Genomic DNA, 54,956 nt, shown 5'->3' with positions numbered 1-54,956 from the left:
CGGCCTCAGCACCGTGAGCGTCGACAACGACGCCCCCGCTCCCCTGGACCGGCCCCGCATCGACGAGCCTCTCGGCCTGGGCGTGCGGGCGCTGGACGCGCTCGTCCCCTGCGGCCGCGGCCAGCGGATCGGCATCATGGCCGGCTCCGGTGTGGGCAAGTCCTCGCTGCTGTCGATGATCGCCCGCGGCACCGACGCGCAGGTCAACGTGATCGCCCTGGTCGGCGAGCGCGGGCGTGAGGTCCGCGAGTTCATCGAGGGCGACCTCGGTCCGGCCGGGATGGCGCGGTCCGTGGTCGTCGTGGCGACCTCGGACGCACCCGCGGTCGAGCGGATGCGCGCCGGCTTCACCGCCACCCGGATCGCGGAGTGGTTCCGCGACACCGGCCGCGACGTCGTGCTGATGCTCGACTCGCTCACCCGCATCTCCATGGCCCAGCGCGAGATCGGCCTGTCCGCCGGCGAGCCGCCCGCGACCCGCGGCTACCCGCCGAGCGTGTTCGGGCTGATGCCGCGGCTGCTCGAGCGCGCCGGCACCTCGGCCGCCGGCTCGATCACCGGCCTCTACACCGTCCTGGTCGAGGGCGATGACCTGCAGGACCCGATCGGCGACACCGCCCGCTCCATCCTGGACGGCCACGTCGTGCTGTCCCGCGAGCTCGCGACGTCGGGCCACTTCCCGGCCATCGACGTGCTCGAGTCGATCTCGCGCGTCACCAACGCCGTCACCACGCCCGAGCAGCAGCACGACGCGCGCCTGCTGCGCCGGATGCTCGCCGCGCACCGCTCGGTCAAGGAGCTCCTCGACATCGGTGCGTACGTCGCCGGCGCGGACCCGTACGCCGACGCCGCCATCGCGCGGCTGCCGCGGATCGAGGACTTCCTCTGCCAGTCGATGGACGACGCCACCCCGACCGCCGACACCTGGCGGCTGCTGCACGAGCTGGTGGCCCCGTGAGCGCGCGCGAGGACCGCGGCCTCAAGGCGGTCGAGCTGGTCCGCGGCGTCCGCGAGCAGGACAGCCGGATCGGCCTGCAGCACGCCCTCGCCGAGGAGCGCGCCATCACCGGCCGGCTCTCCGGCTACCGGTCCCGGCTGGCCACCGCCGAGGTGCCCGCCACCGCCACGCCCGGCCAGCTGATCAGCCTGCGAGCCGCGCTCGGCATGCTCGGCGACCTGATCGCCACCACCGCCGTCGACGCCTCGACGGCCACCACCCTGAGCGCCGACGCGCGCAGCCGGTGGACCACCGACAAGGCCCGCCTGGCCGCGGTCGAGCACCTGCTGGAGCAGCGCGCGCAGCGCCGCCGGGCAGCCGCGGACCGGCGTACCGCCGCGGAGCTGGACGACATCGCCGCCCAGCGCTGGCTTCGACTGCAGGAGAGCCGATGAGCATCGACCAGGTCACCTCCCGGATCGCCCAGATCCAGAGCCAGCTGAGCCAGCTGTACCCGACCGCGACGTCCACCGACTTCGCGACGACCCTCGCCGCGACCGGGACGCCCGACACCGGCGTGGCCGGCGCGGCGCGCGTCGCCCCCGGCAGCACGGTGGCCGGCACGGACGTCGTCGCCGACGCCAAGAAGTACCTCGGCGTGCCCTACGTGTGGGGCGGCACCGACCCGCTCAAGGGCATGGACTGCTCGGCCTTCGTCCAGCGCGTGTACGGCGACCTCGGCTACTCGCTCCCCCGCGTCTCCTCCGAGCAGGCGACCCAGGGCACGGCGGTGGGGAGCCTCGCCGAGGCGCAGCCCGGCGACATCCTGGCCTTCGGCTCGCCCGTGCACCACGTGGCCATCTACCTGGGCGGCGGGAAGATGATCGAGGAGCCGCACACCGGCTCGGAGTGCCGGATCAGCGACGTCTACGAGACCCCCACCCACATCCGCCGGATCCTCGGGTCGGTGGCGCCGGACGCCGCGGCGGCCTCGGCGGGCACGACGTCGACGCCGGGCATCGCGGCCCGGGTGTCCACCGCGATCCCGTACGCCGACCTGATGAACGCCGCCTCGGCCCGGACCGGTGTCCCGGCCGAGCTGATCGCGGCGGTCGCCAAGCAGGAGTCCGGCTTCAACGCGCGGGCCGTCAGCCCGGTCGGGGCCCAGGGCCTGATGCAGCTGATGCCCGGGACCGCACGCGGCCTCGGCGTCACGAACTCCTTCGACCCGGCCCAGGCCATCGACGGCGGCGCGCGACTGCTCAAGTCGCTGCTGACCAAGTTCGACGGCCGGGTCGACCTGGCGTTGGCGGGCTACAACGCCGGTGCCGGTGCGGTGCAGCGGTACGACGGCGTCCCGCCGTACCGGGAGACCCAGAACTACGTGAAGGACATCATGGCGATGCTGCAGAACGGGGTGGCCGCATGAACATCACCTCCAGCACTCCGAGCACCCCCTCCGCCCTGCCCGCCGCGGGCGCGGCAGGTGGTGCGGGTGGCCCCGGTGGCGCGGGCCAGCTCGACCTGGCGTCCCTGCTGGGCCTGGGCGGGCCGGCCGGGAACGGTACGGCGACCGGGCAGCAGCCCGGCACCGACACCACCGACCCCGGCGCGCCGCAGGGCTTCGCCGCCGCGCTCGCCGCACTGCTCGGCGGGGTAGCGGCGGGGGTGGCTCCGGTGACGCCCCTCGCGTCCCCGGCCGCGTCGGCGACGCCGACCGCCACCACCCTCACCACCGTCCCGTCACCGGCGCACGGCGTGGGGTCGCCCGGGTCGGTCGCGCCTGCGGGGTCGGCCACGACCTGGTCCGCCGCCGCTTGCTTGCCGGCAGGTAAGTACTTGCCTGCCGGCAAGCAAGAGAGCGCGACCGACTCCGCTGCGACCGGATCCGACGCGATCGCCGGGCCCGCCGCGGCGGCCGCGACCGCGCCCGTGGCCGGACCTGCGACGCAGACCGTCGCACAGCCGCTCGCGCAGCCCCTCGCACAGCCCCTCGCACAGCCCGGGGAGCAGAACCTGCCGGGAACCGCGGGTCCGAAGCCCTCCACCCCCGCCGCGAATCGCGCGTCGCGGTCCACCGGAAGTGGCGTCTCGGCGGACCACAACGACGGACTCGCGGTCGCGGCGGCCCCCGCAGCCACCGCCCCGGCGTCCGGCACCGACCCCGTCGCACCCGTGCTCGCGGCCACCAGCGCCCTCACCGCGAGCAGCACCGTCACCACGACCTCGGGCGACAGCACCACCACGGTGGTGACCCGCCAGGTGTTCCCCGAGGTGACCAAGCTGGCCACCGCGCCGGGCAGCCACCGGATCACCATCGTGCTCAACCCGGCCCACCTCGGTGAGGTGCGGGTGAGCATGGTGGTCCGCGACGGCTCGGTCCGGGTCACCCTGGACGCCGGCGACCAGCGGGTGCAGCAGTCCCTGTCCAGCAGCACCCCGGAGCTGCAGCGGCTGCTGGAGCGCACCGGCGCCACCGACACCCGGATCTCGGTCCAGGGCCAGGCACCCAGCCAGTCCGCAGGCCAGTCCGCGGGCCAGTCCCCCGGCCAGTCGCTCGGCCAGTCCTCGGGCTTCGCGGGCCAGGCAGGCCAGTCCAGCCAGTCCAGCCAGTCGGGCCAGTCCGGGCAGCCGGGCCACGAGCAGCGCCACCTCCCCGAGGCCCCGCCGGAGACCGACGACCGGGCGTCGCCGGCCGGCGCCCCCCGGCGTACCGCCGCCGGCCGCCTCGACCAGACCCTCTAGACCCAGCCAGAAGCAAGGGAGCACCCCATGACCGTCTCCGCCACCGAGGGCGTGACCGGACCGTTCTCGACCCCGATCAGCGCCGCGGCCACCAGCAACACCAGCAGCCTCGGGGACCAGAACACCTTCCTGCAACTGATGGTCGCGCAGATGAAGTACCAGGATCCGATGAACCCCACGGACTCCAGCCAGTTCCTCTCCCAGACCGCGCAGTTCACGGCGCTGGAGAAGATGACGAGCGTCGCCGACCAGATGTCGGCGCTCGTCCAGTCGCAGATGGCGTTCGGGGCCGGAGCGATGATCGGCCAGACCGTGCACTGGACCGACGACAACGGCGCGACGCAGACGGGCACCGTCAGCGGCGCCTCGTTCCTGTCCACCGGACCGACCCTCACCATCGACGGCGCCTCGGTGCCCCTCACCTCGGTGACGTCCGTGGGCGCCACCCCTTCCAGCTCGACGGCCGTCTGACCGCCGGACCACCACCCAAGGAGAAACACCATGCTGCGTTCACTCTTCGCCGGCATCAGCGGCCTGCGCACCAACCAGACCATGCTCGACGTCACGGGCAACAACATCGCCAACGCCAACACGGTCGGCTACAAGTCGAGCGGGACGGTCTTCTCCGACACGCTCTCGCAGATGCTCACCGCGGCCTCCGGCGGCAGCCCGACCCTGGGCGGCACCAACCCGATCCAGATCGGGCTCGGCGTCCAGCTCGCCGCGACCAACCTCAACTTCAACCAGGGCTCGGCCGAGACCACTGGCCGCTCGACCGACCTGATGCTGCAGGGCGACGGGTTCTTCGTGCTGCGCGACGGCCAGGAGGACGTGTACAGCCGGGCCGGGGCGTTCAGCTTCGACCAGAGCGGCAACCTCGTCGCGCCCGACGGCAAGACCGTCCAGGGCTACGCCCTGGACGCGACCGGCACCGCCACCGGCGGTCCGGTCGACATCAACCTGAACATGATCAACGGCAGCCTGCCCGCCGGCGTCCAGCTCAAGGCCTACAGCATCGCCTCGGACGGCAAGATCCGCGGCGTCTTCTCCGACGGCGTGCAGCGCGACATCGGCCAGATCGCGGTCGCCAACTTCACCAACCCGATGGGCCTGCAGAAGATCGGCGACACCGAGTTCCGCGAGTCCGCCAACTCCGGTGCCGTGCAGCTCGGCGTGGCCAACCAGGGCACGAACGGCTCGATCGTGGCCGGCGCGCTGGAGATGTCGAACGTCGACCTGTCCCAGGAGTTCACCAACCTGATCCTCGCCCAGCGCGGGTTCCAGGCGAGCGCCCGCGTGATCACCACGTCGGACTCGGTGCTCGAGGAGCTCGTCAACATCAAGCGCTGACCCGTGTGAGGCTCAGAACGCCCTCCCCGTTGCCGATGGGGAGGGCGTTCCGGCCAAGGACGGCCACCACGAACGACAACGCACACGGAGGTGCGCCGATGATCACGCTCACCCGGCTCTCGGGCACGGCGTTCCTCTTGAACGCCGACCTGATCGAGCGCGTCGACGCCACACCGGACACGGTGATCACGCTGGTCGACGGCACCAAGTACGTCGTCGGCGAGCCGCTCGAGGTGGTGCTCGCCGAGGTGCTGGACTACCGCGCCCGGATCGTGGCGCGCGCCGCCTTCTTCGAGAGCGCGTCGGTGCCGCCGAGCATCCCGCCGGCGGGTTCGACGATGGGCGCGGGTCGCCTGTCCGCCGTACCGACCCATCCCGACCGCCGCCACAACCGGGGGGAGGACCGATGAAGGACCCGGCAGCGATGATCGGGGTCGGCGTCGGCTTCGCCGTCATCCTCGTCGCGAACGTCCTCGAGGGCGGCAACCCGATGAGCCTGGTCGAGGTCGCGCCGATCCTGCTGGTGCTCGGCACCACCACCATGGTGACGGTGGCCGGCGGCTCGATGGCCGACGCGAAGGCCGCGGTGAAGAACCTCAAGCGCGCCTTCACCGCCGGGGTCGCCCCCGCGAACGACCTGGTCCCCCAGGTGGTCCAGCTCGCCGAGCGCGCTCGCCGCGAGGGCCTGCTGGCGCTGGAGGACGCGGTCAAGGACATCCCCGACCCGTTCCTGGTCAAGGGCGTCACGATGGCCATCGACGGCACCGACCCCGAGGAGCTGCGCGACATCCTCGAGGCCGAGCTGCGCGCCAAGCGCCGCGACGACAAGCAGGCCGCCAAGTTCTTCTCCGACGCCGGCGGCTATGCGCCCACCATCGGCATCATCGGCACGGTCATGGGCCTGGTGCACGTCCTGGAGAACCTCTCCACGCCGGAGACCCTGGGCCCGCTCATCGCGGGTGCGTTCGTGGCGACGCTGTGGGGCGTCATGAGCGCCAACGTGATCTGGCTGCCCATCGGCAACCGGTTGGTCCGCATCGGCGAGCTGGAGCGGGCCCGGATGGAGGTCGCGGTCGAGGGCGTCGCCGCGATCCAGGCCGGCGCCAACCCGCGCCTGGTCGCCGAGAAGCTGCGCTCGCTGCTGCCGGCCGACGCGTCCGAGCCCGACTCGAAGGCCGCGTGATGTCCACCAAGACGCCGGTACGGCGACGTGCCCACCACGACGAGGAGCACGAGGAGCACGCCGGCGGGCACGAGCGCTGGCTGGTGACCTACGCCGACATGGTGACCCTGCTGATGGTGCTCTTCATCGTGATGTTCGCGATGTCGACCGTGGACGCGACCAAGTTCAAGGCGCTCAAGGACGGCCTGGCGAAGGGCTTCGGCCACTCGGTCTCGATCCTCAGCGGGTCCAGCCCGCTGCTCGATGACGAGGGCGCCACGACGCCGGGCACATCGCCCATCGACACGCTGATCAACAGCCTGCCCGCCTCGCAGCGCGCGGCCGCCAGCCAGGTCCTGCACAAGATCGACCAGGCGCGGGCAGAGACCCAGCAGCAGGCCGCCAAGGTCGAGGTGCGCCGGCTGGTCAAGGTCTGGCGCAAGATCGACGCCGCGCTCAAGCAGCAGGGCCTGCGCGGGGACGTGCAGGCGACGGTCGACGAGCGCGGTCTCGTGGTCAGCCTGGTCTCGCGGCACGTCGTGTTCCAGCCCGACGTCGCCACGCTCACCGCCCGCGGCCTGCGCGTGGTCGACACCATCGCGCCCGTGCTCGCCCAGCTGCCGGAGCCGATCGAGCTCGACGGGCACACCAACCAGGAGCACGTGCACCCGAAGTACTACCCGACCGACTGGGAGCTGTCCGCCGCGCGTGCGGTGAACGTGCTGCGCCGCCTGCAGGAGCACGACGGGATCCCGGCCCGCCGCCTGGAGGCCACCGGCTTCGGGCACACCAAGCCGCTGATGGACCCGTCGCTGAGCGGGTCGCAGGAGATCAACAAGCGCGTCGACGTGGTCGTGCTCTCGCAGGCCCCGCCGGAGACCCGCGCCCTGTTCAAGAAGGTGTACGACCAGATGCAGAACGAGATGGGGAGCAAGTCATGAGCACGGCCGTCATGCAGCCCGACGCGGGCACCGCGACCGACGACGCCAAGGGGTCGAAGAAGAAGCTGATCATCGGCGTCGTCGTCCTGCTCCTCGCCGTCGGCGGCGCCGGCTACTGGTTCTTCCTCAAGCCCAGCGGCTCCAGCGCCCCGAAGCCCGGCGCCGTCGCGCCCCTGGACTCGATCCAGATCAACCTCGCCGGTGGGCACTACCTGCGGCTCGGGATCGCGCTGCAGCTCACCACGAGCGCGGGCAAGGACCCGATCGACGGCAGCAAGGCCCTCGACGCCGCCATCGACGTCTTCTCCGGTCTCCCGGTCGCCGAGGTCAACAAGCGCTCCCAGCGCGAGAAGCTGCGCAACGAGCTCGACAAGGACCTGGAGAAGGCCTACGACGGCGACGTCATGGACGTCTACTTCACCGAGTTCGTCACGCAGTAGCCCTCGCACCGCGCGGTCGTCAGGTTGAGCGGGTCGTATTCCGGCCCGCTCAACCTGACGACCCGGGATGTTGTCCCGGAATCTACGGACCCTCGGCCAGTTCGTCCCAGGAGGGCTCAGCCGGCGACCCCCGGCACCGATGTGGCGCACGTGACCCCTGCCCCGACCGCCGGCACCGGCAGCCGGACGCGTCGCCGCCCGCGTGCGAGCGAGCCGACGCCGTACGACTTCCGGCGACCCATCCAGCTCTCCCGCGAGCACCAGCGGACCCTGCAGCTGGGGTTCGACGGCTTCGCGCGGCAGGCGACCACGGTTTTCACGAGCTCGCTGCGCACGGTGTGCTCGGTGACGCTGGTGGAGATCGCCCAGCGCACCTACGCGGAGTACGTCGACAGCCTCGGTGCCTCGACGTACATGACGCTGTTCTCGGCCGATCCGATCCCGGGCACCGGGGTGCTCGAGATCCCGCTGTTCGCCACCATGTCGTGCATCGACCACATGCTCGGCGGCCCCGGCTCCGACGAGCAGCCCGAGCGGCCGCTGACCGAGATCGAGGACGGCGTGATCCGCGGCCTCATCGAGCGGCTGCTCAGCGAGATGCGCTACTCCCTCGCCCCGATCGTGGCCCTGGAGCCGACCGTTTCGGGCGTCGAGTACAGCCCGCAGTTCGCCCAGGTCGCGGGGGCGGCCGACGTGATGGTCGTGGTCACCTTCGAGCTGCGCATCGGCGAGCAGCCGCACGGGCTCACCGTCTGCCTGCCGTTCTCGGGGCTGCTGCCGCACCTGGCCAACGCCAGCGGCAACGGCGCTGTCTCCGACCGCGAGAAGGCCCAGCGCGCGCACTCGGCCCGGCTGCTGCAGGAGCAGTTCTCGCAGGTGCCGGTCGAGGTCGCCGTACGGCTGCGGCCGATCGACCTGGCGCCCGCCGCCATCGCCGAGCTCAAGCCGGGCAGCGTGCTGCGGCTGACCCACCCGGCCGCGGCACCCCTCGAGGTCAGCTTCGCCGGCTCCACCTACGCCCACGCCACCCCGGGAGCCCGCGGCCAGCGGCTCGCGGCGCTCATCGTCACCACCCCTCCGGAGGACCAATGACCGACCAGAACCTCGCCGAGTCCGTCGCCGACGCGACCGCGGCCCTGCTGCCGGCGGTGACGGCGCTGACCGTGGCGCCCGCGCAGCCGGGCTCGCCGCACGTGCTCTCGGCGTTCGCCGGCGCGGTGCGCGCCGAGCTCGACGGCGTCCCCGGCTGCGTGGTGGTCTGCATCGGCCAGGAGCTGGTCGACGCGCTCGCCTCCTCGCCGATGGGGTCCCTCGACCTGGCCGCCGCCGTCCAGCCCGCGCTCGATGCCGCGGCCGCCCGGCTCGGCGCCCGCGCCCGCACGGCGCAGCGGCTGGACACCGACGCCGACACGTTCTCGATCACCGACGTGGTGGGCGCGGAGTTCACCACGATCCCGGTCATCGGCACCGGCATCGCGGCCGCCATCCTGCTCCCCCAGGCCACCCTGGACGGTGCCGGCGAGCCGCTCGCGCCCGCCGCTCCCCTGCCGGAGGTGCCGGACACCCCGGCCGCCCTGTCCGAGGAGCCCTTCGTCCCCGCCTTCGGTACGCCGGCCCCGGTCGTCCGCGGCCTGGAGATGCTGCAGGGCGTCGACATGGAGGTCACCGTCGAGCTCGGCCGCACACGGATGACGGTGCGCGACCTGCTCGCCCTGACCCCCGGTGCGGTGCTCGAGCTGGACCGGGCGGCCGGCAGCCCCGCCGACCTGCTCGTCAACGGCCGCCTCGTCGCGCGCGGCGAGGTCGTCGTGATCGACGAGGACTTCGGCCTGCGGGTCACCGAGATCGTCGACGCGGCAGCCACGGTCTGATGTCCGACACCAGCGTGGTCGGCCTCGGGGTCCGGCTCATCGGCTCGCTCGGGATCGTGGTCGGCCTACTGTTCCTGCTGGCCCGCTTCGCCAACAAGCGCTTCAAGTCCTCCACCGGCGCGACCGTGCAGGTCGTCGCACGCCAGTCCCTGACCCGCTCGTCCGGTGTCGCGGTCCTGGCGGTGGGATCCCGCGTCCTCCTCGTCGGTACGACGGACCAGCAGGTCAGCCTGCTCGCCGAGCTCGACCCCGACGACCTGCTGGCCGAGGAGCCTCTCGACGTACCCGTGCCGGCTCACAGCTCCGGATCGCCGCTCTCCGGCTCCCTCCTCTCACCCGCGACCTGGAAGCAGACCATGGCCGTCTTCACCGGCTCTCCCCCTCCACCCGAGGAACGCGAAGCGTCATGATCGGGACCCTGCGCAGACCCCTCCGACTTGTCTCCCTGAGCCTCGTCGGTGCGCTGGTCCTGATCCTCACCTCGACGGCCGGCGCCGCGTTCGCCGACCCCACCAAGCCGTCCGGGCCCAAGGGCCCGCACGGCCCCGGCAGCGGTCACGTCACCGTCGACCTCACCGGCCTGACCGACAAGCCCAGCAACAGCCTGGTCACCCTGATCGCGCTGACCCTGATCAGCCTGCTGCCGGCCATCCTGCTCACCTGCACCAGCTTCACCAAGGTGCTCGTGGTGCTCGGCCTGACCCGCAACGCGCTGGGCCTGCAGCAGACGCCGAACAACCAGGTGCTCGCCGGACTGGCGCTGTTCCTGAGCCTGTTCATCATGTCGCCGGTCATCTCGCAGGTGAACCACGACGGCGTCCAGCCCTACCTGCACGGCAAGCAGACGTCCGCCCAGGCCTTCCACAACGGGATGGAGCCGCTGCGCAGCTTCATGCTCGACAACACCGACGACCACGAGCTGGAGCTGCTCACGTCGGTGGCGCACCGCGACCTTCCGCAGAACCGCGACGACGTTCCGACCGCCACCCTGATCCCGGCGTTCATCCTGTCCGAGCTCAAGGACGCCTTCATCATCGGCTTCATCATCTTCATCCCGTTCCTGGTGATCGACATGGTCGTCAGCGGGGCGCTGATGAGTCTGGGCATGATGATGATGCCGCCGGTGATGGTGTCGCTGCCGTTCAAGCTGCTGCTGTTCGTGATGGTCGACGGCTGGGCCCTGGTCATCAAGTCCCTGGTCGCCTCGTACGCCGGCGGGGGCTGAGCCATGACCGACACCACGATCATCGAGATCGCCCTCAAGACCATGGTGGTCGCGCTGGAGCTGGCCGCGCCCATCCTCGCCACCGCGCTGGTGATCGGCTTCGCCGTGTCGCTGTTCCAGTCCATGACGCAGATCCAGGAGTTCACCCTCAGCTTCGTGCCGAAGGTGATCGGGATCGGCCTGGCGCTGCTGTTCAGCGGCAACTGGATGCTGCACACGCTGATGTCGTTCACCGACAACCTGTTCGCGATGGTCCCGCGGCTGCTCGCCTGATCGGCCACCGACCCATGACCCTCCGATGACCATCCCATGACCATCTCCGTCGACGGCGCCTCACTGATCGCCCTGCTGCTGGCCAGCGTCCGGGTGATCAGCTGGCTGTCCGTCGTACCTCCCTTCGCGACCGGGGGCATCCCGGTCACCGGCCGGGTCGTGCTCTCCCTGGGGCTGTCGCTCGACATGGCGCCCACGCTGGCGACCCGGCACCTGCCGAACACCACTCCCGAGCTGCTGATCGCCGTGCTGGCGCAGGTCGTCGTCGGGGTGGCGATGGGCTTCGTGACGATGCTGATCTTCTCGACCGTCGCGGCCGCCGGCTCACTGATCGACATCTTCGGCGGGTTCTCCGTGGCCGCGGCGTACGACCCGCTCGCGATGAACTCCAACGCCGTCTTCGGCCGCTTCCACCAGATGCTGACCGTGCTGCTGATGATGGTGTCCGGCGGCTACCTGCTGGTGATCGGCGGGCTGCTCACCAGCTTCAACTTCATCGGCCTGGACGGGATGCCGGACATCCACTCCTGGCCCGCGGTCGTGACCACGGCGTTCTCGATGTTCTTCACCACCGCGCTGCAGATCGCGCTGCCGCTGATCGCGGTGCTGTTCGTGTGCGACCTCGCGCTGGCCCTGATGACCAAGGTCGCGCCGCAGCTCAACGCGATGAACGTGATGTACCCCGCGAAGGTCGGCCTGTCGCTGATGCTCGTCGGGCTGTGCTTCCCGATGCTGCCCGGCGCGACGGACCGGCTCGTCGAGCTCACCAACCAGGCGCTGTCCACGATGAGCGGGGCGGGGTGAGCACGTGAGCGGGGGCGGCAGCGGGGAGAAGACCGAGAAGCCCACCGCGAAGCGCAAGAAGCAGGCCCGCAAGGACGGTCAGGTCCCCCGTACGCCGGAGCTCGGCGCCTGGCTCTCGATGCTGGTCGTGTCGATGGCGATCGGGCCGCTGTTCCGCCTCGAGGCCGGGCACGTGCGGACGATGCTGGTCACCCACCTCACCGCGGCGGCGCACCCGTCGACCTCGGTGGCCTTCACCCTGCTGCGCAGCGACTCGCTGCACCTGATCATGGTGCTGGCCGTCTTCGGCTCGCTGGTGCTGGCGGTGAGCCTGATCGCAGCCGTCGCGCAGGGCGGGTTCTACCTCTCCCCCAAGCTCGCCAAGCCGAGCGCGAAGAAGCTCAACCCGATCGCCGGCGCCAAGCGCATCCTCGGCCCGCACGCCTGGTGGGAGGGCGTGAAGATGCTGGCGAAGACCAGCGTCGTCGCCCTGATCGCCTACCAGACGGTGCGCGGGATGATGCCGCTGGTCGGCGGGCTGGTGCCCATCGAGTCGGTCATCTCGATCACCTCCTCGCGGATCACCCACCTGCTGGTGACCGTCACCATCGCCGGGCTGGTCATGGCGGCCGCCGACTACGCGATGCAGCGCCGCCGGATCGGCAAGCAGCTGAAGATGTCGCACCACGAGATCAAGCAGGAGCACCGGCAGTCCGAGGGCGACCCGCTGGTGAAGTCGGCGATCCGCTCGCGCCAGCTCGCGGCCGCGCGCAACCGGATGCTCGCCGACATCGCCGATGCCGACGTGCTGCTGGTCAACCCGACCCACTTCGCGGTCGCGCTGCGCTACCAGCCCGAGCGGGGCGCGCCGCGGGTCGTCGCGCGCGGCGCGGGCGCGATCGCCGTACGGATCCGTGAGCGGGCCCTGGAGGAGCGGGTGCCGATGGTGCGCGACGTACCGCTCACCCGGGCGCTGTACCGCTCCACCGAGGTCGGCATGGAGATCCCGCGCGAGCTCTGGGCGGCCGTCGCCCAGGTGCTCGCCTACGTGCTGTCGCGCCGCGCGGCGGGACAGTACGGCGGCGAGCACCGCACCCCGCGCCAGACCGACGAGCTGCCCGAGGTGCTCAGCGCGGCGCGGCGGAAGCGGCGACGGGCGACCTGACGCGTGGGGGTCAGCTCGTGACGCGGAAGGTCGTGGAGCAGAGCTTGGGCGTCGTCAGCGTCTCGATCGCCGTGTTCGACGTGACCGCTCCCGCGGTGCTGACCCGGAAGAACTTGCCCACGTAGGCGTGCAGGTCGTCGGTGATGATGTACGACGTCCCGCCCGACCCGATCTGGAAGGAATGGGTGGGGCCGGTGTTGTGCTGGGTACCCGTGCACGCCGCCGCATCCGCGGCCGCGAGCGTGTCGTACGGGCCCCAGATGGTCGCCGTCTCGTCGACCGACGTCGTGTAGTGGAACCCGGCGAAGCTCAACCGCAGCTGGACCGGGCCAGCCGACGCCGACCGGTTCAGGCTCGCGTCGCCCGAGGGGCTCGTCAGCGACCAGTTCACGGCCTCCAGGGAGTACATCGCCCCCGACCAGGCGCCGTCGCTCGACTGGGCGGCGTTCGAGACGACCACGGCCCACCGGTACACGCCCGAGGACGACAGCGTCCCCGTCGGCAGCGAGTACGTGCCGTTGCCCGACACCGGCACCTGGAACGACTGGGCCGAGTCGTAGCTGCAGGCGTCGCAGGGCGACGGGCCCCAGAGGACCACCGAGGCCGTCGCCGAGCCGCGCAGGTTGCTCACGGTGAACGACCCGCCCACCGCCGAGCCCTTCCACACCTGACCTGCGTTGGCCGCGACCGTCACCGTCGGCGCCGGGATCGTCGCGGCACACGAGGACGTGCCGCTGCTGTAGTGGGCCAGCACCATCCGCTGCGTCCGGGCGACGCTGCCGCTGCGGCTGAGCCAGCGGATCACGGTCAGGACGCGGTAGCGCCCCTCGGCCGGGTAGGGCACGGCCAGGGTGAGCTGGGGCATCGTGGTCGTGGTGGCGGCGAGGAGCGGGGTGCGCTTCTGGGTGGACCCGTCGACCGTCGTCCAGGAGGAGCCGACCAGACGCTGGAGGCCGGCCTGGTAGCGGGAGTGCTGGCGCACGTGGTGGGTGCGGAACCAGTCCTGCTCCCGCACGCGGGGGCCCTTGGCCACGATCGAGGTCAGCTGGTTGTCGCCGTAGCGGCACACCGATGCGGTGGCCGGCTGGGAGGCGAGCGAGGTGGTCGCCGCCTGCGAGGACGCGGTGAGGCCCGCCGTGAGGATGGCGGCGGACGCGAGGGCGGCCACGACCGCCCGAGAACGGATCGCCATGGCGGGACGATAACCCGGGAGCGGCCGGGTCAAACCATCGACGCGAGCGCCTCCGCGCGCGCCGCGACGTCGGCCGGCACCGGCCCCGTGGCCCGTGGGTCGGGGACGACCGGGTCCGCGGTCCGGCGTACCGGGATCACACCGGCCCAGATGCCCGCCGCGACGTCCTCCGGCTCGTCGTCCGGGTCGCCCTCGGAGACCTTGAGCGAGGCCTCGGCGAGCGGCAGCGCGAGCACCTGGGTGGCCGCCAGCTCCTTGCGGGTGGCGGGCCGCAGGGTCGCGGCACGGCCGGGGATCATGTGGTCGACGATGAGGTCCAGCGCGTGCCCGCGCTCCTCCTCGCCGGTCACCACGCGCGCCTCGCCGATGATCACGGCGGCGCGGTAGTTCATCGAGTGGTTGAAGCCGGAGCGGGCCGCGACCAGCCCGTCGATCTCGGTGACGGTCAGGGACACCGGTCGGCCGGCGGCGCCGGCCATCCAGCCCGCCGCGACCGAGGCGTGCAGGTAGATCGTGCCGCCCTCGTCGGGACCGTCCGGGTCGACGGCGTACGCGATCGGCATCGCCACCGGGAAGCCGCCGCGGTCGATCGCGAGGTGCCCGATCAGGGCCTCGTCGAGAAGCGCGTGCAGCCGGTCGCGGTCATCGACCTGGTGGTGCCTCTCACGGGTGAGCCGGGTCCGCGGCGTCGGGGAGAGCGGTGCGTCGGTACGGGGCATGTCGTCACGGTAGACGGCCGCGACCAAAGTCCCGGTCGGCCCACTCGATCGACCCTCAGATGACACCGTCGTACGCCGATCAGCCCCCTAGCGCCAGGACGGCGCGACCCATCGCAGTGCCACGGACGGCGCTCCGCCCGATCGCTCGACTGCAGAGGCCGCCCGTGTCCAAGAAGACGCTGCACCAGCTCGGTGTCCCGATGGGCATCGTGATGATCGTCGTGATGCTCGTCGTGCCGCTGCCCGCGATCGTGCTCGACATGCTCATCGCGCTCAACATCACCGGCGCGCTGCTCGTCCTGATGGTCGCCATGTTCATCCACCGGCCGCTCGACTTCGCCGCGTTCCCCAGCGTCATCCTGGTGATGACGCTGTTCCGGCTCGCGCTCAACGTCAGCGCGACGCGGCTGGTCCTGCTCGACGGGTACGCCGGCAAGGTGATCGGCACCTTCGGTCACTTCGTCGTCGGCGGATCGCTGATCGTCGGCCTGATCGTCTTCGCGATCCTGCTCGTCATCCAGTTCATCGTCATCACCAACGGCGCCGGCCGCGTCGCGGAGGTGGGCGCGCGTTTCACCCTCGACGCGATGCCCGGCAAGCAGATGGCCATCGACGCCGACCTCAACTCCGGCCTGATCAGCGAGGACGAGGCACGGCGCCGTCGCGCCGAGGTCCACGCCGAGGCCGACTTCCACGGCGCGATGGACGGTGCCTCGAAGTTCGTCAAGGGCGACGCCATCGCCGCGATCGTGATCACCCTGGTCAACCTGATCGGCGGCCTGGGCATCGGCCTGGCGCAGATGCACATGCCGATCAAGGACGCCATCAACACCTACTCGCTGCTGTCCATCGGCGACGGCCTGGTCTCCCAGATCCCGGCCCTGCTGCTGTCGGTCGCCACCGGCCTGATCGTCACCCGCGCCGTCAGCGACGGAGACATGGGGTCCGACATCGTCGGCCAGATCCTGGCCCGCAAGATGCCGCTGCGGGTCGCCGGCGGCGGCGCCGTCGCGCTCTGCCTGATCCCCGGCCTGCCGAAGCTGCCGTTCCTCATCGCCGGCGGGCTGATGCTCATCGCGTCGAGCCGGGTGGACGAGTCGGTGCCCGCGCTGGCCGCCGACGCCGCGGACGCCCCGGCCGCCAACCCCGACTCCCCCGAGCTGCTGGCGGCCGAGATCCGGGTCGACCCACTGGGTCTGGAGCTGTCCGCGGACCTGATCGACCTGGTCGACCAGCGCACCGGCGGCGACCTGCTGGAGCGGGTCAAGGCACTGCGCCGGAAGGTGGCCGGCGAGCTCGGCATCGTCATCCCGCCGGTCCGCACCCGGGACAACCTCGAGCTGCCGCTCAACACCTACACGATCAACCTCTTCGGCGCCGAGGTCGCGCGCGGCGAGGCGCCGCGGGGCACCGTCCTGGCGATCGGCGACTTCCTCGGCTCGCTCCCCGGTACGCCGACGCGCGAGCCCGTCTTCGGCCTCGAGGCCAAGTGGATCCCGGCCGAGCTGCGCCACCAGGCCGAGATCGCCGGCGCCACGGTCGTCGACCGGGCCTCGGTGATCACCACGCACCTGGCCGAGGTCGTCCACCACCACGCCGGCCGCCTGCTCGGCCGCGAGGACGTCCGGCTGCTCACCGACGTCGTCAAGCGCACCCACCCGGTCGTCGTCGAGGAGCTCACGCCGTCGCACCTGTCGCTCGGCGAGCTGCAGCAGGTCCTGCGGGCGCTGCTGGCCGAGAACGTGCCGATCCGCGACCTCGTCCGGATCTTCGAGGCGCTGTCGGTGCGGGCGTCGATCTCGAAGGACGGCGACGGCCTGATCGAGGCGGCCCGTGCCGCGCTCGACCCGGCCCTGGCAGCGCCGTACCTGGCGAACGGGGTGCTCTCCGCCATCAGCTTCGAGCCGGTCCTGGAGCAGAACCTGCTCGAGGGCCTGCGGCAGACCGAGTCCGGCGCGGTCCTCGTGCTCGACCCGGACCTCGCGCAGCACGTGCTGGTCTCCCTCGCGCAGCTCGCCACGGCCGCGGAGAACCAGAACCTCCAGCCGGTGCTGGTGTGCGCGCCCCAGATCCGGCTGGCCGTACGCCGCCTGGTCGCCCCCGCCGTCGAGCGGCTCCCCGTCCTGGCCTACACCGAGCTGGGCGCCGCCCGGCAGGTGCAGTCGGTCGGGGTCGTGGCCGTGCGCCCGCCCGCATCGGGACGAGTCGGGGCTGAGCTGGTGGCCGCCGGATGAGCGCGAAGAAGAAGACCGTCGAGGTCGCCGTCGTACGCCGCCCGCGGCCCGCTCCGCGCCCCTTCATCGACGCCCGGCTGCTGCTGCTCGCCGCGGTCATCGCCTCACCCGCGGCGTACCGATCCTCGCAAGGACTGCTCTCCCCCTCCGCCGCACTGGACCGGTTCCTGCTCATCGCGGCCGGGTGCCTGGTCCTGTCCGCGGTGCTCCGCATGGTCTGGCCGCTGGTCGTCGGCGAGAGCACACCGCCCGCGGCCGCCCCGTCCACCGCGTCGGGTGGGCCCACCTCGTCCATCTCGTCCACCTCGCCCGCGCTGGAGCCGACCCTGGTCGACGACGGCATGGGCCTCCCGCCGGTGGGCTCGGGCCTGGACCTGCTCGAGGACGTCGGCGACCCGACCTCCCTGCTCGACCTGCCCTGAGGCGGCAGTCCTCTGCGGGGTCGGTCCTGGGCCGCCTTACCGGCCCGCTACACCCGCCCCGATGACAGGCGGACCCACCGGTCGACCCGCCCCGCGACCGCCGGCAGCAGGCCGCCGGACACGGCCTCGACGAGCACCCGCAGCATCAGCGCGCCGAAGAGCGCACCGGCGACCAGGTCGGTCAGCCAGTGGGTGCCGATCGCCCACGACACCGCGGCCGCGTTGAGGCCGACCACGATCCACACCGACTTGACCCGGCGGGCGTGGGCGGCGCTCCAGCCGGGGAACGCCAGGTGCAGCAGCAGCACGCACGAGCCGAAGATGAGCACGACCTCGGAGGTGTGCCCGCTGGGGAAGGCCATGCCGTACTTGCCGTGGTGGAGGTACCCGCCGGCCCAGTACGACGGCGTGCCGAACCGGGGCGCGTCCTTGGCGAAGAGCAGCTTCACCAGCCCGGTGAAGTAGAACAGCGCCTCCGTCGTACCGCCGACGAGCAGCGGCAGGCTGGAGCGCATCCGGATCGTGAGCGCGACCACGAGCGCGGCCAGCACCAGGCCCTCGCCGCCCTGGCTGGCGATGTGGTCGAGGCAGCCCCGGACCACCCCGTAGCCCCACATCCCGGGCCGCAGCGGCCGCAGGTAGGTCAGGCCGTCGACGTGCCGGCCGAGGGGTGACAGGGCGAACGCGGCGAACCCGACGAAGACCACCAGACCGGTGCGCAGGTCGAGCAGGTACGGGAACCGATCGCGGACCGCGCGCGGGGTCCACGAGCGGCCGGCGACCGCGGTATCGGTCGCCGGCCGCCCGAGCAGTGCGGATCGCGACATCAGTCCATCGTGACCACGCGATCGCTCAGCAGCAAACCGTCGAGCAGCAATCCTCGTCACAGCAGCCGTCCATCACGCACCTCCTCCCGCTCCCTGTATCGATGACTGTCGATGTTCACCTTGCGCCCGACCATCGACGGATGTCAATATTGATGGGTGTCGAAGTCTCTGCAGCTCACGCCGGTCCAGCAGGTCGCCTGCTGCTCCCCGCTGACGTCCGAACCGCTCACCCGGGAGCAGGCCGAGCAGGTCGCGCCCCTGCTCAAGGCCATCGCCGATCCGGCCCGCCTCCGGCTGCTCTCCCTCGTTGCCGCGCACGAGAACGGCGAGGCCTGCGTGTGCGACCTGAACGAGGCCTTCGACCTCTCCCAGCCGACCATCAGCCACCACCTCAAGGTCCTGCACGAGGCGGGCCTGCTGGACCGCAGCAAGCGCGGGACCTGGGTCTACTACGCCGTACGCCGGGACGCCCTCGCCGACGTGGCCGCCCTGCTGGGCGGGGCCCGATGACCTACCTGGTCCGTCGCGCCGTCGCCGAGCTGCTCGGGACCGCGTTCCTGGTGGCGTCGGTCATCGGGTCGGGCGTGATGGCGAGCCGGCTGTCGCCCCGCGACGTCGGCCTGCAGCTGCTGGAGAACTCCCTGGCCACCGCGGGCGCGCTGGTCGCGCTGATCATCGCCTTCGGCTCGGTGTCCGCGGCCTTCAACCCCGTGGTGACGCTGGTGGAGGTGGCCCGCGGCAACGTCTGGCTGCTCGAGGGCGTGGCGCTCGTCGTCGCCCAGCTGGTCGGCGGCGTGCTCGGCGCGATCGGCGCGAACCTGATGTTCGACCTGCCCGCTGTCATGTTCTCCACCCACCACCGCGCGACGCCGGCGCACCTGTTCGCCGAGGTCGTCGCGACCGTCGGCCTGCTCCTGGTGATCCACGGTGCGCTGCGGCGCGTCCACCTGGAGTCGATCGCGATCGCCGTCGCCGGCTACATCGCGGCGGCGTACTGGTTCACGTCCTCGACGTCCTTCGCGAACCCGGCGGTCACCGTGGCCCGGATGCTCAGCGACACGTTCGCGGGGATCGCGCCGGCCAGCGTGCTGCCGTTCATCGGCGCACAGGTCGTCGGCGGGGTCCTCGGCTACCTGCTCCTCTCGTTCCTGCACCCCAAGGAGACCCCATGACCCGCCCGACCGTCCTGTTCGTCTGCGTCCACAACGCGGGCCGCTCCCAGATGGCCGCCGGTTACCTCCAGCACCTCGCCGGTGACCGGATCGAGGTGCTCTCGGCGGGCTCGCAGCCGGGTGACGCGATCAACCCGGTGGCCGTCGCCGCGATGGCCGAGGAGGGCATCGACATCGCCGGCAACCAGCCGAAGGTCCTGACGACCGAGGCCGTGCAGGCCTCGGACGTGGTGATCACGATGGGCTGCGGCGACGAGTGCCCCTACTTCCCCGGCAAGCGCTACGAGGACTGGGTGCTGGACGACCCGGCCGGGCAGGGCATCGAGGCGGTGCGGCCGATCCGCGACGAGATCCGCCGGCGCATCGAGGCCCTTATCGCGTCGCTCGCCTGAAGAACCCGAAGGGTCGTCATGCTGACGACGGCCGTGAGGCCGGTGTCAGCATGACGACCCGACGTGAGTCAGCGCAGGTCGAACCGGTCCGCGTCCATGACCTTCACCCACGCGGCGGCGAAGTCCTGGACGAACTTCTCGGCGGCGTCGGACGACGCGTAGACCTCGGCCAGGGCCCGCAGCTGCGAGTTGGAGCCGAAGATCAGGTCGTTGGCGGTGGCGGTCCACTTGACCTCGCCGGTGGCGGTGTCGCGGATCTCGTAGACGTTCGCCTCGCCCTCCGACGCCTTCACCTGCGTGCCGGGGGCCAGCAGGTTGGTGAAGAAGTCGTTGGACAGTACGCCGACGCGGTCGGTCAGCAGACCGTGCTTGCTATCGCCCACGTTGGCACCGAGCGCCCGCATGCCGCCCACGAGGACGGTCATCTCCGGCGCGGTCAGGTCGAGCATGTAGGCCCGCTCGACCAGCAGCGTCTCGACCGGCAGCTTCTCGTCGGGGCGGATGTAGTTGCGGAAGCCGTCGCCGCGCGGCTCGAGCACCGCGAAGGACTCGACGTCGGTCTGCTCCTGGGTGGCGTCGGTGCGCCCACCGTGGAACGGGACGGTGATGTCGACGCCCGCGTCAGCGGCCGCCTTCTCGACCGCTGCGGTGCCGGCCAGGACGATCAGGTCGGCCAGCGAGATCCTGCCCGAGGCGGCCTGGACCTGCTCCAGCTTGGCGATGGTCGCGTCGACACCCGCGTTGACCGCCCAGCCGCGCTGCGGCTCGAGGCGGATCCGGGCGCCGTTCGCGCCACCGCGCTTGTCGGTCGAGCGGAAGCTCGCGGCCGAGGCCCACGCGGCCTTGACCAGCTCGCTCACGGTCGCGACCTCGAGGACCTTCGCCTTGAGGTCGGCGAGCTCGGCGTCGCTGAGCTCGCCCAGCGTCGCCGCCGGCACCGGGTCCTGCCACAGCTGCGGCTCGGGGACCCACGGGCCGAGGTAGCGCGCCACCGGACCCATGTCACGGTGCAGCAGCTTGTACCAGGCCTTGGCGAACGCCTGCGCGAACTCGTCGGGGTTCTCCAGGAAGCGCTTCGAGATCGGTCCGTAGATCGGGTCGAAGCGCAGCGCGAGGTCGCTGGTGAGCATGGTCGGCTTGCGCTTGGGCGAGTCGGCGGCCGGGCCGGGGATGATCTCCTCGGCGTCCTTGGCGACCCACTGGTGCGCGCCGGCGGGCGACTTCGTGAGCTCCCACTCGTAGCCGAACAGGATCTCGAAGAACCGGTTGCTCCACTGCGTGGGCTTGTCGGTCCAGGTGACCTCCAGGCCGGAGGTGATCGCGTCCGCGCCCTTGCCCGAGGCGTACGACGACTTCCAGCCCAGGCCCTGCTCCTCGAGCGGAGCGGCCTCGGGCTCGGGGCCGACCAGGGCGGCGTCGCCCGCACCGTGGGTCTTGCCGAAGGTGTGGCCGCCGGCGATCAGCGCGACGGTCTCCTCGTCGTTCATGGCCATCCGGCCGAAGGTGTCGCGGATGTCGCGGGCCGAGGCCAGCGGGTCCGGGTTGCCGTTGGGGCCCTCGGGGTTGACGTAGATCAGGCCCATCTGGACCGCGCCGAGCGGGTCGTTGAGCCGGCGCTCCTCGGAGCTGGCGTAGCGCTCGTCGCCGAGCCAGGTGTCCTCCGAGCCCCAGTAGATCTCCTCGGGCTCCCAGGTGTCGGCGCGGCCGAACGCGAAGCCGAAGGTCTCGAAGCCCATGTCCTCGAGCGCGACGTTGCCGGCCAGGACGAGCAGGTCGGCCCAGGAGATCTTCTGGCCGTACTTCTGCTTGACCGGCCACAGCAGGCGGCGGGCCTTGTCCAGGTTGCCGTTGTCGGGCCAGGAGTTGAGCGGGGCGAAGCGCTGCTGGCCCTCGCCGGCACCGCCGCGGCCGTCGTAGATCCGGTAGGTGCCGGCGGCGTGCCAGGACAGCCGGATCATCAGGCCGCCGTAGTGACCGAAGTCCGCGGGCCACCAGTCCTGCGAGGTGTGCAGGACCTCGGCGACGTCGGCCTTGAGCGCCTCGACGTCGAGCTTGGCGAACTCCGCGGCGTAGTCGAAGTCCTCGCCCAGCGGGTTGCCCGCGGTCGAGTGGGCGTGCAGGACCGACAGGTCGAGCTGGTTGGGCCACCAGTCCTTGTTGGTGCGCGGGTGCGGCACCTGGGCCTGGGGCGAGTCGATCGCCGGGTTCTCGCTCTCGCTGCCGCCGTGTGCGACCGGGCAGCCGTCGGTGTTGCTCATCTGCTTCCTTCCCGATGGGGGTTTGCTGGAGGAACTCATGAAGTTGCGGTGGCGCACGCAGGGCACGTGCCCCAGTAGATGACCTCGGCCTCGTCGATGGCGTAGCCGTGGTCGTTGTCCGCGGTGAGGCACGGCGTGTGCCCGACCGCGCAGTCCACGTCGGCGATCCCGCCGCAGGTGCGGCACACGACGTGGTGGTGGTTGTCCCCGACCCGCGCCTCGTAGCGCGCGACCGAGTTGGCGGGCTGGATCCGGCGGATCAGCCCGGCGGCGGTGAGCGCGCGGAGCACGTCGTACACGGCCTGGTGCGACACGTCCGGCAGCTCCTCGCGGACGGCCGCGATGAGCGCGTCGGTGTCGGCGTGCGGACGCTCTCCGATCGCCGCGAGCACGGCCAGCCGCGGCCGCGTGACCCGCAGGTCCGCCCCCCGCAACTGCTGCTCGAAGTCGGTCGTCGTCACATCACGCAGTCAACCGCATAATCTTGAACGAATCAAGAAAGGACAGGAGAAATCTCGATGGCGTGTCGGGGCACCGGGTTGGCGCGCGCGGCCTGGCAGGTCAGCAGGGCGGTTCCGTCGGTGGTCGTCCGCACCACCACGTCGTACGCCGCCGGGCCGGCCGCGAACCGCGCCGTCGTCAGCGTCCCCTCGCGCCGCGCCCGCAGCAGCCGCACGTCGTCGATGCCGGCCAGTCCCTCGCGCCGGCGCAGCGCGATCTCGGCGGCCTGGACCGCCATCGGGTACGACGACCGCCCGCGCAGGTGCCCCAGGTCGACCCGGCCGCCGAGGTGGGCCGCGGCGACATCGAGTGCCGACCCCTCGTCCAGCCGCCCGTAGTAGAGGCCGTGCGGCAGGGCCACGAGGTTGCCCGCGAACCGGTCGCCACCGATGTGCGAGACCTCCCAGGTCTGCTCGGGGTGGGCGCGGGCGAGCGCCAGCGCGACGGGCCGGCCGCGCTCGGCGCAGCAGGCGTCGTGGCGGCCGTTGGTGCACACGGCGAGCACGTCCCCGGCGTACGGCGCGAGGCCGGTGGACCCGCCGTCGCGGAAGCCGGGCAGGTCGAGGTCGAGCACCTCCCGCAGGTCCGCGACCGTGCCGCGCTCGAGACGGGGTGCGACGGGATCGGCGTACGCCGCCAGCACGGTGGGCCGCTCCGGGTCCCGGCGCGCGCCGGGCCGTCGGATCAGCAGCACCTTCGCCCGGTGGGCGGCCGCCAGGTCACGCAGCGCCGGACCGAGCCCGGGCGGCAGCCGGGCGTCCAGCAGCGCGGTGGCGCCCCAGGGTCCGGTGTGCTCGAGCAGCAGCCAGGTCCGGACGTGGGTCGCGCTGCCGGCCAGGTCCTCCCCGCGGTGCAGGGCGTCCTGTGCGCACCGGAACGCCGTGGCCGATCGGGCGTCGCCGGACACCACTCAGTCCACAACCTCGAGCAACCCCTCGCGGACCAGCCGCCGGCACAGCACGAGCCGGCTCTGCGGGTCGAGGTGCGCGGCCAGGTCGGCGGGCCGGAGCTCGGTGCGCGAGCGGACCTCCTCGAGGGCGGGACGCAGCCGCGCCGGCACCTCCAGCGCCCGGTCGCCGAGCAGCACCTCGATCCGGCCACCGTCCGGCAGGTCCTGCAGCACGCACGGGTGCCCGGGGCGGCGGCGCAGCGCCGTCGTGTCGGTGAGCCCGTCGCGCAGGGCGAGTCCATCGGTCAGGCCGCCGGAGACCCGGGTCGGGCGGGTGGTGAGGAAGCGGCGTACCTCCGCCCGGGCCGCGCCCCCTGCCTCCACCGCCGCGACTCGCTCGGCCAGCGCGGCGAGCTGCTCCGCGAGACCGGCCGAGAGCACGTCGGGCTCATCCAGGTAGCCGGCCGGCAGGTGGGTGTCGGGGACCGCGGCCAGTGCGCTCTCGACGGTACGCCGGAGCAGGCCGCGCCAGGTCAGCTGGTTGACGCCGACGGTGACGTGCAGCGATACCTCCTGCTCGGTGCGCGCGGCGTACGGCGTGCCGGCGGGCAGGTACATCGCGACGCCCGGCTCGAGGGTGAGCTCCTCACGTCCGTCGGGTCCGTGGATCTCCCATTGCTTGCGGCCCGCGGTCTGGAAGACGAAGACGTCGTGGGCGTCGGAGTGCAGCGCGAAGCCCTGGGCGCCGGGCGGGGTCAGGTAGGCGTTGGCCTGGCAGGGGTGCCCGAGCTCCAGCTCCAGCCGGGCGACCAGCTCGGCGAGCGGCTCGTGGTAGCGGTGCAGCCCCTGCAGCACCAGCGTCGCGCCCTCCTCGAACAGCGCGAGCGCACGGCGCGGGTCGACCAGGCCGCTCAGCGGCTTGCCGGCGAGGCTCGCGCCCCTGCGGGTGTACGTCGACTCCTCCAGCACGCTGCCGTCGCGTGCGACCCGCACGGCCGGCGTCCGCACGGCGCTGGCGGTCAGCAGCCGGTCGACGTCGGCCAGCCGGAGCAGGCCGACCAGCCGGTCGGGGTCGGTGCGGTGGACGTGCGCGCGGGACGCCCAGACCTTGTCCTGGAAGGTCTGGGCGTCCCCCGTGAGCAGCTCGAGGGCGCTCACTCAGCCGGCAGCACCGTCGGTGCCGTCGGTCCCGTCACCGTCCGTGGCGTCGCCATCGGTGCCGTCGGTCCCGTCACCGTCCGTGGCGTCGCCGTCGGTGCCGTCGGTGCCGTCCGTGCCGTCGGCGTCGCCGCCGCCGTAGGACTCGCCCTGCCCGGGCAGCGGCTCACCCTCGGAGGTGAGCATGTCGTCGTCGTTGAGCGGCTCTTCGGGAGTCGTGGTCATCGGGACCTCCTGGTCGGGGTTGCTGGCCCGAGCGGTACCCCGAGGAGCGTGCCCTATGCGCGCCCGTGCGGCTCCAGCCAGACCTGCGGATCGGGCCCCTTCGGCACGATGCCGGTGGGGTTGATGTCCCGGTGGACCACGTAGTAGTGCGCCTTGATCTGGTCGAAGTCGATCGTCTCCCCGAAGCCGGGCGTCTGGAACAGGTCGCGCGCGTAGCCCCACAGGTTCGGCATCTCGGTGAGCTTGTTGCGGTTGCACTTGAAGTGGCCGTGGTAGACCGCGTCGAAGCGCGCCAGGGTCGTGAACAGGCGGACGTCGGCCTCGGTGATGGCCTCGCCCATCAGGTAGCGCCGCGTCGCCAGGCGCTCCTCGAGCCAGTCCAGCGCGGTGAAGAGCCGGTCGTACGCCGGGTCGTACGCCTCCTGCGAGCCGGCGAAGCCGCAGCGGTAGACGCCGTTGTTGACCTCGGTGAAGACCCGGTGCATCACCTCCTCCATCTCCTCGCGGACATCGCTCGGCCAGAGGTCGGGCGCGTCGGGGCGATGGTGCTCGCGCCACTCGAAGAAGAGGTCGTGGGTGATCCACGGGAAGTCGTTGGTGACGACCTTGCCGGAGGCCACCTCGACGATCGCGGGCACGGTGACGCCCTTGGGGTAGTCGGGGATGCGGGCGTCGTACGCATCGCGCAGGAAGTGGATGCCGAGCACCGGGTCCATGCCGTCCGGGTCGAGGTCGAAGGTCCAGCTGCGCTCGTCGTGGGTGGGCCCGGGCGCGCCCCAGGACAGCACCTCCTCCAGCCCCAGCAGGTTGCGCACGATGATGCTGCGGTTGGCCCACGGGCAGGCCTTCGCGGCGATCAGCCGGTAGCGACCCGGCTCCACCGGCCACAGCGGTACGTCGGTGGGCTGGTCGCGGGGCGGTCCCCCCTCGGCGGTGATCCTGTCCGGGATGTAGGTCATGTCCCGCTCGTAGGCCTTGCCCTGGTCGACGTACGACTGCTTTCCCGTCATACCTGTGCACGGTAGCGCCGGTGTCACACTTCGGTCGTCCCGCGCGTCGACACTGCGTATCCCCGGTAGCCCCGGTATCCCGACCTGAAGGATGGAACGATGAAGACGATGACCTGCCAGCAGCTCGGCGGCCCCTGCGACCTGGCGCTCTCCGGCGACACCGCCGACGAGGTGATCAAGAAGCAGGACCAGCACCTCAAGGACATGGTGGCCGCCGGCGACGAGGCCCACGTCCCCGCCCGCAACGAGATGAAGGGCCGCTGGAAGCGCCCGATCGCCGGGATGGGCTGGTACCGCGACGTGAAGAAGGCCTTCGCCGCCCTCCCGGAGAGCTAGCCTCCGGCGGTGCTCGGGCACGGGGCTGGTCTCGGGCGGCCGCACCTTAGCCGCCCGGTCCCCGGCGTCAAGGATGCTCGCTTCGCTCGCCCCGCTGCGCGGCGCTTCGCGTCCTTGACCCCGGGTCCCTACCGGGCGGCAGGACGGCGCGACAACGGCACGGGCTTCGCCCGCGCCGCCGCTACGCGGCCGCCACGGAAGGGTCATCGTCTTCGGGGAGTCCGCCCGGCGTGTGGTGCCGGGCGGACTCCCCCTAACGTCCTGCGGTCAGCCCAGGCCCGGCCTGACCGCCCGAGAGGTACAAGATCGCCCGCACGAGTGATCTTCACGGGCACGGCAGCCCGAAAGGGCGTCACGATCTCCCCCGCGGGCGATCTTGCACACCTGATCCACCGCTCCGGACGATGGGCCACGTGACCCATGGTCCGTAGCGACCCGACACCGACCCCGCTGGCGGCCGCGCAGCGGCGGCGCGGGCGAAGCCCGTGCCGACTCCGCGCCGTCCAGCCGTGCGCCAGGGCCCCGCAGTCAAGGACGGCCGAAGGCCGCCGCGCAGCGGCGCGAACGAAGTGAGCGTCCTTGACGGCGGGAGGCGCACGGCTACGGTGCGGCCGCCAGACACCAGCCCCGCAGCAAGATCAGGCGAGGTAGACCTTCCGCAGCGTCGACCGGATCTCCCACTCGGTCCGCTCCCCCGCGTACAGGCGGACGACGGAGCCCGGGCGCAGCTCGATCGTCTCCCCTCCGGGGAACCGCACCTCCCCCTCCCCCGCCAGCACCACGAACACCTCGTCCGCCTCGACGTCGCGGACGATGCCGGGAGTGATCTCCCAGATCCCGATCTCGACCTCGCCGAACCGGCCGAGGGCGACAGCACCCGACGTGGGAGATCCAGCGACCACGTCCAGCGCGCCGTCGTGCGGCACCGTCATGGCGGCGGCGTCGACCATCCGCGGCAGACTCACGAGTCGAACCCCAGGCCCATCGCGTCCAGCGAGCGCAGCCACAGGTTGCGGCGGCCACCGTGCTGGTCGGCGCGGTCCAGCGCCCACCGGGTGGTCTGGATGCCGAGGGAGGCGATCGGCTCCGGCGGGAACGGCAGCGGCTTGGTGCGGACCATCGCGAGCTCCGTGCGCTCGGTCGACAGGCCGGCGAGCCGGTCCAGCATCACCTCGGCGGCGAACCGGGTCGCGCCGACGCCGAGGCCGGTGAAGCCGGCGGCGTGCGCGACCCGTCCCTGCAGCGCGAGCCCGAAGAAGGCGCAGAACCGCGTCGAGGTGTCGATGGCGCCGGCCCACTGGTGGGTGAACCTCAGCCCCACGAGCTGGGGGAAGGTCGTGAAGAAGTGCTCGGCGAGGCGTCGGTGGGTCTCGGGCCGGCGCTCGTACTCCGGCCGGACGCGCCGGCCGTAGCGGTAGACGGCGTCGTAGCCGCCCCACAGGATCCGGTTGTCCTTCGAGATCCGGTAGTAGTGGAACTGGTTGGCCATGTCGCCGACGCCCTGCCGGCCGTCCCATCCGATCGACGCGAGCTGCTCGGGCGACAGCGGCTCGGTCATCAGCGCGTAGTCGTAGACCGGGACGGTGAACATCCGGTAGCGCGGCAGCAGGCTCGGGAAGACGTTGGTCGCGAGCGCGACGCGGGAGGCCGTGACGGCGCCCCGCGCCGTGGTGACCCGCACCGGCCCGCTCCGGCCGTCGCCCGAGATCCCGGTGGCGCGGCTGTGCTCGAAGATCTCCACCCCGAGGTCGGTGGCGACCCGCGCCAGCTCCACGGCCAGCTTGGCCGGGTGCACCATCGCCACGTCGGGGTCGAGCACCCCGGCGAGGTACGTCGGGCTGTTGACCAGCTTGCGGAGGTCGTCGCCCTCGATCAGCTCGGCGCCGCTCGCGCGCAGGTCCTCGACCTGGTGCGGCTCGATCGCCACGTCCAGCTCGCCGGTGCGCTCGTAGTCGACGTCCATGGCGAAGTCGCGCACCGTCTGCTCGATGGCGTCCAGGTTGGCGAGGCCGAGGCGCTCGAGGGCGTCGTACTCCTCGGGCCAGCGGGTGCGGCCGTTCTCCTCGCCGTGGGTGATCGTGGCCGCGCAGAACCCGCCATTGCGCCCGGACGCCGCCCAGCCGACCTCCTCGGCCTCGAGCAGCACGACGCGGCGGTGGGGGTCGCGCTGCTTGGCGACGACCGCGGTCCACAGCCCGCAGTAGCCGCCGCCCACGACCAGCAGATCGGTCGCGACGTCCGCGGTGAGCGAGGGGTAGGCGACCCGCTCGGGCACGTCCTCGAGCCAGAAGCAGGCGTCCCGCACACCGCTGAGGGCGTGCTCGACGGCCGAGCGGTCGGCGGGCGTGCGGGAGAAGACGGTGCCGGGCGCTGCAGAGCTCACCGCACCACCCTCCCCGGGCGAGGCCGCCGGACACCAACGACGATCTGTCGAGTTCGGGCATGCCGGACGCGCCACTTCGTCCATTGTGCGCGAGGGCGCTACTCCGCCCGGATCAGCCGTACGGCGATCACCAGCTCCTCCAGCTCGCGGAAGTTGCGCAGGTCGCAGCCGGTCCGCTCGGAGATCCGCTCGAGCCGGTAGTACGCCGTGTTGACGTGCACGTGCAGGCGCTCGGCGGCCGTCTTCGCGTTGAGGTCGGCGTCGACGTACGCCATCAGCGTCTGCACCAGGCCGCCGTCGCGCGCGAGGTCCTCCTCGACGAACTGCCGCAGCTCGGGCCGGATCAGCCGCCGCGCCGTCGGGTCGTCGCGCAGCACCATGTAGTCGAGGGTCGACAGCATCGACAGCGCCCGCACCCCGGGCGTCCCGTCGAGGGAGTCGCGGGCGAGGACGGCCTCCCGGTACGCCTCAGGTACGCCGGACAGGCCGTGGTGCACCGTGCTCACCCCGACCACCAGGCGCAGCCCCTGCCGGCCGACCTGGGTGTGTGCGCGCTTCAGGTCGCGCACCGCCCGCGAGCCGTCGCCGGTGGCGGGCAGCAGCCCGACGATCTGGTCCTGCCGGATGACGGCGATGCCGCGGTCCTCGCCGACGGCCGCGCGGACCGTGCCCAGCGCCGACCGCAGGATCTGCCCCGGACGGAGCGGTCCGTCCGGCACCGCCACGACGACCACCAGCGGCGTGGCGCGGTCCAGGCCGTAGGAGAGCGCGAGCGCACCGCGCTGGCCCACCGGCTCGCGGCCGGCCAGGAGGTCCTCGACCAGGTCGCCGCGCAGCCGGTCGCCCTCGGCGAGCTCGGACTGCTGGGCCGCGAGGAACGCCTCGCTCGCCACCGTGCTGCCCAGCTCGATCACCTGCATCAGGTGCGTCGCGACGCCGAGCGCGGCGTCGCGCATCCGCGGCGACCGCGCCACCGCGACCACGCCCTCCCAGAGGGTGACCTGCCCGATGCGGAACGCCGCGAGGAAGTCGGCCAGCTCCAGGCCCGCGCGCAGCCGCAGCGTCGCCTGCTCGGCGGTGATCGGGAAGTCGCTGCGCTCGGCGGGACGGCCCTGCCGCAGCGTCTCGAGCACGGCGACGTAGATCGCGCGCGTGTGCATGGTGACGTTCGCGCGCAGGTCGGGGTCGGCGGACGCGGCGTACGCCGGCACCTGGTGCCAGAACCGATCGACCGAGGTCTCGACGATCTCGTCGAGACCCGCCTCGACCGATGCGACGATCGAGGTGACCAGCGACCTGCCCATCCCGGCAGCGTAGAGCCGTCCAACCCATCTTGTGGTCGGGCTCCAGGTACCGGGAGCGTAGGTCGCATTATGCTGCTGGTGTAACCGCGGTCACACCTCGGTTGCGTGCTCCCCGCACCGACTCCCTCGGAGGTTGCCTTGACGACCGTGCTGCCCGAAGACCACAGCGAGACCGACGCGGCCGGAGGGGAGGTCGGGCGACGGCGGTTCGTCGGCTACCTGATCGCGGCACCCACCCTCGCCGTCGCGGTCCGGCTCGGCCTGGACGAGACCGTCGCCGGCGAGCCGGCGGCGGCAGCAGTGCCGTCGGTGGCCGGCCCCGCCGAGCTGTTCGACCTCAGCGACCTGCTGAAGACGGCCGCCTCACCGACCTCGCACATGATCACGCTGACCGTCGACACCGACGGCATCGCGCACTTCGCCCTGCCGCGCGCCGAGGTCGGCCAGGGCATCACGACCTCCACGGCGATGCTCATCGCCGAGGAGCTGGACATGCCGATGAGCCACGTGAGGGTGACGCTGGCGCCGGCCCGCCCGGAGCTGATGTACAACCAGATCACCGGCGGCTCGAACACGACGTACTCCACCTACCGCCCGATCCGCACCGCCGCCGCCATCGCGCGCGAGCGGCTGGTCGAGGCGGCCGCGAAGAAGTGGGGCGTGAGCGCCTCGACCCTCCACACCAGCAACGGGTACGTCGTCCGCCCCGGCGGCGCCAAGCTCAGCTACGGCTCGCTGGCGGTGGCCGCGCGCGCCGAGTCGGCCTCCGCGTCGTCGGCGACCCTCAAGGACCCGAGCGCCTACAAGGTGATCGGCCGGCCGCACGGCCGGGTCGACGCGCACCTGGCCGTCACCGGCCAGAAGAAGTACGCGATGGACCTGAAGATCAAGGGCGCCAAGCCGACCATGATCTGCCGGCCGCCGACCCTCAACGGCAAGGTCGTGAAGATCCACAACGCGGCGGCCGTGCGCGCGATGCCGGGCGTGACGCACGTCGTCAGGATCTCCACCGGGGTGGCGGTCCGGGCCCGCACCTTCGGCCAGTGCATCGACGCGGTGCGCGCCCTGAAGGTGACCTGGGGTCCCGGCACGATCGGCACGAAGTCCGACGCCGACATCCTCAAGGAGGTCAAGGGCGCCGAGCTGCCGATGGTGGTGCCCGACGTACCCGTCCTGGCGAAGACCGTCGACACCGCCTTCACGTTCTGGTTCGCCGGCAACTCGGCACTGGAGACCAACTGCGCGGTCGCCGACGTCCGCTCGGACTCCGCCGAGATCTGGGGCTCGTTCAAGACCCCGATCACCGCGCAGGAGAAGGTCGCCCAGCTCGTCGGCCTGCCCACGAACAAGGTCAAGGTGCACGTCACCGAGGGCGGCGGCTCGTTCGGCCGCAAGCTCTTCTACGACGCCGCGCTCGAGGCGGCCGAGGCCTCGAAGAAGATGGGCAAGCCGGTGCGGCTGATGTGGCACCGGGCCGACGACGCCCGCCAGGGACGCGTGCACCCGATGGCCACCTCCCGGGTCCGCGCCACGATCCTCAGCGGCAACGTGCTGACCTACGAGCAGCGGCACACCAGCGTGAAGACCGACTTCAGCCACGGCCTCGGCGAGATCATCACCGGCTTCTCGGCCCAGCTGCCGGTCGGCGACCTGGGCTGGTCGGAGACCGTGTACGCGCTGAGCCAGGCGACGCACTACAACTTCGGTCTCACCACCCAGCTGCTCAACGAGGTCGAGACCGGGTTCAACACCGGCTCGATGCGCAACATCTACTCCCCCAACGCCGCGGTGGCGCGCGAGCTGACGGTCGACAAGATCGCCAAGATCATGGGCAAGGACCCGCTGGCCTTCCGCAAGGAGTTCGCCTACAACGCCCGCAGCGTCGCGGTCCTCGACAAGGTGGCGTCGGTCGGGAGGTGGGGCCGGTCGATGCCCGCCGGCCACGCCCAGGGCATCGCGATCCACAACGAGTACCACGCGCACACCGCGTGCCTGGTGGAGATCGACTGCACCACCGCGACCATGAGCCGCAAGGTCCGCGACGCCGTCACCGGGCCGCGGGTCACCAAGGTCGTGTTCGCCGTCGACATCGGCCGGGCGGTCAACCCGCGCGGCCTCGAGGCCCAGATGATGGGCGGGATCATGGACGCGATCGCGCTGGTCCTGACCTCGTCGCTGCACCTCAAGGACGGCTTCTTCCAGGAGGCCAGCTGGGACAACTACGCCTACACGCGCGAGTGGAACGTCCCGCCGAAGGTCGAGGTCATCATCATGCCGCCGACCAGCGACGACCCGGGCGGCGCCGGCGAGCTCGGCGTACCGGCCGCGGCGGGAGCGGTCGCCACGGCGTACGCACGGGCGATGGGGAAGATGCCGACGCAGTTCCCGATCAACCACAGCAAGCCGCTCTTCTTCCCGGTGAAGCCGACCGTCCCGCCGATCCCCGCCTCGCCCACCAACGGCCTGACCTTCTACTGATCGGAGCACCCCGATGCCCAAGCACACCTTCAAGGTCAACGGCGAGAAGGTCACCGTCGACGCCCCCGACGACGTCCGCCTGCTCTGGATCCTGCGCGACGTCCTCGGCATCACCGGGCCGAAGTACGGCTGCGGGATCAACGTCTGCAAGGCCTGTACGTCGCACATCAACGGCCGGGCCTTCAACCCCTGCTCGGTCCCCGTCGGGAAGATCAACCCCGACGACGAGATCACCACGATCGAGGGCCTGCCCAAGACGGTCGGCAAGAAGCTGCACCCGATGCAGAAGGCCTGGCTCGAGCACGACGTCGCGCAGTGCGGCTACTGCCAGCCGGGCCAGATCATGGCCGCGGTGGACCTGGTGAAGAAGGTCCACAAGGAGGGGCGGGAGATCACCGAGCACGACCTCGACAAGCTGCGCAACATCTGCCGCTGCGGCACCTACCCGCGGCTGCGCCAGGCGATCCTGGACGGCGCCAAGGACATGTAGCGCCCGGCGCTACGAGGAGCGCCGGTCGATGCCCGTGACCACCGCCCGGCACAGCCGGGTGGCGGTCGCGGCCAGCTCGGCCGGCGACTCGGTGCGGTGCGGGAGCCAGTCGGCGATCAGGCCGTTGACACCGCCGACGGCGAAGACCGCGTTGCGGCGCAGCTCGTCGGCCGGTGGCACCCGGTCCAGCAGGCGCGCGGTGTTCTCCATGACCAGCTCGACGATCCGGTTGGACGCCGCGACCTGCTGCTGGGCCAGACCGGGCACGCTGGAGGGGTCGCTGGTGAGGATGCGGTGCACCTGGGGGTCGCCCGCGATCACCTCGAGGAAGGCGGTCAGCGCGGCGTCCAGCTTGGCCCAGATGCCGCCCGGCTGGGCCTCACTGGCCAGCACCAGCGTGACCGCGAGCTGCTCGCGCACCTCCTCGGCGACCGCGAGCAGCAGCGCGTCGCGGTTGTCGAACTGCTCGTAGAAGTAGCGCGGGGTGAGCCCGGCCTGCGCGCAGACCCCGCGGACCGTGACCTCGGACGGTCCCTGCTCGCCCCACAGGCGGCGGGCAGCGTCCAACAGCCTGCGGCGCCGCTCGGCACGCCGCTCGTCAGCGCTCACGCCGCCGTAGTGACGCACCACCTCTGCCCTGGCCATTGACAGCACTCTAGCGACGTCCCTAGTTTGGAATACATGCGTTATCCAGTTTCGTCGCCCGATCGCGAGATCCCGGCCCGGCACCCGGACCACCCGCTGCCCGTGCCGGCGGCGGTCGGGCTGCTCGCCCGGACGCTGCGCGTCGGGCCGGCAGACGAGACCGAGTTCCGCCGGTACGGCGAGGCGCTGACCGAGGGCGACCCACTGATGGACGACGTGGTGGCCTGGATGACGGCCACCGGCGGGACGGAGGGCAGGCGGCTCTTCGAGCAGGCGCTCGAGGACGGCATCGCGACGGTGCCCGACGCCCCCGCCCCCTTGCGCGCGCTCTTCGAGGAGGTCGAGCGGACACCGGACTGGGTGGACCGGGATCTGCTCGACCGCGGCGCCCGCGTGCTGCGCAGCGGCGGCGCCGACGGCCTGTACGTCGCCCGCGACGTCGCGCTGCACGGCGGCTACCTGTTCTCCGGCTTCAACCAGACGCTGCTGCGCACGGGCGCGCTGGAGAAGGGATCCAACCAGCGCTTCGCCGAGACGACCCGCTGGGCCATGGACACCATCTCCCCGGGCGGCCTGGTGCCGGGCGGCCGCGGCTTCCGGTCGACCCTCCGGGTGCGGATGATCCACTCCTTCGTCCGGCGGCACGTCGCGGCGATGTCCGACTGGGACAGCGCGGCCTGGGGCCTCCCGATCAACCAGACCGACATGGCCGCGACGATCCACGGCACCTTCATCGCCCCGGTGACGGCCTCGATGGTGCTCGGCATGTTCAACAGCCCCCGCAACCTCGAGGCCGTCGCGCACCTGACCCGCTACGTGGGCTGGCTGATCGGCGTCGACGAGGAGTTCCTGCCGCGCAGCTTCCGCGCGGCGGTCCGCAACCAGTGCGCGGTCCTCTCGGCGCTGGCGCGGCCCGACGAGACGAGCCGCCTGCTGGCGATCCCGATGGCAGAGGACCCGCTGCGCTGGGAGTTCGGCCGCTTCCAGGCAGTACGCCGACGGATCGCCCGCTCGCAGCACCTCTCGGTCACGCGGACCTCCCTCGGGCCCGCCGCCATGCGCAAGCTCGGCCTCCCACCGCTCGGCCTGCCCTGGTACCCCGCCCTCCGCTTCCCGGTCAACGTCCTCCGGTCGGCGCTGCTGCAGCTGCCCGGCGGCCTCGACCGCGGCGCCCGTCGCGGCGATCGCGAGCAGCAGCGGTTCCTGGAGCGGACCGGCTCCACCAGCCAGATCGGCGGCTCGGTCCGCGGCCTCCACCCCTGAGCGCGGGCGGACCCACCCCGCCCCGCGAATCAAGCGTCGTGGCCCTCCGAGATCACGATTTCGGAGGGCCACAAGGCTTGATTCGCGGGGCCGGAACGCTTGATTCGCGGGTCAGTCGCGCTGGAGGACGAAGAAGTACGGCGCCGGGTGGACCCGGTAGTCCATGACGCCGAGCAGGGTGTCGGCGTCGACGGCCCGGAAGACGTCGATGATCGGCAGGTCGTCGTACACCATCGCGGCGGTGACGACACCGCGGTGCTCGACGTCGCGCAGCCGTGCGGAGTGGTGGCGGGTGCGCACCAGCGGCCGCATCCGCAGCGCGAGCGGACGGGCCCGCTCGACCAGGTGCGTCGGCACCCGGCCGGCCAGGCCCAGCGGCATCCGGCGCGGATCCGCCGGGTAGATGTCGCCCGACGCGGATCGGAACAGCAGCGGGTGGACGTGGTCGACGTCGTCGAACTGCTTGCCGTACCAGCCGGTCGGCACCAGCAGGCCGTCCAGCGGGTGCCCGGTCGCGATCTCCCGGCCGTGCCAGCGGCCGGTCACGTCCGCGGCGCGCACGGCCGGCAGCGCGTCGAACAGGGCCAGCGCCTCGGCGACGTCGGCCCGGTCGCCGAGTGCGGCGAGCTCGGCGACGCTCATGCGGGCAGCCGCAGGGCGCCGGGAGCGGAGTCCGGGACGGCCGGCCGGGCCGGGGGCACCGCACCGATCCGCTCGTACGCCGATCCCAGGGCCGGGCGCGGATCGGCCTCGCCACGGTTCGGCCAGAACGCCATCGCCCGCTCCGCCTGGGCGGTGATCGTCAGCGACGGGTTGACGCCGAGGTTGGCGGTGATCGCGCTGCCGTCGGCGATGTGCAGGCCGGGGTGGCCGTGGACCCGCTGGTAGGGGTCGATCACGCCGGCCTCCGCCGTCTCGCCGATGGTGCAGCCGCCGATGTAGTGGGCGGTGGCGGGGATGTTGAAGATGTCGGTGCCGATGTTGCCGGTCACCCCGTCGGCGGCGGCGGCGTACTCCCGCGCGACCTGGTGCGCGACCGGGATCCAGTCCGGGTTCGGCACACCCGTGCCCTGCTTGGTCTTGAGCAGCCCGCCCTTGAGGTAGGAGGTCAGCGAGTTGTCGAGGGACTGCATCACCAGCAGGATCACCGAGCGCGAGGAGGCGTCGCGCACGTTCATGGTCCGCATCGAGGCGATCGGGTGCAGCACCAGCGTGAGCAGCAGCCGCAGGAAGCGGAACGCGCCGCCGTCGACCATCGGCACGGTCTGCAGGAACAGCGAGTTGTGCCCCTTGCCGTAGGTGCAGACCTCGACGTGGGTCTGCGGCTCGGGGTGGATCGAGGAGGTGATCGCCACGCCCTGCGCCAGGTCGGTGCGGCTGCGGCTGGTGACGCCGATGATCGCCTCGGAGTTGCTGCGCGTGAGCTCGCCGAGCCGCGGCGAGAGCTGCGGGAGCGTGCCGGAGTCCCGCATGCGGTGCAGCAGCTTCTGGGTGCCGAGCGCGGCGGCGGCGAAGACCACCTGCTCCGCGGTGAAGGTACGACGGCCCTTGCGCAGCTTGCCGTTCGAGCGGACCGTCTCCACGACGTACCCACCGCTGCCGTCGGGCCGCACCGAGGTGACGGTCGTGAGCGGGTGCACCTCGGCGCCGTTCTTCTCGGCGAGGTGGAGGTAGTTCATCGTGGTGGTGTTCTTGGCGTTGTGCTTGCAGCCGGTGAAGCACTCCGAGCAGTGGATGCAGCCGGCGCGGCGCGGGCCCGCTCCCCCGAAGTACGGGTCGTCGACCTCGACGCCCTCCTGGCCCTCGTTGAAGAACACGCCCACCTGGGTGGTGTGGAAGGTGTCGGCGACCCCGCGCCCGCGTGCCACCTGCAGCAGCAGCTCGTCCTTGGGGCCGACCCGCGGGTTGTCCTCGACGCCGAGCATCCGCTTCGCCTGGTCGTAGTACGGCGCCAGCTCCTCGCGCCAGTCGGTGATCCCACCCCAGGCCGGGTCGGAGTAGAACTCCGGCAGCGGCTCGTAGAGGGTGTTGCCGTAGATCAGCGAGCCGCCGCCGACGCCCGCGCCGCTGAACACCAGGCACTTGCCCAGCGCGCTGATCCGCTGCGGACCGGTCAGCCCGAGCCGTGGGGCCCAGATCGACTTGCGCACGTTCCAGTTCGTCTTCGGCAGGTCCTCGGCGTTCCACCGGCGGCCGGCCTCCAGCACGCCGACCCGGTAGCCCTTCTCGGTCAGCCGCAGCGCGCTCACGCTGCCGCCGAAGCCGGATCCGATGACGATGACGTCGTAGTCGTAGCCCTTGCTCATTGCCCCACCCGCTCCATCACTTCGTAGTCGGCGGCGTCGAAGCGCGCCTGCCTCTTGTACTGAACCCCCAGCAATGGCCAGTTGGCCGTGATCCGCCCGTCGGGGCGGCGGTACCAGGACGAGCACCGGCTCCACACGCTCGTGGCCAGCTCGGCCTGGATGCGGTCGTCGTACGCCGCCTCCACCTCGGGCCTGACCGCGAGCGGCTTGCCGACCTCGGCCAGGTGGGCGACGTACTCGCCCAGGTAGCGCGCCTGCGTCTCGAGGAAGTAGATGATCGAGCCGCCGCCGGTGTTGGTGTTCGGGCCGTACATCACGAACAGGCTCGGGAAGCGCGGCACGGTCATGCCGTAGTAGGCGCGCGGGCCGGCCTGCCACTCCTCGTGCAGATCGCGGCCTCCCGGTCCGCGGATGGACATCGGCGCCAGGAACTCCTGGACCTTGAAGCCGGTGCCCCAGACGATCACGTCGGCCGGGTGCTCCACGCCGCCGGACGTCACCACCCCGGTCGGCGTGATCCGCTCGATGCGCTCGGTGACCAGGTCGACGTTCGGCTGCACGAGCGCGGGCAGGTAGCTGTCGGAGAACAGGATCCGCTTGCAGCCGATCGGGTAGTCCGGCCACACCTTCTCGAACAGCCCGGGCCGCGCCGCGGTCTGCTTGCGCATGTGCCGCCTCGACCACGCCCGGACGGCGGCGGTGAGCGGCCGCGAGTAGACCCACGCGACGCTGAGGCCCTCGGTCAGGCCGTACCAGGTGCCGCGCTCGGCGAGCTCGGTGAGCGGCACCCGCTCGAAGACCATGTGGTGCAGCTCGCTGAACTCGCGGTCCGGCCGCGGGATGAGGTACGGCGCCGACCGCTGGAACACCGTCAGGTGCTCCACCTCGGGCTGGATCTCCGGCACGAACTGGATCGCGCTCGCGCCGGTGCCGATCACCGCGACCCGCTTGCCCGCCAGATCGACCGAGTGGTCCCAGGTCGCGGAGTGGAAGGCCTCCCCGGCGAAGGTGTCGCGGCCCTCGATGGCGGGGTACGCCGGACGCGACAGCTGGCCGACCGCGGACACGAGCACGTCCACCACGATCGGCTCGCCGTGGCTCACCTCGACCGTCCACCTCCCCGTGGCCTCGTCGAAGCTCGCGCCCAGCACCTCGGTGCCGAAGCGGATGTGCCGGCGCACGTCGTACTTGTCAGCGACGTGGTGGATGTAGTCGAGGATCGCGGGCTGGCGGGAGAAGCGGTGCGGCCAGCGCGGGTTCGGCTCGAAGGAGTAGGAGTAGAACGGCGATGGGACGTCGCACGCCGCGCCCGGGTAGGTGTTCTCGCGCCACACCCCGCCGACGTCGTCGGCCTTCTCCAGGACCACGATGTCGTCGAAACCGCGGCGCTTGAGCTCGATGACCGCCGCGAGGCCGCCGAAGCCGGCGCCGATGACGGCGACGCTGGGCGTCACCCGGCCCTCCTCGCGTCGGCGAGCACGAGGCGCGCGCAGGCGGCCGGGTCGTCGCTGAAGGGCAGGTGACCGCAGCGCGGCAGGTCGACGTGGGTCGCGAACGGCAGGACCTCCCGGGCGCGGGCGCTCTGCGTGCGGTGCAGCAGCACCACGTCGCGGGTACCCCACGCGATCGTGACCGGGATGGAGCGCAGGGCACCGGGGTCGTCGGCCGGGTCCAGGCGGTAGCGGGCGAAGTCCCGGCAGGCGGCGGCGTACGCCGGAGCGCCGGCCAGCGCGGCCATGTCGGCCCGCGCGGTGTCCGGGTCGAGCTTGCCGGGCTGGCCGAAGAAGCCGCCGAGCAGCACGTCCCGGCCGATGCGGTGGTCGGCGGCCCGGCCCATCACCGGGCCGGCGGTGCGGGCGGCCGCCCGCATCGTGGTGATCATCCCCTGCACCCAGCGCAGGCCCGGCTCGCGCCAGAACCCCGCGGGCGAGAACGCGGTGACCGCGGAGGCGATGCCGCGGCGGCCGAGCTCGATCCCGATGCCGCCACCCATCGAGCTGCCGACCAGGTGCGGCCGCTCGATGCCCTGCTCGGGCAGCCAGCCGGCCAGCCAGTCGGCGTACCCGCGCGGGCCGGGGGCGACCCCGGCGGGCAGGGAGGAGGCGCCGAACCCGGGCAGGTCGACGGCGATCACCTCGTGGCCGGCCTCGACCAGCGTGTCGAGGATCGGCTCGAACACCTGCCACCGGCTGCCGATGCCGTGCACGAGGACGATCGGGTCGCCGGCACCGCGGCGTGCGAAGGAGATGCTCAAGCTCGACCCCACTCAGAAACAGTTACGACGTACGGTTTCTCAGTCCACCAGCATTTCGGCGGCCCGTCAACAGGTCGACAAGGAAACCGTCAGTCCGTACGATTTCTCGGGTGCCCCCACCACCCGTCCGCCGCACCCAGGCGGAGCGGCGCGCGCGGACCCGCGCGCTGATCCTCGACGCGACGGCCGCCTCGCTGGTCGAGAAGGGCTACGCGGCGACCACGGTGAGCGAGGTCCAGGAGCGCGCCGGCGTCGCCCGCGGCACGCTCCAGCACCACTTCCCCACCCGCGCCGAGCTGCTGCTCGCCGCCACCACGCACGTCGTCGACCTGCGGCTGGCGGCGTTCCGGCGCAGCATCGACGAGATGCCCGCGGACGCCGACCGGATCAGCACCACTGTCGACCTGGCCTGGAACGACCTGAGCGGCCCGGTGTTCTACGCCGCGGTCGAGCTGTGGGTCGCCGCGCGCACCGACCCCGAGCTCCGCGCCAGCCTGCTCGCGGAGGAGGAGCGTGTCTTCCGCGAGATGCGCATCCTGTACGCCGAGGCGCTCGGCGCCGACCTCGCCACCGACCCGCGCGCCGCGACCCTGGTCGAGTTCACCGTCGACTTCCTCTCCGGGCTGTCGATGATGTCCATGCTGACCGGGCGGCGCCCCGAGACGGAGAAGACCGTGGACCAGTGGAAGCAGGCGCTCGCGATCCTCGCTGCGTCGATGTAGTCGATGTAGTCGATGTAGTCGATGTAGTCAGGCGATGGTCCGCTCGGCGAGGGTCTCGACCACCGCGGCGATCCCGCCGTCGGCGTACGCCTCGCGCTGGAGCCGGGCGCCCGTGCCGCGCTCGCGGATCCGGGCCAGCCCCTCGGCGACGAGGCCCTCGTCGCCCGCGCGGGCGAGCTCGGGACCGACCAGGTCGACCAGCCGATCGACCAGCTCGCCGGCCGGCACCAGCCCCGACCCGTCCGGGTCGACGAGCCGCTCCTCCATCCCCCAGCGGGCCGCGCGCCACCGCGCCGCGTGCACCAGCTCGCCACGGGTCGCGGGGGCCGCGCGTCCAGCCGCCGCGCATGCCGCCGCCGTCGACACCAGCGCCCGGACCAGCGCCGCGAGCACCGGCGCGTCCGCGACGTCGGCGCACACGTCGCAGACCCGGATCTCGACCGTCGGATAGCTCGCCGACAGCCGCGCGTCGAAGTAGATCATCCCGTCGTCCAGCGCCGCCTCGGTGGCGATCAGCTGCTTGCGCGCGCTCTCGTAAGCCTCGACCGTGCCGAAGGGGTCGGTCGCGCCGGCCGTCGGCCACATCCCCCACAGCACCGAGCGGTAGCTGGCGTAGCCGGTGTCGCTGCCGGCGAGGTACGGCGAGTTCGCGCTCAGTGCGGCCAGCAGCGGGAGCCAGCCACGGATCCGGTCCAGGACCGCCACACCCTCCTCGGGCGACGCGATCGAGACGTGGACATGCATGCCGCAGGTCAGCTGGACGCGGGCGAGCTGGCCGAAGACCTCCCCCATCCGCTCGTAGCGCCGGTCGACGGTTGCGGTCGTCTCCTGGTCGAGCGGACTGGTCCCCGACGCCAGGAGCCGTACGCCGTGCTGCGCGGCTGCGTCGGCGAGGGCCCGTCGCCGCGCGCGCAGGTCCCGCTCGATGTCGGCGATGCGGCGGTGCGGCGCCGTACCGCTCTCGGCCTGCTCCTGCTTGAACTCGTGCTCGAACTGTCCCTCGCCGAGCCGGTTCGCGGTGGCCACGACCTCCTCGCCCACGGACGCGAGCAGCGGCGAGCCGCTCTGCACGAGGAGGAACTCCTCCTCCACGCCGACAGTGCGGATCTCCGACATGGCTCCCGGTTCCCCGAACCCGGGAACGTCACTCCATCAGATCGAGCGCACCGAGGTAGCCGGCGAGCAGCGCGTGCGCGACATCGGCGATCACCTCGTCCGGCGGGTCGAACGACGGGTGGTGCAGCGACGCGCCCGCGTCGGGGAGGCCGACGAACATCATCAGGCTCGGCGCCGCCGCCCCGAAGTAGGAGAAGTCGTCGGCCCCGCAGGACCGCAGCGAGGTGTCGACCGTGAGGTCGAGCGCCGTCAGCCAGTGGTGCGTGTACGCCGCCAGCCCCGGGTCGTTCACCAGCGCCGGCTCGCCCTCGTGGACGGTGACCGTGCCGGTGCAGCCGGCCGCGGCGGCCGCATGCTCGACGGTGGTGCGGACCTCCTCGTGCGCCGCCGCTCGGTCGGTCTCGTCGAGCAACCGCAGCGTGCCCTCCGCACGGGCCTCGTCGGGGATGACGTTGGCCGCGGAGCCCGCCTGGATCGTGCCGATCGTCAGCACCGCCGCGTGCAGCGGGTCGATGCGGCGGCTGACCACCTGCTGCAGCGCGACGACCACCTGCGCGATCGCGACGACCGGGTCGCGGGTCAGGTGAGGATAGCCGCCGTGCCCGCCCCGGCCGGTGACCACGATGTCCACGTGGTCCGCGGCGGCGTTGACCGCACCGGGCACGGCCGCCACCCGGCCGGACGGCAGCTGGGGCTGGACGTGCGCGGCCACGACCGCGGCGGCGCGGTGGCGCGTCAGCACGCCCTCGGAGACGATGTCGCGCGCACCCGACGGCGGCCGCTCCTCGCGCGGCTGGAACAGCGCCAGGATCGGGGCGGGCAGGCCCTCCTCCTCGTCGATGCGGCGCGCGGCGCGGCCCAGCGCGACCAGCGCCGCGAGGTGCACGTCGTGCCCGCAGGCGTGCATCATGCCGTGAGGCCCGGGCAGCCCGTCCAGCTCGGCCCGCAGCGCGACGCAGGGCCCGTCGGACCCGCCGATCCGGACGACCCGGCCCGTGCCGGCGACGCCCTCGCCGTGGCCGAGACCCAGCGCATCGACCACGCGCTCCGCCGTACGCCGTTCAGAGCCGGAGGGCTCCGGATCGGCATGCAGCTCGCGGCGCAGCGCGATCGCCGCGGGGAGCTCGGCGGCGATGGCCGTGCGGAACCGTTCGAGCAGCTCTGCTCGGGCCTCGAGAACCGGCGGGTGCGTCATCCCCCCGAATGTAGCGGCGCCGCTCCACCCGCGGATCCGCCGACATTCCTTGACCGCTTCGCCTGTTCCCAGCGAAGGCTCGCAGCGCTACGTTCGGCTCCATGACCACGTCCGCGGACTTCGTCGTTGTCGGTGCCGGCTCAGCGGGGGCGGTGATCGCCGCGCGGCTCTCGGAGGACCCGAGCGTGTCGGTCGTGCTGCTCGAGGCGGGCGGGCACCCGCCCGCGGCCGAGCTGATGCCCGCCGCCGCGCCGGCGGTGCAGCAGGACAAGGACACCGACTGGATGTACGTCGCCCAGGCCGGCGGCTGCGGCCGCGGGCTGGACGGCGGGCTGATGTTCGTGCCGCGCGGCAAGATGCTCGGCGGCTCGTCCGGCATGAACTACATGGCCTACGTGCGTGGGCACCCCGGCGACTTCGACGCGTGGGCGGCCGACGGCGCGACCGGCTGGTCGTTCGACGACGTACTCCCCTACTTCCGCAAGAGCGAGGGCCTGGTCCCCAGCGACGCCATCCCGATCGACGCGGCCGCGCACGGCACCGACGGCCCGCTCGGCGTGGCGGTGCGCAACCCGGTCCTGCCCGGCGCGCAGGCGTTCGTCGACGCCGCGGTCGCGGCAGGCATCCCCGCCGGGGACTACAACGGACTGTCGCGCGGCGGCGCCGACGGGGTGGTCTCGCTGCTGCAGACGACCACCAAGGACGGCAAGCGCTCCAGCACGTACCACGCGTTCCTCGAGGGTGAGGCCGAGCAGCGGCCCAACCTGACGATCGTGACCAAGGCGCAGGTGACGCGCCTGGTCATCGAGGGCTCCGGCGACGACCTGCGCGCGACCGGCGTGGAGTACATCGGCGACGACGGGACGCGCCAGACCGTGAGCGCCCGCAACGAGGTGATCGTGAGCGCCGGCGCGGTCGGCTCGCCGCAGATCCTGATGCTCTCCGGGGTGGGCGCGCGCGAGCACCTGGAGTCACTCGAGATCGACTGCCTCCTCGACGCGCCCGAGGTCGGCCGCCACCTCAAGGACCACCTGCAGCTGGGCCTGATGTTCGCCGCTCCCGGGCTCGGGGTGTCGATGGCCGCGATGGGGGTCGCAATGGGTCCGGACGCACTCCGCGCGCCGGCCGGACCGCTCCCCGCCGACCCCGCCGACGACGCCTCGCTTCCGCCCGAGCTCGCCGGCCTGCGCGCCGAGGCCGAGCGCCAGCTGGTCGAGTGGTTCACCACCGGGTCCGGCCTCGCCTCCTCCTCGCTGTACGACGCCAGCGCCTGGTTCTCCACCGGCCTCGGCGACCCGCACACCCACGACGCCCAGATCGGCCTGTTCGCCTGCGGCTACAACGGCGACATCTGGCGCGTGTGCCTGCGGATCGACCCCGAGGAGTTCTTCGCCGACCTGGCGACGACACTGGCGCCGACGGCGGAGAACATGATCGTGCTGGCGAACCCGGTGCAGCCGCACAGCGAGGGCGAGATCCTGCTCGCGAGCGCCGACCCGCTGGCCGCCCCCGACATCCGGATGAACTACTACGCCGACCCGCACGACATGGCCGTCATGACGGCCACGGTCCGCAAGTGCCTCGCGGTGATCGAGCAGCTCCGCGCGACCCACCAGATCGGCGACCTGCTCGTGCCGCCGGCCATCGCCGAGCGGCACGGCTGGTCCCCCGGCGACGACCTCGGCGACGACCTGATCGAGGACCTCGCGCAGCACTACTCGATGAGCGTCTACCACCTCACCAGCACCTGCCGGATCGGCTCGGTCGTCGACCCGGAGCTGCGGGTGATCGGAGTCGCCGGCCTCCGGGTGGCCGACGCCAGCGTGATGCCCAATGTTGTCAGTGGTAACACCAACGCCGCCTCGATCATGATCGGCGAGAAGGCCGCCGAGCTGGTGGCCCGCGCGCACGGGGTGAAGCTGGCCGAGTTCGTCGCCTGACCCGCGAGGCGTCCCCTCTGCACTGCCGAAGCGTCACCTGTGCACTGCCGAAGCGTCACCTGTGCACCGCCGAAGCGTCACCTGTGCACCGCCGAGGCGTCGCCTGTGCACCGCCGAGGCGTCACGTGTGCACCGCCGAGGCGTCACCTCTGCTCCCGCGGAGCGTGCAGAGGTGACCTCTCGAGCATGCGGAGGTGACGCCTCGCGGGTGCGGAGGTGACGCCTCGCGGGTGCAGAGGTGACGCCTCGTAGCATCGCGGGGTGCTCCGCATCGCCACCGTCAACGTCAACGGCATCCGCGCCGCCCAGCGCCGCGGCTTCGGCGACTGGCTGGAGAAGCGCGACTGCGACGTGGTCACGCTGCAGGAGGTCCGCTGCCCCGAGGACGCGCTGCCAGAGGGCGCGTTCGGCGACTACTCCGCGGCGTACGACGCCGGGGTGATCAAGGGCCGCAACGGGGTCGCGGTGCTGACCCGCGAGCCCGCGGCGGCGGTCCGCAGCTGGTCGGTCCCCGACCCCACCCGGCCGCTCCCGCGCAAGCTCCACCCCCATGCCGAGGAGGGGCGCTACATCGAGGTGGACCTCGCCGGCGTACCGCTGACGGTGGCGAGCCTGTACCTGCCCAAGGGCGGTCTGCCCGCGCACCTGCAGGACCCGAAGCGGATGCGCGAGGCGCCCGACGGCGGCGCGAAGTACGCGCGCAAGATGGCCTTCCTCGCCGGCTTCGCCCGGCACCTGGCCGCCTCCCGCAAGGCGGCCGCCGCGGCGGGCCGCGAGTTCCTGCTGACCGGCGACCTCAACATCGCCCACGCCCCGGCCGACGTCGCCAACTGGCGGCGCAGCCACCAGGTCGAGGGCTTCCTGCCCGAGGAGCGCGCCTGGCTGGACGCGCAGCTCTCGCCGCGCACCCTCGTCGACGTCGTACGCCGCCTGCACCCCGACGAGGCCGGGCCGTACTCGTGGTGGAGCTGGCTCGGGCAGGCCTACGCGAAGGACGCCGGCTGGCGCATCGACTACCACCTGGCCACCCCCGGCCTCGCCCGCACGGCGACCCACGCGGAGGTCGACCGCGAGCACGTCGGCGTGCGGCTCAGCGACCACGCCCCGGTGGTCGTCGACTACGACTTCGGCTGAGGATCAGCCCAGATCCCGGCCACGGCCGCGCTCATCGGACCACGATGGACCGGGCCGTGTCCCGGCACCAGCACGTCCGCCGGCAGCCCGGCGAGCACCTCGAGGCTCCTGGCCATCTCGGCCTGGTCCTCGCTGAAGAAGCCGGGCAGCAGCTGGGGCCGGGGCGGGCCGGGCAGCAGCGGATGGCCGGTCACGAGGGCGTCACCGGCGAAGACGACGCCCTCGTTCTCCATCAGGTACGCCGTGTGGCCGGTGGTGTGCCCCGGGGTGGCGACGGGCACCAGGCGGCCCGGGACGTCCAGCGCTTCGCCGTACGCCGCCGCCGCTGCCTGCGGGACCGACATCGCCAGGTGCGGCAGGCAGGCCCGCAGCGTCTGGGCCACCCAGACCAGGCCCGCCCGGTGCCGGCACTGCGCCAGCATCTGCGCGGGGCTGATCTGCTCGAGGTACTCACGGTGTGCGTGCGCCACCTCGGCCTCGCCGGTCAGGACCGGGACGTCCTTCACGGCCAGCAGTGCAGGTATGCCGCCCAGGTGGTCGAGGTGGGCGTGGGTGAGCACGATCGCCTCGACGTCCTCGGGCCGCCGGCCGATCGCGGCGATCGAGGCGAGCAGCGCCTTCGCGTCGTTGGGGTAGCCGGCGTCGACGACGGTCAGGGCATCGCCCTCGGTGACCAGCGCCCAGTTGACGTTGGTGCCGGTCACGAGATGCACGTTCGCGCTGACCTGGGCGACCCTCACCGAGCAAGACTCCCACGTGGCCGCGCTACTTCGACAGGTAGAGGCTCTTCAGCTTCGCGACGTCGGCCGAGGTGAGGCCGAGGCCGAGGCGGAGGTAGTTGCTCCAGCTCCCGAAGGTGGTGAGCGCGGTGTGCTCGGCCGCCTCGATGTAGTCGGCCCTCAGGAAGAAGTCGGACTGCTCGTGGGTGAACCCGATCGACTCGAAGTAGTCGGTGTACCCCTGCAGCATGTCGACGTTGTACCTGTTGGAGGCGAGGTAGTTCCGCATCGCCGCCTGCGGGGAGACCCCCAGCACGCGCAGGAGGACGTACGTCGCCCAGCCGGTCCGGTCGTCGCCGGCGGTGCAGTGGTAGAGCACCGGGGCGCCGTCGGACGCGAGCACCTCGTCGAAGAGCCGACGGAAGCCGTAGGTCTCGGCCGGGCCACCGCCGAGCTCGTCGTAGATGAACATGTACTGGCCACGGGCGTAGCCCATGAGCCTGAAGACGTCAGCGGTGTCGAGGCCCCCGATGTTCCAGGTCACCGAGGCGTCGTCGTTGGCGAGGATGCTGTCGCTGATCGTCGGTACGCCGGCGGGCAGCTTGTCGGGTGCCTGCGCGACCTCGTCGGGGGTCCGCAGGTCGATCGACTTGGTGACGCCGAGCGCCGCCAGCCTCGCCACCTCGGCGTCGGTGAGCTTGTCCATCGCGCCGCCGCGGAAGAGGAGACCCTCCTTGATCCACCGGCCGTCCTCGGTGCGGATGCCACCGATGTCGCGCAGGTTCGGGTCGTGGGCGAGGCCGAGGCTCTGGGGAGCGACCGCGACGGACCTCTTCCCGTTGGTCAGATGGAAGTACCAACGCTGACCGGAGGCCAGCGTGCCGCTCGCGACCTTGATGCTGGCATTCGCAGAACCGTGGCCGACGACCGTGCCGGGCTTGGTGGCGGCCGGGTCGTGGTTGGCATAGACGGTCACGGGTCCACCCGTGGACCTCCACGTGACCTCGTAGCCGCCCGCGGACCGGCTCGCGCGAGCGGCGGTGAAGACGGAGGCGGTGCTCGACGAGGCGTGGACCGCGCCGTCGGCCGGGGGCAGCAGCAGCGCGACGAGCGCGGTTCCGGCGAGGGTGATGATGCGCAACGACCGGGTGCGCGTGAGCAGAGGTCGGACCACAGGTGCGTCCCTTCCTACGGGCCAGACCCCCATGGTCCGGCACTGAGCGTGCCTGGACGCTAGGGGCCGCCGCACCGCACGGGCCGAGGTCCGCCACCAAGATCCCCCGGTCGTCCCTCCCCCGGGCGGGGGTACGACGCCGGGTCAGGCAGGGAGCTGGAGGGTCCGGCCCGTGCCGCGGACCAACGTGCGCACGGCCGCGCCGTCACCGGACTCGACCAGGTTGGCGACCAGCTCCACGGCATGGGTCGCCTCCCGCGCGTCGACCATCCGGGCGGTGAGCGTCAGCCAGCCGACCGCGCTGCCGAGGTGATCGTCGACCTCCAGCACGTCGTAGCCGGCGAACGCGCCCGGCGTACCGCACCAGCGGACGGAGAGCCGCTGCCTGAGCACGTCGAGGCGCTGGAGGAGGTGGCCGGCCGTGAGGGTGCCGCCGGGAGCCGCCTGCATCATCGAGCTCTCCACGAGCTCGGCGAAGTCAACGAGCTCCGAGGGGAGGCAGACCGCTTGCATCTCGGTCGACATGGGATCTCCGATCATCCGACTTGGTCGTATGATCATATTCAAGATCCTGCCGGTTCCACAAGGTCCTCACCGGCCCACACCACCGACGTCGCGAGCCCTTCGCGACGCTTCACCAGACCAGGGAGCCACCACCCGATGAACGTGCTCGATTCCTTCCGCCTCGACGACCGGGTCGCCGTGATCAGCGGCGCCTCCTCCGGACTCGGCGTCGACTTCGCCGTCGCGCTCGCGCAGGCCGGGGCCGACGTCGTGCTCGCCGCGCGGCGTGCCGACGGCCTGGCCCGGACCGCGGAGCTGGTCCGCGAGCTCGGCCGCGAGGCGCTCGCGGTCGAGGCCGACGTGAGCGATCCGGACGACTGTCGTCGGGTCGTCGACGACGCGATGGCGCGGTTCGGCCGCGTCGACGTACTGGTCAACAACGCGGGCATCGGCACCGCCGTCCCTGCTCTGAAGGAGACGCCGGACGAGTTCCGCCGGGTGATCGACGTGAACCTGATGGGCTCCTACTGGCTCGCCCAGGCCGCGGCCGGCGTCATGCTGCCCGGCAGCAGCATCGTCAACATCTCGAGCGTGCTCGCGTTCACCACCGCAGGACTCCCCCAGGCGGCGTACAGCGCCAGCAAGGCCGCCGTCGTCGGCCTGACCCGCGACCTCGCCCAGCAGTGGACCGGGCGTCGCGGGATCCGGGTGAACGCGATCGCGCCCGGCTACGTCGCCTCCGAGATGACCGCCGTGTACGACGACCGGCAGCTCGCCCCACTGCTGGACCGGACCCTGGTGGGCCGTCTCGGCACCCCGCGCGAGATCTCCTCAGCGCTGGTGTGGCTGGCCTCCGACGCCGGCTCATACGTGACCGGCCAGACCATCGTGGTCGACGGCGGGTTCACGACCACCTGACGCCCACGGCGAGAGGCCACCTGCTCGAGAAGCCCGATCAGGCGGCCTCCCGCCGAGGACGACCGGCGAACGACGCTGCGGTCGGGCTACGTCGTTCGCCGGTCGCCCAGCCCGGGCGATCCCCCACGCCCACCCGAGTGGTCCGTGACTCAGTCGCTGCGACCCTGGAGGGCGGCGAGCTCGGCCGCGACGCGCCGGTCGTGCTCGGCCGCGTGCTGACGGGCCTTGCGCGGGCTCCAGAAGCCGGCCATCAGGAAGATGAACGGGATGAACAGCAGCTCGCCGACCACGGCCATCCAGAAGTACTTGCGCCACTGGCCCGGCGCGTCGTCGACGGCCTTCTGGACCACGGGACCCTTGTCCTGGAGGTAGGTCATGTCCTTGGCCGGGATGGCCCCCAGTGCCTGCAGCTCGTTGCCGGCCTTCTGCACGGCGGCACCGTTCTCGTTGAGGAAGGCGAGGTCGGCGGCCGGGACGGACGCCACGCTCAGCAGCCGAGAGGTCGCCCGGACCGCGGAGATCTTGAACGCCTTGGCGATCTCGCCGACGGCCTCGGCCTGGGCCTGCCGGTCCCCCGGGTCGGCGAGCAGCGCGGCCTGCGTCTTCGGGTCGATGACCGCGATCGTCGCGAGCTGCTTCTTGTACGTCGCGCCGAGGGTGAACACCTTGCCCACGACGGCCGGGCTCTTGCCGGAGATCTCGCTGACGGCCTTGACCTGGGCGCCCGTGTCGTCGGGCTTCGCCGTGAGCGACGCCGTGGTCGCGGGTGACAGCTTCGCCGCGGTCGCCAGCTCGGCGTCGTACTTGGTGGCCAGGGCCTGGACCTGGGGACCGTCGTTGACGAGGGTGTTCACGGTCGTGACCACCGTCGGACCGAGGATGATGGCCGCGGCCGCGATGCTGCGGATGGTGAGGCCCCACAGCGACAGCCCCGTCGCGACGAGCGCGGGGTTGTGGTCCTCCACCGTCTCGGTGTAGCTGGCCATCCAGGGCGCGAAGCCCATGCCGAGGAAGATCGCCATGGCCGACATCCAGACCGCCAGGGTGGTGTAGCTCGTCGCGGTGTCTCCGGTGACGTGGATGAATCCGATGGTCGTGATCACGGCTCCGACGGCGCCGACCAGCATGAACGGCTTGCGCACGCGGAACAGGTCGGAGAGCAGACCGACGACGATCAGGGAGACGGCCTGCGCCGCCCACATCCAGCTCGCAAGCGAGTTGGCGCGGGACTCGGAGTAGCCGAACACGACCTGGAAGAACAGCGGGAAGAAGGACACGGCCACGTAGTAGATGAAGAAGAACAGGCTGATGCCCACGGCGGAGCCGAGGATGTCGAAGCGCAACATCTGGCGCAGCGGGTTCTTCAGCGCGGACTCGACGTCGATGCCCCGTGCGCGTGCCTCCACGACCGCCAGGTCCTTCTCGCTGACCAGCACCTGGTCGCGCAGCTCGGGCGACAGCTCCCGCAGCCACAGCGCGGCGATGACGAAGACGACGAGCCCCGCGGCTCCCGCGATCCAGTACTGGTCCTGCCACGCGTGCAGGTGCGGGGTCCAGCTCACGACGACGGTCGAGACCAGGGATCCGAGGACGGGACCGAGCGTCCAGAAGCCCATCGCCGACGCACGGCCCAGCTGCGGGCTGAAGTCGCGGACGAGCGCGGGCGTCGCCACGAGGACCACGCCCTCCAGGGCGCCGAGGACGGCGAACCAGAAGCCGACCGTGAAGGTCGTGTGCGCGCTGGTGATGCCGAACAGGCAGACCAAGGCACAGGCGAGGACACCGACCGTGACGAGGTTGGCTCGGCCGTACCGGTCCGTGACGCCGGCCGCCATCGAGGTGAGGGCGCTGCAGACCACGGAGACGACGTTGATCCACACGAAGCCCATGAAGGACATGCCCGTGGTCTGCAGCAGGTTGTCGCTGACGCTGTTCGCCACGTAGTACTGGTAGTAGAACAGCACGGTGGTCAGGACCACGATCGCCAGGCACGCCAGGCGGGTGCCGAGCCCGGGGTAGTGGTGCAGCTCGCGCCTCCAGAGCCGACTCAGGCGAGAGGCTGGAGCAGGGGCGGATAGATCTACGGTCATATCTGATTCTCCTTGGTGAGCCGCCGAAGCTAGTGGGCCGATCGGTGATGGGGGTCGGTGGGAGGCAACCCCTCACCCGAACGGGCGATGTCAGGAGGTGCTCGGAGCTGGTGATCGGTGGTGCCGGGGATGATGCGCCCGGCACCACCGATGTCTGTCAGACCTCGGCCGGGACCGCCGCGTCGTCGAACTGGGCGAAGGAGTTGGTGACCTCGGCGCCCTCCCCCTGGAGGAGGAAGATCGGGTCGGCCATGACCCCCTGGTGCTCGACGAATCCCGTGCCGGGCGCGCAGACCGACCAGCCGAGCAGACGCTGGATGTCCTCGTCGAAGCCCTTGACGACCTCGGCCGGGTAGGTCAGGTAGGCGTTCTCCTCCTGCCGCAGGAACCCCAGGTCCAGGCCGATGGTGAGCCCGATCCGGTTGCTGTCCGAGGAGTTCGTCCCGCCACCGTGGAACGTGCCGCCGACCCAGATCAGCGCAGAGCCCGCACTCATCTCCGTCGGCACGGCCTCCTCGACACGAGGACCGCGGTCGTCCCCCCACAGGTGACTGCCCGGGACCACCATGGTGCCGCCGTTCTCGGCGGTGAAGTCGGTGACCGCCACCATGATCTGGAGACGCGCCTGGCGGTAGCCGGCGGGGTGACGCCACTGCCACACCGTGTCGTCGCGGTGCAGCGGCTGGGCACCCTCGCCGGGGTGGATGTCGATGATCGAGCTCACCCCGACCTGGTACGTCGGCGCCAGCTCGATCTCGTCCTCACCGATGTGGACCGGCACCGGCACCTCGAGGAAGTGCTTCGCCAGGCCCGCGTAGTGCGGGTGGCGCACCGCGGTGGCGGCGTGCCGGGTGTGCTGGAAGATCCCGTACAGCCGCTTCGTCCTGTGGCCGGAGAAGTCGTCCTGCCCGTACGGCGTGCCGGCCATGGCGGCGTCGATCTCCGCACGCAGCTCGGCGACGGTCGCGCTGTCGAAGAAGTCCTTGATGATGACGCCGCCGTCGCGCTCGATCACGGCGATCGCCTCATCGAGCGTCGCGCTCGGGTCCAGCGCGGTGAGGGTGGTCATGTCATGCCTTTCGTTGGTCTGTGGGCGTTGTGGGGCGAGGAGGCTCAGGTGAGGGAGAGAGCCGCACGGCGAGCGCGCCGCCGGCCGCCGTTGAACAGGTCGCAGATCCGATCGACGGCCCAGACCGTGCGCATCCCGGCGGGGCTCATCAGCATGAAGGGCGGGAACTTCGGCTCCTCGAGCCAGATGCCCGCGAGATCGTCGTGCAGGGTGCCGTCGACGATGTGGTCGGCGATGAGCGAGCCGATGTACGGCGCCTGCGCGAGGCCGTGGCCGTTGCAGCAGATCGAGTAGTAGACGTTGTCGCCGATCATGCCCGCCAGCGAGATCCACGACGACGTGATCGCGATCCAGCCACCCCAGGCCCGGGCCACCTTGATGTCGGAGAGCGACGGGAAGCGCGCGTGGAACGCGCTCTCCAGCTCCTTGACCAGACCCAGGTCCGGCGCCTTGTCCTTGGGCAGGGGGTAGCTGGTGCCACGCTCGATCCGGCGTACGCCGATCACGATCGTGTCGCGCTCGGTGACCCGGAAGTGCTCCATGATCTGGTGCTGGCTGATCGTGCCGGTGCGACTGGTCCAGCCGAGCGCCTCGATCCGCCGGGGATCGATCGGCTCGGTCTCGGCCTCGATGAGGTAGGTCGGAACGGAGAGACGCTCGGGGATGATGTCCCACTCCCCGGAATAGGCGTTGGTGGAGAGCACCACCTTGTCGGCGATCACGGTCCCGCCCGGCGTCGTGATGACGACCTTGCCGTCGGGGCGGCGGCGGACGTCGGTGACGTAGCTCTGCTCGTAGACCTGCGCCGAGCTGGCGATCACGGCGGCGCGCAGACCCCGACACATCTTGCCGGGGTTCAGCATGCCGCCGGCCTCCTCCATCATGCCGCCGATGAAGGCGCGCGGCAGGCCGAGCTCCTCGGCCGTGCCCACCTGACCGCGGCCACCCGCCTTCCTCAGGATCGCCGCGCAGGCCTTCACGCGCAGCATCTGGATCGGCGAGATGGCGACCATGGCCAGACCGTTGGGCACCCAGTCGCAGTCGATGTCGAGGTCGCGGATCTTGTCGCGCAGATACTCCGCGGCGTGGTCGGCCAGCAGCACCATGCCCTTCATCTGCTGGGGGTAGAAGAGCTTGAGCATCCGCAGGTCGCCGCCGGGGGCGCCGGAGATGTGGCCGCCGTTGCGGGAGCTGGAGCCGTAGCCCAGGAACTCCGCCTCGATGAGCGCCACGTCCTGGCCGCGCTCGGCCAGGCGCAGGGTGGTGCCCATGCCGCCCACGCCGCCACCGATCACCGCGATGTCACAGGTGACCTCGCCGCTGACGGCCGGCCGGAGGTCGGTCGGAGGGTCGATCCAGCCGCTGAAGGTGTGGAGCTCGACGCTGGTCGATCCGTACGCGGTCACGACGGGACACCTGCGGTCCGTGCCGACACCGTCGTCGTGGCCTCGCGGTGCTCACGCATCGCCTTGTACGCGTAGTAGTAGGTGATGGCCTGGCAGCCCCACACGGTGAGCGCGATCGTGTAGAAGATCGTGCGGGTCGCGTCGTCGAAGGAGAACGGGAAGAAGTCGTACGTGACCGCGACGTACGTCGCCGCAGCCGTCACCAGACCGGTCAGGACGGCGATCCGGGTCGCACCCGCCTGCCACAGCCGCATCGTGAAGTACGCGAGGAAGGCGGTGGTCAGCAGGTTCGTCACGACGTAGAACACGGCCAGCGCCAGGTGCGGGAAGTCGTGCACCAGGTGGTCGCTGTGCATCCGGCCGAAGATGAGCGCGCCGGCGACCGCGAGTGCGGTCGCTCCGGCCTTGACCCACGCCGGCGGCTTGTAGCCGTGGGTCACCGCCAGCAGGCCGATCACCAGGATGAGCGTGATGCCGAAGGACCGCGAGAACGCGTCGAGGGCATAGGCCAGGTCGTACAGGGGGCTGGAGGTGTGCGCGCCCAGCAAGGACCACAGCAGGAAGTTCGTCGAGGACACCGCAACGACGAAGTACTCGAGCGTGAGCAGCTGGTTGCGGTAGGTGCGCCAGATCTTGATCCCGAACGTCCAGGTCGTCGCCATCAGCCACAGGTCCGCCGCCAGGAACAGCAGGTCCTTCATCGCGGTCTCCTTCCATCGTTTCCGTTCGCCCGATCAGGTCATCTGATCAAGACATCTGGTCGAGTTTGTGGCGCACGCCACTCGCTGTCAACGGGTGTGGCCCACCTCGCGGCCACTTCGGGCGAAGTCGGTGCAGCGTGCACCGGAGCCCGCAGAACGAGGTGCGCGCTGTCGTTGTGACCCCAGTCATAGGAGGTGACAGTGGTCTGCACCTGTACGTATCCAGCAAGGGGTTGGCTTCATGACAACTGAGGTATCCGAGGCGGTCGAGCAGCTCGACATCGTGATCATCGGCGCGGGCATCTCCGGGATCGGGGCAGCGACGTACGTGACCCGCGAACTGCCCGGCAAGTCCGTCGCGGTCCTCGAGGGACGCGACTCCATCGGCGGCACCTGGGACCTGTTCCGGTATCCCGGGATCCGGTCCGACTCCGACCTCCACACCTTCGGCTACGAGTTCAAGCCGTGGCTGCACGACAACGCCATCGCGGACGCGCACCTCATCAAGGACTACCTGCGGGAGACGGTCGAGGAGAACCGCCTCGACGAGCTGGTCCGGCTCCGCCACCGCGTCCTCGCCGCGGACTGGTCCTCCGAGGAGTCGCTGTGGACGCTCACCGTCGAGGTGGGCGACACCGACGGCAGCACACGGACCACCACGCTGCGCACGCGCTGGGTCTTCGCCGCCACCGGCTACTACAAGTACGAGGAGGGCTTCAGCCCGCGGTTCGCCGACCAGGAGCGCTTCGGCGGCCTCGTCGTGCACCCGCAGCACTGGCCCGAGGGCCTGGACTACGCGGGCAAGAAGGTCGTCATCATCGGCAGCGGCGCCACGGCGGTCACCATGGTGCCGGCCATGCTGACGGGCGAGGGCGCGGCCGCCCACGTGACCATGTTGCAGCGGACGCCCACCTACAT

The 54,956-nt window shown here is 71.7% G+C and carries 57 protein-coding genes (2 of these 57 running past the window's edge); 31 read left to right on the top strand and 26 right to left on the bottom strand.

Annotated features, from left to right (window positions below):
• The 17 genes from ACYU8V_RS14650 to ACYU8V_RS14570 all read left to right on the top strand — a co-directional run.
• Nucleotides 1-958, top strand: the 3' portion of a protein-coding gene (locus ACYU8V_RS14650) for a FliI/YscN family ATPase (protein WP_460848375.1). The gene continues 359 nt to the left of window position 1, outside the view; only the last 958 of its 1,317 coding nucleotides appear in the window; the start codon falls outside the window, past its left edge; its stop codon occupies nt 956-958.
• Complete coding sequence (locus ACYU8V_RS14645) at nt 955-1,392, top strand: flagellar FliJ family protein (protein ID WP_460848374.1); 438 nt, start codon at nt 955-957, stop codon at nt 1,390-1,392. The genes ACYU8V_RS14650 and ACYU8V_RS14645 overlap by 4 nt, the downstream gene beginning before the upstream one ends.
• Nucleotides 1,389-2,366, top strand: coding sequence for a transglycosylase SLT domain-containing protein (locus ACYU8V_RS14640; protein WP_460848373.1), 978 nt, complete (start codon nt 1,389-1,391; stop codon nt 2,364-2,366). Before ACYU8V_RS14645 ends, ACYU8V_RS14640 begins: the two co-directional genes overlap by 4 nt.
• Nucleotides 2,363-3,682: a flagellar hook-length control protein FliK gene (locus tag ACYU8V_RS14635; protein ID WP_460848372.1), complete on the top strand. Its 1,320-nt coding sequence runs from the start codon at nt 2,363-2,365 to the stop codon at nt 3,680-3,682. The genes ACYU8V_RS14640 and ACYU8V_RS14635 overlap by 4 nt, the downstream gene beginning before the upstream one ends.
• A gap of 27 nt (nt 3,683-3,709) precedes the next feature.
• On the top strand, nt 3,710-4,153 hold the full coding sequence (locus ACYU8V_RS14630) for a flagellar hook capping FlgD N-terminal domain-containing protein (protein ID WP_460848371.1): 444 nt from the start codon (nt 3,710-3,712) through the stop codon (nt 4,151-4,153).
• 30 nt (nt 4,154-4,183) lie between these two features.
• The gene (locus tag ACYU8V_RS14625) at nt 4,184-5,032 is read left to right on the top strand and encodes a flagellar hook-basal body complex protein (RefSeq protein ID WP_460848370.1); all 849 of its coding nucleotides are present in this window, start codon (nt 4,184-4,186) and stop codon (nt 5,030-5,032) included.
• 98 nt (nt 5,033-5,130) lie between these two features.
• Entirely contained in the window at nt 5,131-5,442 is a 312-nt protein-coding gene (locus tag ACYU8V_RS14620; protein ID WP_460848369.1) for a flagellar FlbD family protein, read from the top strand.
• Nucleotides 5,439-6,215: a motility protein A gene (locus ACYU8V_RS14615; RefSeq protein WP_460848368.1), complete on the top strand. Its 777-nt coding sequence runs from the start codon at nt 5,439-5,441 to the stop codon at nt 6,213-6,215. Before ACYU8V_RS14620 ends, ACYU8V_RS14615 begins: the two co-directional genes overlap by 4 nt.
• Nucleotides 6,215-7,135 carry an OmpA/MotB family protein gene (locus ACYU8V_RS14610; RefSeq protein ID WP_460848366.1) on the top strand — a complete coding sequence of 307 codons (921 nt, stop codon included), beginning with the start codon at nt 6,215-6,217 and terminating at the stop codon, nt 7,133-7,135. The genes ACYU8V_RS14615 and ACYU8V_RS14610 overlap by 1 nt, the downstream gene beginning before the upstream one ends.
• Nucleotides 7,132-7,575, top strand: a complete 444-nt coding sequence (locus ACYU8V_RS14605; protein ID WP_460848364.1) for a flagellar basal body-associated FliL family protein — start codon at nt 7,132-7,134, stop codon at nt 7,573-7,575. The genes ACYU8V_RS14610 and ACYU8V_RS14605 overlap by 4 nt, the downstream gene beginning before the upstream one ends.
• Nucleotides 7,576-7,725: 150 nt before the next feature.
• Entirely contained in the window at nt 7,726-8,667 is a 942-nt protein-coding gene (locus ACYU8V_RS14600; RefSeq protein ID WP_460848363.1) for a flagellar motor switch protein FliM, read from the top strand.
• Nucleotides 8,664-9,446: a flagellar motor switch protein FliN gene (gene fliN / locus ACYU8V_RS14595; protein WP_460848361.1), complete on the top strand. Its 783-nt coding sequence runs from the start codon at nt 8,664-8,666 to the stop codon at nt 9,444-9,446. The genes ACYU8V_RS14600 and fliN overlap by 4 nt, the downstream gene beginning before the upstream one ends.
• On the top strand, nt 9,446-9,856 hold the full coding sequence (locus tag ACYU8V_RS14590) for a FliO/MopB family protein (RefSeq protein WP_460848360.1): 411 nt from the start codon (nt 9,446-9,448) through the stop codon (nt 9,854-9,856). The genes fliN and ACYU8V_RS14590 overlap by 1 nt, the downstream gene beginning before the upstream one ends.
• Entirely contained in the window at nt 9,853-10,671 is an 819-nt protein-coding gene (gene fliP, locus ACYU8V_RS14585; RefSeq protein WP_460848359.1) for a flagellar type III secretion system pore protein FliP, read from the top strand. The genes ACYU8V_RS14590 and fliP overlap by 4 nt, the downstream gene beginning before the upstream one ends.
• Before the next feature lie 3 nt (nt 10,672-10,674).
• On the top strand, nt 10,675-10,944 hold the full coding sequence (fliQ, locus tag ACYU8V_RS14580; protein ID WP_460789806.1) for a flagellar biosynthesis protein FliQ: 270 nt from the start codon (nt 10,675-10,677) through the stop codon (nt 10,942-10,944).
• Between the two features lie 36 nt (nt 10,945-10,980).
• Nucleotides 10,981-11,748, top strand: a complete 768-nt coding sequence (locus ACYU8V_RS14575) for a flagellar biosynthetic protein FliR (RefSeq protein WP_460848358.1) — start codon at nt 10,981-10,983, stop codon at nt 11,746-11,748.
• Nucleotides 11,749-11,752: 4 nt separating this feature from the next.
• On the top strand, nt 11,753-12,892 hold the full coding sequence (locus ACYU8V_RS14570) for an EscU/YscU/HrcU family type III secretion system export apparatus switch protein (RefSeq protein WP_460848356.1): 1,140 nt from the start codon (nt 11,753-11,755) through the stop codon (nt 12,890-12,892).
• 10 nt (nt 12,893-12,902) lie between these two features.
• Here ACYU8V_RS14570 and ACYU8V_RS14565 read toward each other — a convergent pair whose 3' ends face one another.
• Both ACYU8V_RS14565 and ACYU8V_RS14560 read right to left on the bottom strand, forming a co-directional pair.
• Entirely contained in the window at nt 12,903-14,084 is a 1,182-nt protein-coding gene (locus ACYU8V_RS14565) for a hypothetical protein (protein WP_460848354.1), read from the bottom strand.
• Nucleotides 14,085-14,113: 29 nt separating this feature from the next.
• Nucleotides 14,114-14,803: a pyridoxamine 5'-phosphate oxidase family protein gene (locus ACYU8V_RS14560; protein ID WP_460848353.1), complete on the bottom strand. Its 690-nt coding sequence runs from the start codon at nt 14,801-14,803 to the stop codon at nt 14,114-14,116.
• A 164-nt stretch (nt 14,804-14,967) separates the two neighbouring features.
• Between ACYU8V_RS14560 and ACYU8V_RS14555 the strand changes: the two genes are divergently transcribed.
• Nucleotides 14,968-17,037 carry a flagellar biosynthesis protein FlhA gene (locus tag ACYU8V_RS14555; RefSeq protein ID WP_460848352.1) on the top strand — a complete coding sequence of 690 codons (2,070 nt, stop codon included), beginning with the start codon at nt 14,968-14,970 and terminating at the stop codon, nt 17,035-17,037.
• Nucleotides 17,034-17,459 (top strand): hypothetical protein, encoded by a 426-nt coding sequence (locus ACYU8V_RS14550; RefSeq protein ID WP_460848351.1) that lies wholly within the window; start codon nt 17,034-17,036, stop codon nt 17,457-17,459. Before ACYU8V_RS14555 ends, ACYU8V_RS14550 begins: the two co-directional genes overlap by 4 nt.
• A gap of 47 nt (nt 17,460-17,506) precedes the next feature.
• Here the strand turns inward: ACYU8V_RS14550 and ACYU8V_RS14545 are convergent, their stop codons facing one another.
• Nucleotides 17,507-18,286: a phosphatase PAP2 family protein gene (locus ACYU8V_RS14545; protein ID WP_460848350.1), complete on the bottom strand. Its 780-nt coding sequence runs from the start codon at nt 18,284-18,286 to the stop codon at nt 17,507-17,509.
• 156 nt (nt 18,287-18,442) lie between these two features.
• Here ACYU8V_RS14545 and ACYU8V_RS14540 point away from each other — a divergent pair, with 156 nt between their 5' ends.
• From ACYU8V_RS14540 to ACYU8V_RS14530, 3 genes are read left to right on the top strand one after another with little or no spacing between them, the layout of a single operon-like run.
• Complete coding sequence (locus ACYU8V_RS14540) at nt 18,443-18,796, top strand: metalloregulator ArsR/SmtB family transcription factor (RefSeq protein WP_460848348.1); 354 nt, start codon at nt 18,443-18,445, stop codon at nt 18,794-18,796.
• Nucleotides 18,793-19,458, top strand: a complete 666-nt coding sequence (locus tag ACYU8V_RS14535) for an aquaporin (RefSeq protein WP_460848347.1) — start codon at nt 18,793-18,795, stop codon at nt 19,456-19,458. The genes ACYU8V_RS14540 and ACYU8V_RS14535 overlap by 4 nt, the downstream gene beginning before the upstream one ends.
• A complete protein-coding gene (locus tag ACYU8V_RS14530) occupies nt 19,455-19,850 on the top strand; it encodes an arsenate reductase ArsC (RefSeq protein WP_460848346.1) in 396 nt (131 codons plus the stop codon). Before ACYU8V_RS14535 ends, ACYU8V_RS14530 begins: the two co-directional genes overlap by 4 nt.
• Before the next feature lie 68 nt (nt 19,851-19,918).
• Here ACYU8V_RS14530 and katG read toward each other — a convergent pair whose 3' ends face one another.
• Genes katG through ACYU8V_RS14500 form a run of 6 tightly spaced genes read right to left on the bottom strand, consistent with a single transcriptional unit; the run spans nt 19,919 to nt 25,891 of the window.
• Nucleotides 19,919-22,108, bottom strand: a complete 2,190-nt coding sequence (gene katG / locus ACYU8V_RS14525; RefSeq protein WP_460848344.1) for a catalase/peroxidase HPI — start codon at nt 22,106-22,108, stop codon at nt 19,919-19,921.
• 35 nt (nt 22,109-22,143) lie between these two features.
• The gene (locus tag ACYU8V_RS14520; RefSeq protein WP_460848343.1) at nt 22,144-22,569 is read right to left on the bottom strand and encodes a Fur family transcriptional regulator; all 426 of its coding nucleotides are present in this window, start codon (nt 22,567-22,569) and stop codon (nt 22,144-22,146) included.
• Nucleotides 22,570-22,601: 32 nt separating this feature from the next.
• Entirely contained in the window at nt 22,602-23,519 is a 918-nt protein-coding gene (locus ACYU8V_RS14515; protein ID WP_460848342.1) for a sucrase ferredoxin, read from the bottom strand.
• On the bottom strand, nt 23,520-24,656 hold the full coding sequence (locus tag ACYU8V_RS14510) for a cupin domain-containing protein (RefSeq protein ID WP_460848340.1): 1,137 nt from the start codon (nt 24,654-24,656) through the stop codon (nt 23,520-23,522).
• Nucleotides 24,657-24,881 (bottom strand): hypothetical protein, encoded by a 225-nt coding sequence (locus ACYU8V_RS14505; RefSeq protein WP_460848338.1) that lies wholly within the window; start codon nt 24,879-24,881, stop codon nt 24,657-24,659.
• Between the two features lie 53 nt (nt 24,882-24,934).
• Nucleotides 24,935-25,891 (bottom strand): glutathione S-transferase family protein, encoded by a 957-nt coding sequence (locus tag ACYU8V_RS14500; protein ID WP_460848337.1) that lies wholly within the window; start codon nt 25,889-25,891, stop codon nt 24,935-24,937.
• A 99-nt stretch (nt 25,892-25,990) separates the two neighbouring features.
• On the opposite strand from ACYU8V_RS14500, the gene ACYU8V_RS14495 reads away from it, so the two are divergent.
• Nucleotides 25,991-26,227 (top strand): hypothetical protein, encoded by a 237-nt coding sequence (locus ACYU8V_RS14495; RefSeq protein WP_460848335.1) that lies wholly within the window; start codon nt 25,991-25,993, stop codon nt 26,225-26,227.
• Nucleotides 26,228-26,865: 638 nt separating this feature from the next.
• Here ACYU8V_RS14495 and ACYU8V_RS14490 read toward each other — a convergent pair.
• The 3 genes from ACYU8V_RS14490 to ACYU8V_RS14480 form a co-directional block, all read right to left on the bottom strand.
• Complete coding sequence (locus ACYU8V_RS14490; RefSeq protein ID WP_460848334.1) at nt 26,866-27,192, bottom strand: cupin domain-containing protein; 327 nt, start codon at nt 27,190-27,192, stop codon at nt 26,866-26,868.
• Nucleotides 27,189-28,610: an NAD(P)/FAD-dependent oxidoreductase gene (locus ACYU8V_RS14485; protein ID WP_460848332.1), complete on the bottom strand. Its 1,422-nt coding sequence runs from the start codon at nt 28,608-28,610 to the stop codon at nt 27,189-27,191. Before ACYU8V_RS14485 ends, ACYU8V_RS14490 begins: the two co-directional genes overlap by 4 nt.
• A 98-nt stretch (nt 28,611-28,708) precedes the next feature.
• Nucleotides 28,709-29,914, bottom strand: a complete 1,206-nt coding sequence (locus tag ACYU8V_RS14480) for a PucR family transcriptional regulator (RefSeq protein ID WP_460848331.1) — start codon at nt 29,912-29,914, stop codon at nt 28,709-28,711.
• A 147-nt stretch (nt 29,915-30,061) separates the two neighbouring features.
• On the opposite strand from ACYU8V_RS14480, the gene ACYU8V_RS14475 reads away from it, so the two are divergent.
• Entirely contained in the window at nt 30,062-32,392 is a 2,331-nt protein-coding gene (locus ACYU8V_RS14475) for a molybdopterin cofactor-binding domain-containing protein (RefSeq protein ID WP_460848457.1), read from the top strand.
• A gap of 13 nt (nt 32,393-32,405) precedes the next feature.
• Complete coding sequence (locus ACYU8V_RS14470; RefSeq protein ID WP_460848329.1) at nt 32,406-32,882, top strand: (2Fe-2S)-binding protein; 477 nt, start codon at nt 32,406-32,408, stop codon at nt 32,880-32,882.
• A 9-nt stretch (nt 32,883-32,891) separates the two neighbouring features.
• Here ACYU8V_RS14470 and ACYU8V_RS14465 read toward each other — a convergent pair whose 3' ends face one another.
• Nucleotides 32,892-33,527: a TetR/AcrR family transcriptional regulator gene (locus ACYU8V_RS14465; RefSeq protein ID WP_460848328.1), complete on the bottom strand. Its 636-nt coding sequence runs from the start codon at nt 33,525-33,527 to the stop codon at nt 32,892-32,894.
• A gap of 36 nt (nt 33,528-33,563) precedes the next feature.
• Here ACYU8V_RS14465 and ACYU8V_RS14460 point away from each other — a divergent pair, with 36 nt between their 5' ends.
• Nucleotides 33,564-34,790 carry an oxygenase MpaB family protein gene (locus tag ACYU8V_RS14460; RefSeq protein WP_460848326.1) on the top strand — a complete coding sequence of 409 codons (1,227 nt, stop codon included), beginning with the start codon at nt 33,564-33,566 and terminating at the stop codon, nt 34,788-34,790.
• A 111-nt stretch (nt 34,791-34,901) separates the two neighbouring features.
• On the opposite strand, the gene ACYU8V_RS14455 is transcribed toward ACYU8V_RS14460, so the two are convergent.
• The 4 genes from ACYU8V_RS14455 to ACYU8V_RS14440 are packed head-to-tail and all read right to left on the bottom strand — an operon-like array spanning nt 34,902 to nt 39,350.
• Nucleotides 34,902-35,432: a DUF4334 domain-containing protein gene (locus ACYU8V_RS14455; RefSeq protein WP_460848324.1), complete on the bottom strand. Its 531-nt coding sequence runs from the start codon at nt 35,430-35,432 to the stop codon at nt 34,902-34,904.
• Nucleotides 35,429-37,096, bottom strand: coding sequence for a GMC oxidoreductase (locus tag ACYU8V_RS14450; protein WP_460848322.1), 1,668 nt, complete (start codon nt 37,094-37,096; stop codon nt 35,429-35,431). The genes ACYU8V_RS14455 and ACYU8V_RS14450 overlap by 4 nt, the downstream gene beginning before the upstream one ends.
• Nucleotides 37,093-38,550, bottom strand: coding sequence for a flavin-containing monooxygenase (locus tag ACYU8V_RS14445; protein WP_460848321.1), 1,458 nt, complete (start codon nt 38,548-38,550; stop codon nt 37,093-37,095). The genes ACYU8V_RS14450 and ACYU8V_RS14445 overlap by 4 nt, the downstream gene beginning before the upstream one ends.
• A complete protein-coding gene (locus ACYU8V_RS14440; RefSeq protein WP_460848320.1) occupies nt 38,547-39,350 on the bottom strand; it encodes an alpha/beta fold hydrolase in 804 nt (267 codons plus the stop codon). The genes ACYU8V_RS14445 and ACYU8V_RS14440 overlap by 4 nt, the downstream gene beginning before the upstream one ends.
• A gap of 110 nt (nt 39,351-39,460) precedes the next feature.
• On the opposite strand from ACYU8V_RS14440, the gene ACYU8V_RS14435 reads away from it, so the two are divergent.
• Complete coding sequence (locus tag ACYU8V_RS14435; RefSeq protein WP_460848319.1) at nt 39,461-40,072, top strand: TetR/AcrR family transcriptional regulator; 612 nt, start codon at nt 39,461-39,463, stop codon at nt 40,070-40,072.
• A 27-nt stretch (nt 40,073-40,099) separates the two neighbouring features.
• Here ACYU8V_RS14435 and ACYU8V_RS14430 read toward each other — a convergent pair whose 3' ends face one another.
• The gene (locus tag ACYU8V_RS14430; RefSeq protein ID WP_460848318.1) at nt 40,100-41,188 is read right to left on the bottom strand and encodes a carboxylate-amine ligase; all 1,089 of its coding nucleotides are present in this window, start codon (nt 41,186-41,188) and stop codon (nt 40,100-40,102) included.
• Between the two features lie 28 nt (nt 41,189-41,216).
• Entirely contained in the window at nt 41,217-42,383 is a 1,167-nt protein-coding gene (locus ACYU8V_RS14425; RefSeq protein ID WP_460848316.1) for a M20 metallopeptidase family protein, read from the bottom strand.
• A 101-nt stretch (nt 42,384-42,484) separates the two neighbouring features.
• On the opposite strand from ACYU8V_RS14425, the gene ACYU8V_RS14420 reads away from it, so the two are divergent.
• Nucleotides 42,485-44,323: a GMC family oxidoreductase gene (locus ACYU8V_RS14420; RefSeq protein ID WP_460848314.1), complete on the top strand. Its 1,839-nt coding sequence runs from the start codon at nt 42,485-42,487 to the stop codon at nt 44,321-44,323.
• Between the two features lie 261 nt (nt 44,324-44,584).
• Nucleotides 44,585-45,457, top strand: a complete 873-nt coding sequence (locus ACYU8V_RS14415; protein ID WP_460848313.1) for an exodeoxyribonuclease III — start codon at nt 44,585-44,587, stop codon at nt 45,455-45,457.
• On the opposite strand, the gene ACYU8V_RS14410 is transcribed toward ACYU8V_RS14415, so the two are convergent.
• From ACYU8V_RS14410 to ACYU8V_RS14400, 3 genes are all read right to left on the bottom strand, one after another.
• Nucleotides 45,442-46,197, bottom strand: a complete 756-nt coding sequence (locus ACYU8V_RS14410; protein ID WP_460848312.1) for an MBL fold metallo-hydrolase — start codon at nt 46,195-46,197, stop codon at nt 45,442-45,444. The two genes, ACYU8V_RS14415 and ACYU8V_RS14410, sit on opposite strands and share 16 nt — an antisense overlap.
• 25 nt (nt 46,198-46,222) lie before the next feature.
• Nucleotides 46,223-47,350, bottom strand: coding sequence for a tyrosine-protein phosphatase (locus ACYU8V_RS14405; RefSeq protein WP_460848311.1), 1,128 nt, complete (start codon nt 47,348-47,350; stop codon nt 46,223-46,225).
• A gap of 144 nt (nt 47,351-47,494) precedes the next feature.
• Complete coding sequence (locus ACYU8V_RS14400) at nt 47,495-47,875, bottom strand: hypothetical protein (protein WP_460848309.1); 381 nt, start codon at nt 47,873-47,875, stop codon at nt 47,495-47,497.
• A gap of 135 nt (nt 47,876-48,010) precedes the next feature.
• Here ACYU8V_RS14400 and ACYU8V_RS14395 point away from each other — a divergent pair, with 135 nt between their 5' ends.
• Nucleotides 48,011-48,772, top strand: coding sequence for an SDR family NAD(P)-dependent oxidoreductase (locus ACYU8V_RS14395; RefSeq protein WP_460848308.1), 762 nt, complete (start codon nt 48,011-48,013; stop codon nt 48,770-48,772).
• A 149-nt stretch (nt 48,773-48,921) separates the two neighbouring features.
• Here the strand turns inward: ACYU8V_RS14395 and ACYU8V_RS14390 are convergent, their stop codons facing one another.
• From ACYU8V_RS14390 to ACYU8V_RS14375, 4 genes are all read right to left on the bottom strand, one after another.
• Entirely contained in the window at nt 48,922-50,862 is a 1,941-nt protein-coding gene (locus ACYU8V_RS14390) for an MFS transporter (RefSeq protein WP_460848307.1), read from the bottom strand.
• A 157-nt stretch (nt 50,863-51,019) separates the two neighbouring features.
• A complete protein-coding gene (locus ACYU8V_RS14385; RefSeq protein WP_460848306.1) occupies nt 51,020-51,931 on the bottom strand; it encodes a phytanoyl-CoA dioxygenase family protein in 912 nt (303 codons plus the stop codon).
• 44 nt (nt 51,932-51,975) lie between these two features.
• Nucleotides 51,976-53,337, bottom strand: coding sequence for an NAD(P)/FAD-dependent oxidoreductase (locus tag ACYU8V_RS14380; RefSeq protein WP_460848305.1), 1,362 nt, complete (start codon nt 53,335-53,337; stop codon nt 51,976-51,978).
• On the bottom strand, nt 53,334-54,038 hold the full coding sequence (locus ACYU8V_RS14375) for a hypothetical protein (protein ID WP_460848303.1): 705 nt from the start codon (nt 54,036-54,038) through the stop codon (nt 53,334-53,336). The genes ACYU8V_RS14380 and ACYU8V_RS14375 overlap by 4 nt, the downstream gene beginning before the upstream one ends.
• 241 nt (nt 54,039-54,279) lie before the next feature.
• On the opposite strand from ACYU8V_RS14375, the gene ACYU8V_RS14370 reads away from it, so the two are divergent.
• Nucleotides 54,280-54,956 carry the beginning of a flavin-containing monooxygenase gene (locus ACYU8V_RS14370; RefSeq protein ID WP_460848301.1) on the top strand. Its footprint extends 856 nt past the window's final position, so the window shows 677 of its 1,533 coding nt (coding positions 1-677); it begins with the start codon at nt 54,280-54,282; its stop codon lies off the right edge, out of view.

It is taken from the genome of Nocardioides ultimimeridianus, from assembly GCF_054777895.1.
The sequence above is the reverse complement of the archived record's forward strand: the minus strand, read 5'-3'. Positions and strand labels throughout refer to the sequence as shown.

Bases quoted from the DNA above. Each gene is read 5' to 3' on its own strand.
- ACYU8V_RS14640 (WP_460848373.1), top strand. From the start codon at position 1,389: ATGAGCATCGACCAGGTCACCTCCCGGATCGCCCAGATCCAGAGCCAG.
- ACYU8V_RS14635 (WP_460848372.1), top strand. From the start codon at position 2,363: ATGAACATCACCTCCAGCACTCCGAGCACCCCCTCCGCCCTGCCCGCC.
- ACYU8V_RS14630 (WP_460848371.1), top strand. From the start codon at position 3,710: ATGACCGTCTCCGCCACCGAGGGCGTGACCGGACCGTTCTCGACCCCG.
- ACYU8V_RS14625 (WP_460848370.1), top strand. From the start codon at position 4,184: ATGCTGCGTTCACTCTTCGCCGGCATCAGCGGCCTGCGCACCAACCAG.
- ACYU8V_RS14620 (WP_460848369.1), top strand. From the start codon at position 5,131: ATGATCACGCTCACCCGGCTCTCGGGCACGGCGTTCCTCTTGAACGCC.
- ACYU8V_RS14615 (WP_460848368.1), top strand. From the start codon at position 5,439: ATGAAGGACCCGGCAGCGATGATCGGGGTCGGCGTCGGCTTCGCCGTC.
- ACYU8V_RS14610 (WP_460848366.1), top strand. From the start codon at position 6,215: ATGTCCACCAAGACGCCGGTACGGCGACGTGCCCACCACGACGAGGAG.
- ACYU8V_RS14605 (WP_460848364.1), top strand. From the start codon at position 7,132: ATGAGCACGGCCGTCATGCAGCCCGACGCGGGCACCGCGACCGACGAC.
- fliN (WP_460848361.1), top strand. From the start codon at position 8,664: ATGACCGACCAGAACCTCGCCGAGTCCGTCGCCGACGCGACCGCGGCC.
- ACYU8V_RS14590 (WP_460848360.1), top strand. From the start codon at position 9,446: ATGTCCGACACCAGCGTGGTCGGCCTCGGGGTCCGGCTCATCGGCTCG.
- fliP (WP_460848359.1), top strand. From the start codon at position 9,853: ATGATCGGGACCCTGCGCAGACCCCTCCGACTTGTCTCCCTGAGCCTC.
- fliQ (WP_460789806.1), top strand. From the start codon at position 10,675: ATGACCGACACCACGATCATCGAGATCGCCCTCAAGACCATGGTGGTC.
- ACYU8V_RS14575 (WP_460848358.1), top strand. From the start codon at position 10,981: ATGACCATCTCCGTCGACGGCGCCTCACTGATCGCCCTGCTGCTGGCC.
- ACYU8V_RS14565 (WP_460848354.1), bottom strand. From the start codon at position 14,084: ATGGCGATCCGTTCTCGGGCGGTCGTGGCCGCCCTCGCGTCCGCCGCC.
- ACYU8V_RS14560 (WP_460848353.1), bottom strand. From the start codon at position 14,803: ATGCCCCGTACCGACGCACCGCTCTCCCCGACGCCGCGGACCCGGCTC.
- ACYU8V_RS14550 (WP_460848351.1), top strand. From the start codon at position 17,034: ATGAGCGCGAAGAAGAAGACCGTCGAGGTCGCCGTCGTACGCCGCCCG.
- ACYU8V_RS14545 (WP_460848350.1), bottom strand. From the start codon at position 18,286: ATGTCGCGATCCGCACTGCTCGGGCGGCCGGCGACCGATACCGCGGTC.
- ACYU8V_RS14535 (WP_460848347.1), top strand. From the start codon at position 18,793: ATGACCTACCTGGTCCGTCGCGCCGTCGCCGAGCTGCTCGGGACCGCG.
- ACYU8V_RS14530 (WP_460848346.1), top strand. From the start codon at position 19,455: ATGACCCGCCCGACCGTCCTGTTCGTCTGCGTCCACAACGCGGGCCGC.
- katG (WP_460848344.1), bottom strand. From the start codon at position 22,108: ATGAGCAACACCGACGGCTGCCCGGTCGCACACGGCGGCAGCGAGAGC.
- ACYU8V_RS14505 (WP_460848338.1), bottom strand. From the start codon at position 24,881: ATGACCACGACTCCCGAAGAGCCGCTCAACGACGACGACATGCTCACC.
- ACYU8V_RS14500 (WP_460848337.1), bottom strand. From the start codon at position 25,891: ATGACGGGAAAGCAGTCGTACGTCGACCAGGGCAAGGCCTACGAGCGG.
- ACYU8V_RS14495 (WP_460848335.1), top strand. From the start codon at position 25,991: ATGAAGACGATGACCTGCCAGCAGCTCGGCGGCCCCTGCGACCTGGCG.
- ACYU8V_RS14480 (WP_460848331.1), bottom strand. From the start codon at position 29,914: ATGGGCAGGTCGCTGGTCACCTCGATCGTCGCATCGGTCGAGGCGGGT.
- ACYU8V_RS14470 (WP_460848329.1), top strand. From the start codon at position 32,406: ATGCCCAAGCACACCTTCAAGGTCAACGGCGAGAAGGTCACCGTCGAC.
- ACYU8V_RS14465 (WP_460848328.1), bottom strand. From the start codon at position 33,527: ATGGCCAGGGCAGAGGTGGTGCGTCACTACGGCGGCGTGAGCGCTGAC.
- ACYU8V_RS14460 (WP_460848326.1), top strand. From the start codon at position 33,564: ATGCGTTATCCAGTTTCGTCGCCCGATCGCGAGATCCCGGCCCGGCAC.
- ACYU8V_RS14455 (WP_460848324.1), bottom strand. From the start codon at position 35,432: ATGAGCGTCGCCGAGCTCGCCGCACTCGGCGACCGGGCCGACGTCGCC.
- ACYU8V_RS14450 (WP_460848322.1), bottom strand. From the start codon at position 37,096: ATGAGCAAGGGCTACGACTACGACGTCATCGTCATCGGATCCGGCTTC.
- ACYU8V_RS14430 (WP_460848318.1), bottom strand. From the start codon at position 41,188: ATGTCGGAGATCCGCACTGTCGGCGTGGAGGAGGAGTTCCTCCTCGTG.
- ACYU8V_RS14425 (WP_460848316.1), bottom strand. From the start codon at position 42,383: ATGACGCACCCGCCGGTTCTCGAGGCCCGAGCAGAGCTGCTCGAACGG.
- ACYU8V_RS14420 (WP_460848314.1), top strand. From the start codon at position 42,485: ATGACCACGTCCGCGGACTTCGTCGTTGTCGGTGCCGGCTCAGCGGGG.
- ACYU8V_RS14400 (WP_460848309.1), bottom strand. From the start codon at position 47,875: ATGTCGACCGAGATGCAAGCGGTCTGCCTCCCCTCGGAGCTCGTTGAC.
- ACYU8V_RS14395 (WP_460848308.1), top strand. From the start codon at position 48,011: ATGAACGTGCTCGATTCCTTCCGCCTCGACGACCGGGTCGCCGTGATC.
- ACYU8V_RS14390 (WP_460848307.1), bottom strand. From the start codon at position 50,862: ATGACCGTAGATCTATCCGCCCCTGCTCCAGCCTCTCGCCTGAGTCGG.
- ACYU8V_RS14385 (WP_460848306.1), bottom strand. From the start codon at position 51,931: ATGACCACCCTCACCGCGCTGGACCCGAGCGCGACGCTCGATGAGGCG.
- ACYU8V_RS14375 (WP_460848303.1), bottom strand. From the start codon at position 54,038: ATGAAGGACCTGCTGTTCCTGGCGGCGGACCTGTGGCTGATGGCGACG.